Source organism: Micromonospora sp. NPDC005254, from assembly GCF_042872525.1.
In the GTDB taxonomy this organism is placed as follows: domain Bacteria; phylum Actinomycetota; class Actinomycetes; order Mycobacteriales; family Micromonosporaceae; genus Micromonospora.
On record NZ_JBIAKM010000003.1, the window covers coordinates 143226 to 200896 of the forward strand.

The following is a 57671-nucleotide window of genomic DNA, read 5'->3' on the forward strand; positions in this document are numbered from 1 at the left end:
CCCGCCCCCCCCGCCCCGGGGGGGCCCCCCCCCCGGCGCGGCCGCCCCCCCCCCCCCGCGCCCCCCCCCCCCGGCCGGTGGTGCGGGGACTGCTCAGCAGTCGTAGGCAGTTCAGCAGTCGTAGTACATGGCGAACTAACCGCGCTTGGCGGCTGACCTGGGGGAGTGGTCTCGATCAAGCCGCTGAGCAGGTCGTACGTCGTATATCAACTTCCATCGTTATCCAGTGTTTCCGGGCGGCATCTGTACCCCTCGTGTACCTAACGATCTTGGGGTGGTGGTGTGTGCGAGTGGTTCCGAGGGGGATCGGTGCGGCATCCCGTCGCGCAGGCTCCGCCCTGCCGGGCCGCGCCGACCTGGTCCAGGTGGAGCGCCCCACCGGACGAACGACCTGGACCAGGTCGGCGCGGTCTGGTGGCCTCCGGTGTGCGACGGGTACCCGGTCGCGGCCGGGGCATCCCAGAGTCGCCGAGGGTCCGGGGCGAGTAGCCCCGGCCGCCGGAGGCCATCCCCGGGTCGTAGGGCCGGAGGCCCTGCCCGCCGGAGGCAGGTTCCCGAGGCGGGTTGCTTGGCGGCAACGCGGAAGAGCCGGAAGTCCGCCAGCGTGCGTCACGGCCTGGCTTGCGGCCTATCGGTGCTGGTGACGCTGGGCGCTCCACTGGCTCAGAAGGTGGGCAAAGAACAGGACAAAGAAGGCCAGCATCAGCACACCAAGGAGGTTGTGGGCCGATTCCTGCCAGCTTCGGGGCATCAACGCCTGCGCCTCGAAGAGGAGTCCGGCAAGACCGCAGCAGACGGCAGCCGACGCCCAGAGCCGAGGACGATGCACCACCCGACCGAATAACCTGGCAGTCTCGGCGCGTCGGCTGCGCACTAGAACAACACCGGCGAGCACGACCACAGCGACACTGCCGCCAACGACCAGCGCAATCATTACTGCCTGAGCCACATCCATGGTCGTCACGGCGCCAGGGTAGCCGTAGCACGCGATGCCCCAGGGTATGGGTGTCCCCGTCGTGGATCGTTGGTTCCGCGTTCAGCCCCGGTCACCTCCAATGAGGATGGCCGGGGCCTCGGCGTGTCCACTGGTCTCGCGGTGGCCACCGCCGGGCCGCGCCGGGAGCGAAGCGGCGAGGCGCGGACGGCCGGCGAAGGTGGCGGGCGAGCGGCCCGCAGGGCCGCCTTGAAGACGTATGGAAAGTTCTCACGGGCAAGAATTCAGGCAGGTGTCCGGTCTCGGGACCTGCGTGACACATCGGTATCAGGACCTGGGTGACACTCCGCCGAGTGTTGGTGGAGATGAGCGTGATGGAACAGCGGTATCGAGCCGTCCAAGACGTGCTGGCCGGATCCACGGTCACGGACGTCGCAGAACGATTCGGGGTCTCCCGCCAAGCGGTGCATCGTTGGCTGGCCTGGTATCAGGACGAGGGCCTGGAAGGGCTTGCGGACCGGTCCAGCCGGCCACGTTCCTCGCCTGGCCAGACTGCTCCTGAGGTGGAGGCGCTCATCTGTGAGCTGCGCCGGAACCACCCGCGATGGGGTGCCCGTCGCCTGCTCTTTGAGCTTGGCCGTCGTGACTGCCCCGGGCCGATCCCTTCGCGGATCACCGTGCATCGGGTGCTGATCCGGCACGGCCTGGTCGATCCGACGCCTCGCCGGCGTCGGCGGGAGGACTAACGGCGATGGGAACGCGGCCGGCCGATGGAGCTCTGGCAAATGGACATCGTCGGCGGCATCCAGCTGGCCGACGGTGGTGAGGCGAAGGTCGTCACCGGCGTCGACGACCACTCCCGGTTCTGCGTCATCGCCGCCGTCGTCCGCCGGGCCACGGCCCCGCCGGACCACCACCGCAGCCCGCGTCCCAGCCGCTCCAGGTCGAACGCCGCGTCAGCTGCCGAGGATCCCTGGTCATCGCCGGCCAACGCATCCACGTCGGCATCACCCACGCCGGCCGCACCCTCACCGTCGAAGCCGCCGACACCACCTTCCGCGTCCACGACGGCGACCAGCTCGTCACCGAGGTCGCCCGCACCACCGTCAAACCGGTCGCCCGGTTCAAGGTCCGCAAACCCGAACCTCCGCGACCGACGGCTCCAGCCACGAAGCCACAACCTACCGTCGTCTGACACGCTGAAAGGATGCGCACCCTGGGGTCGTCTGCTGAGTTCCGCGAACAGCCATGGCCCACGATCGCGGCACGCCTACACGGCGTCCTCAACGACAGTGCCACCTACGAACCAGTGCTGGACATCGTCGACAGCGTCATCGCGTTCGAAGCCGAAGCCCTGCTGGCCGGCACGACCTCAATGTTCGACCTCATCGTCACGCCGAAACCCGTCACACCACCACCCGTCGACGTCGTCAGGGTCCGCTCGACCAACGGCTGGATCACCATCGAGCACATCACTCACACCGGCCGAAACGACCGGATCCAAAGACCAGCGCAGGAGGGAGTCGCCCTGTTCTGGCGGTTCATGATCGAAAAGTTCGGCATCCACCCCACGCCGACCGGCGCACCACCTGACCAAGCGGCTCCATAACAGTAGGAATCTAGCCCCTCCCAAGGCATTCGCCAGGACTTGTAGCCTGAGCCGTAAGAGATCGTCTAGCCGGACGTGTCACCCACGTCCCGAGACTGGTCTGTCACGCACGTCCTGAGACCCGACAAAGAATCCAGGCAGGACCACGCGGTCGGGACGGGGGGATCGACAGCGAGGCGAGGGGCACGCGGTGCTGAACCGCGCTCTTCGAGATCAAGGCGGTCCGCAAGCGGGCCGCGCCGGCCGGCGACGCTTCAGGATTGCCAGAGCCTTGAAGACCTCGGGGCTCCGCCCCGAACCCCGGCCCTCCTCAGAGATGCCGCCACGCGGATCACCTCGACGGTCACCACAAGGGCTACCAGCATCCCCGGACGGGGCCAAGGTCGTTCGTCCGGTAGGGCGCTCCACCTTGTCCCCGTCCGGGGATGCTGGACGGTCTACGACTGCCCGACGAGGAGGTCCGCTCCACCTGGCCTGGCGCAGGTCGGTCCACTCCACCGCGTGTGGTCGGCGGCGGGCGGGATGGCCGCAGGCTCGGCACACATATGATGACGACGCCATCCCGTGACCAGCCGATCGGAAGCACGGCCAAATGACAGGTTTACCCGCTGCCGCACTGGTGTCGATCCTCGTTCTGCTCGCAGTGCTGGCCATCGACGTATGGGTTTACGCGGACGCCAAGGAGCGACTGAGGCGCGGGAACCCGGTCGCTGTCTCGCTTGGGTCTTTCCGACTGGAGACCCCGGAGGCGTGGTTCCTGGGCTGTCTGATCCTGTGGGTTGTGTTCTTCCCGCTCTACCTGACAGCCACGGGGCGGAACCCCTTCGCTCACAGCAAGGCCTGACAACAACAGGGTGCAGTCGTGCTGTGGGCCATCCATGGGCCAGCAACGGTGCTGAGCCCGGTCGCGGCCGGGGACTAGGGGTCATTGCGGCGCCACCTACGACCACGCCTGCCGCACATCCCCCCGCTACGGAGCGCTACTTTCTCGCGGCCGGTTGCGGACTGCGCCTGGGTGAAATCCTCGGCTTGGAGGTGGACGACATCGACTTCGACGAGCGGGAGGTGCACGTCCGACGCCAGCTCAAGGTACTCAAGGGCCGTCAGCCGTTCCTCGGACCGGTCAAGACCAGCACCAGCGCCCGCACGGTCGAGCTGCCCGACGTCGTGGCGGTGGCGCTGCGTCAGCACCTGGCCGACGGGTGCGACGCGGTCGAGGTCGACGACGACACGGACCGTCGCCGGCCGGTCCGCCGGGCCGCACACCTGCTGTTCAAGGGTGTCGGCGGCGAGCCCGTCAACGCGGCGACCTTCTCGCGGACCTGGGCCACCGCACGGGGAGCGGTCGGCCTGCCGGCGCGGTGGGGGATTCACGGACTACGGCACTACTACGCAACGGTCCTGATCCACGCGGGCGCATCGGTGAAGACGGTGCAGCTTGCGTTGGGCCACAGCACACCGACCATCACGCTCAACACCTACGTCCACGAGTGGCCGGACGTGCTCGACCGGACGCGGCTGCTCATCGACGGTGCGCTCAGCCAACACGAAACGGCGGCCACGCCGGCTGTGAGCCGGGCATGACCGCCGTCCGTGAGGTTGTACCCAACCTGTACCCAAGATCAGTAGTGATCCTGTTGGTGCAGGTCAGAGCCTTGATCAGGCTCAGCAGTCGTAGTACATGGCGAATTCGTGCGGGGTCGGGCGCAGACGCACCGGGTCGACCTCGTTGGCGCGCTTCCAGTCGACCCAGGTGGAGATCAGGTCGGGGGTGAAGACACCGCCGTCGAGCAGGTAGTCGTGGTCGGCCTCCAGCGAGTCGAGCACGGCCGGCAGCGAGCCCGGGACCTGCTTGACGTCGCCCCACTCCTCCGGCGGGAGGTCGTAGAGGTCCTTGTCGATCGGCGTCGGCGGCTCGATCTTGCTCTTGATGCCGTCCAGGCCGGCCATCATCATGGCCGAGAAGGCCAGGTAGACGTTGGCCGACGGGTCCGGAACGCGGAACTCGACGCGCTTGGCCTTCGCGTTGCTGCCGGTCACCGGGATGCGGGTGCAGGCGGAGCGGTTGCGCTGCGAGTAGACCAGGTTGACCGGAGCCTCGTAGCCGGGCACCAGGCGACGGTACGAGTTGACCGTCGGGTTGGTGAAGGCCAGCAGCGATGGCGCGTGGTGCAGCAGGCCGCCGATGTACCAGCGGGCGGTGTCGGACAGGCCGGCGTAGCCGGTCTCGTCGTAGAACAGCGGCTCACCGTTGAGCCAGAGGCTCTGGTGGGTGTGCATGCCGGAGCCGTTGTCGCCGAACAGCGGCTTGGGCATGAAGGTCGCGGTCTTGCCGTTGGCCCAGGCCTCGTTCTTCACGATGTACTTGAAGAGCTGGAGCTGGTCGGCGGCGTGCAGCAGGGTGGAGAACCGGTAGTTGATCTCGGACTGACCGGCGGTGCCCACCTCGTGGTGCGAGCGCTCCACGGTGAAGCCGGTGTCGACGAGCCGACGCACGATCGAGTCGCGCAGGTCGGCGTAGTGGTCGACCGGGGGCACCGGGAAGTAGCCGCCCTTGTACGCGGTCTTGTAACCGCGGTTGCCGCCCTCCTCCTCGCGGCCGGTGTTCCACGCGCCCTCGACCGAGTCGATGTAGTAGAACGACTGGTGCGCCGAGGTCTCGTGGCGGATCGAGTCGAAGATGTAGAACTCCGCCTCGGCGCCGAAGTAGGCGGTGTCGGCGATGCCGCTCGCGGCGAGGTACGCCTCGGCCTTCTTCGCGACGTTGCGCGGGTCGCGGGTGTAGGCCTCGCGGGTGAACGGGTCGTGGATGAAGAAGTTGAGCGCGAGGGTCTTCTGCGCCCGGAACGGGTCGATGAACGCGGTGGCGACGTCCGGGAGCAGGAGCATGTCCGACTCGTGGATCGCCTGGAAACCGCGGATCGACGAACCGTCGAACGCGAGGCCGTCGGTGAAGAGGTCGTCGTTGACGGACTCGACCGGCAGGTTGAAGTGCTGCATCACGCCGGGCAGGTCACAGAAACGAACGTCGACGAACTTCACGTCCTCGTTCTTGAGGTATCGCAGCAGTTCCTCGGGATTGGCGAACACACATCCTCCTGGCACGTCCACGGGGTGGCTAGGCTCCTGGCGACGCTATGGCCGGGGGGTTGCCCGGCCATGTCTTGAGTGTTTCTGCCGTGTTACGTCCCTCGCGGAGCGTCAGCGACGCTCCTGTCCACGCACTCAGCCTGCGCGAACGCCGTACCGGCTGTGCCAGTGTAATGACACTTGATGCCATTGGCCCGAATCGGCACGCAGTGGTGACGGCGATCCGAGGCCCCGATTCGGACGCGGATACCCTTGATCGCTGTGACCAATCCGCACGTCCCGGCAGCGCCGGCCACCGATCCCACCTTCACCCCGCCGAGCCTGGGTCGACGCTTCGGAGCGTTGATCATCGACTGGGTGCTCTGCCTGCTGGTGGCCAACATCTTCGCCGATCCGGTACGCGACGGCTGGGCTCCGGTGCTGGTGCTGATCCTGGAGTACGGCATCTTCCTCGGCCTCTTCGCCCAGACGCCGGGCATGTACATCACCAAGGTCCGCTGCGTGAACTGGCACGACGGAGGCCGGATCGGCGTGCTCCGCGCGCTGGCCCGGGGCGTGCTGCTGGCGCTCGTCGTCCCCGCGCTGATCATGGACCAGCACCGTCGGGGCGTGCACGACCGCCTCGTCGACTCGGTCATCGTCGACGCCCCGCGCGGCTGAGCCGACCCCCGCAGGGCCGGTCCGCCCTCGCACGACCCGCAAGATCGCACTCGATCCTGGATGCAGTGGCATCCGCCGCGCACGAGGCCACTACAGCCAGGATCGAGCACGATCATGGCCGGGAGCCGGGAGCCGGGAGCCGGGAGCCGGGAGCCGGGAGCCGGGTCATGAGGGGGTACGCGAAGGAGCCGGACCCGTGCGGGTCCGGCTCCTTCGCGTACACCTGGGGTCAGCGACCCCGCGACTGGCGGGAGGCGCCTGGCGGCCGCATGTTCTTCGGGATCGCGCCCTTGGGCATCTGCGGACGGGCGGTGAGCGCCTTGAGTCGCTTGTCCAGCGCGTTGACGTCCTTGCCGCTGAGCGCGCGGGGCAGCCGCAGCAGCGTCGTGCGCAGCTTGCGGATCGGCAGCTCGCCCTCCTGCTGACCGATCACGTAGTCGTGCAGCGGGGCGGAGCCGATGACCTTCGCCAGCCGTCGCTTCTCCTGCCCGAGCAGGCCGCGCACCCGTTGCGGGTTGCCCTCGGCCAGCAGGATCACGCCCGGCCGGCCGATCACCAGGTGGACCATGTCCATCTGGGTGGTCGAGCTGACGGCAGGGGTGACCCGCCAGTCGCCGCGCATGTTGTCCATGATCTGCGCCGCCGCGCCGGGCTGCCCCTCGGCGGCGTTCATCATCGCCTTGTTGGACCGCAGGTTCAGCACGATCAGCACCGCGAGCAGGGCGAACAGGATGCCCAGCGGCAGCCAGATCCAGCTCCAGAGGATCACCGCGACCACGGTGAGCGCGAGCGGGATGAGCACCGCTGCGGCGACCAGCGGCGCGAACCACCGGTCCTGCTTGGCGGTGAACTGGAACACCATCCCGATCTGCTTCAGCCGCTGGCCGAACGAGACCTTCTCCTGGGGCTTTGCCATGCTGCAGAGTCTAGTGGTCCCCGCCGGCCGCGTTGATCCGCGTCCGGGTGCCGGCCGGCTGAGTACCTTACGTCGCCTCAGGCGCTGCGACCGGGCGGGTAAGGAGGGTACGGCCGGGCAAGATGAGGCGGTGTGCCCATGCCGGGCCGGGGCCTTCGCGCGAAGAGTCGTCAGCAGAGGACGACGACGCGACGAAGGAGCCCGACATGTTCGGCAACGACGTAGATTTCCTGCTCTCCATGCACCGTACCCACGCCGCTGAGCTGCGGGCCGAGGCTGCGGCGGAGCGACTGGCGCGGTCGGTGCCGCGCCGCTCGGGTCGTACCTGGCTGGGCCGCCGCCAGCCGGCCCGCCGCACGGGTGACGACCGCCGGTGACCACGACCGCCGTACCCACCGCGCCCAGCGGAACCGGGCCCGTCCCATCGGCCGGCCGGCACGACGGACCGGCGCCCGGGTCCGGGCCGTCGGCCGGCGGGCCCGGGTCCGGGGCAGCCGCCCTGTCGCCGCGGCGCCGGCCGATCGGCGGGGCCGGTGTTCCATCCGGTCATGGCATGCTCGGTCCCGTGACCGTACGTGCCGCCAGTTCCGTCCTCGTCGGCCGCCAGCGTGAGATCGCGACGCTGCGGGACGCGCTGGGCCGGGCCGGGAAGGGCGATCCGGCCACCGTGCTGGTCGGTGGCGAGGCGGGCGTGGGCAAGACCCGGCTGCTGGAGGAGTTCGCGGCCGGAGCCACCGCCGCGGGCGCCCGGGTGCTGGTCGGCCAGTGCCTGGAGCTGGGTGAGGCGGGTCTGCCGTTCGCGCCGTTCGCCGCGGCTCTGCGCGCGGTGTTGCGCGCCGACGGCGCGGAGGTCTTCGCCGGCTACGAGGCGGAGTTCGCCCGCCTGCTGCCGGAGCTGGGCCGGGTGCCGGCGGGGTTGACCGCGCCGAGCGTGCGACCACTGACCGACGCCCCGCGTGGATACCTGTTCGACCTGGTCGCCGAACTGTTCCAGCGGCTCGCCGACGCCCGGCCACTGCTGCTGATCATCGAGGACCTGCACTGGGCGGACCGTTCCACCCGGGATCTGATCGGCTTCCTGGTCCGGGCCGCGCGGCCGGGCCGGCTGCTGCTGGTCTGCACCTACCGCACGGACGAGTTGCAGCGTGGCCATCCGCTGCGCCCGTTCCTCGCCGAGCTGGACCGGGCACGGGGTGTCGAGCGGGTCGAGCTGGGTCGGCTGGACCGCGACGGCACCGGCGCGATCCTCGCCGACCTGCTCGGCGGCGAGCCGTCGCCCCGTGCCGTCGACGACATCCACGACCGTACGCAGGGCAACCCCTTCTTCATCGAGGAGCTGGCCGTCGCCGGCTCCCCGCTCGGCTGCGCGGCGCTGCCCGAGACGCTGCGCGACCTGCTGCTGGCCCGGGTGGACCGGTTGCCCGAGCCGGCTCAGCGGGTGCTGCGGATCGCCGCTGCCGGCGGCACCCGCTTCGCCCACGGTCTGCTCGCCGAGGTCGCCGGCCTGCCCGAGGCCGAGCTGGAGGACGCGTTGCGCGCCGCCGTCGCGGCCCAACTGGTGGTGGCCGACCCGGACGGCGACTACGAGTTCCGGCACGCCCTGGTGCGTGAGGCTGTGCACGACGAGTTGCTGCCCGGTGAGCACGCCCGGCTGCACGCGCGGTTCGCCGCCGCGATCGAGGCCCAGCCGCACCTGGTCGTCGCCGGCCGCGCTCCGGCCGAGATCGCCCACCACTGGTACGCGGCGCACGACCATCCCCGTGCCCTGGTCGCCGCGCGGGTCGCGGCCTGCGCCGCCGCCGACCGGTACGCCTACGCCGAGCAGCGTCGACTGTTGGAGCGGGCGTTGGAGCTGTGGGAGCTGGTGCCCGACGCGGCCGACCTGCTCGGCATGGACCACCTGGCGTTGCTGGAGCAGACCCTGGACGCCGCGGTCACGGCCGGCGACTTCAGTAGGGCCATCACGTTGACCCGCGCCGGCCTGGCCGAGGTGGACGCCGACGCCGCACCGCTGCGCGCCGCCCGCCTGCTGGACCAGCGGGGCCGGCTGATGGCCCTGCTCGGCAAGAGCGACGGCAGGCGGGAGTTGGATGAGGCGTACCGCCTGGCGGCCAGCGGGCCCTTCGGGGTGGAGCGCGTCCGGCTGCTCGCCGACGTCGCCGCCCACCTGGTCAAGATCGATCCTGAGCAGGCGGCCCGGGTCGCCGCCGAGGCGAGCACGGACGCCGAGGCGCTCGGCGAGGAGCTGGCCCTGCTGCCGACCCGGATCGCCCTGCTCTGCCACCAGCAGCTGGACAACCGGTTGGCCGAGCTGGGCAGCGCCGAGGCCGTGGCCCAGGCGGCCGGGGACACGGCGGCTCTCGTGCTGGTCAAGGTGTTCCAGTCGGACGTGCTCTGCGAGCTGGGCCGCTACGCCGAGTCCGCGCAGGCGGCCGAGGCCGGCCTGGCCGAGGCGCGGCGGGTGGGGATCAGCCGCTCGACCGGGGCGTACCTGCTGTCCAACCGGGCCGAGGCGCTCATCGCGCTGGGTCGGTGGGACGAGGCCGAGACGGTCTGCGCGGAGGCCGCCCGGATCGACCTGTCCGGCGTCACCGGGCTGCACTGGTTGCAGTTGGGGGCCGGTCTGCGGCTGGCGCGGGCGCACCCGGGGGCCGACGAGATGGTCGACCGGGCGTTGGCCTTCCTCGGCCGCCCCTACCTGTGGCCGAACCACCGACTGCCCCTGCACGAGCTGGGCATCGAGGCGGCGCTGGCCGCCGACGACAAGGTCGAGGCGGTCCGCGCGGCCCGGGTCGCGGTGGCCGACGACAGCCTGCCGCAGCTGCCCCGCGAGGGTTGGCCGGTGCTGAGCGCCGCCGCGCGTACCGCCGCCCGGGTGGGTGACGGGGAGCTGGCCGCCGCCGTCGGCGCGCTCGCGGCCGACCTGCCGGCGCGACACCCGGCCGCGCGGGCGCACGCTGCCCAGGTCAGCGCCCTGCTGGCGGCCGACGACGAGGCGTTGCCGGCGTGGCGGGCGGCGGTGCAGGCGTGGCGCACCGACGGGCAGCCGTACCCGCTCGGCCGGGCGTTGCTGGCGCTGGCCGAGGCCGCCGCCGCCGCGGGCGAGCGCGACGAGGTGTCGGCGGCGGTCACCGAGGCGGCCCAGATCGCCCGGCGGCTGGGCGCGACGCCGCTGGCCGAGACGGCCGCCACCCTGGCGCGGCGGGTCGGCCTGCGGGGGACGGGCAACGGCGGGGCCGGGGCCGATCTGCTGACGTCCCGGGAACGGGAGGTGCTGCGGCTGGTCGCCGAGGGGCACAGCAACAGCCGGATCGCCGAGCGGTTGTTCATCTCCCCGAAGACGGCAAGCGTGCACGTCTCCCGGATCATCGCCAAGCTCGACGTGACCAACCGCGGGGAGGCCGCCGCGCTGGCCCGCCGTCTCGGCCTGCTCGCCGAGCCCCGCTGAGGGCGCCGCGGTCTCCTCAGCCGCGCGGCAGGTAGATCCGCCAGCCGTCGAGGGTGACCAGGTCGAGGTCGCCCGGGTCGGTGCCGAGCCGCTCGTCGAGCCGGGCCGCCAGCGGCGAGCCGGTCGGCGCGACCCAGGCCGGCGCCGCCGCGCGCTCCACCTCCCGGCGGTACGCGGGGTAGCGGTCGAAGCCGGGGCGCAGGGTGTCGTCGACGACCGCGCAGACGACGTCCTCGGCGCTCGCGAAGGTGAGGCGGTTGCAGGTCCAGTAGCCGGCGCGGACGTGTCGTACGCCAAGGTGGCGCAGCGTGGCCACCAGCTCGGCGTGCCGGGCCTCGGCGGCCCGGGTCGCCGGGGCCGTCAGCGCCGCCTGACCGGTGGCGTAGGCGGCGGTGAGCAGCGTGGCAACGAGGACGACCAGCGCCGCCGGCCGGGCCGCCGTCCACCCGGGGCCAGGCCGGGCCAGCGTCCAGACCGGCCAGAGCAGCGCCGGCACGGAGATGAGCAGGGTGGACAGGTAGCGCGCACTCTCCGCCGGGGTGAGGCCGGAGGAACTGCTCAGGGTGTACGCGCCGAGGGTGGCCACCGCGGCCAGCACGAGAGCCAGCCGCATGGCCGCCGCGACCCGGGGCGCCGAACCGTCCGCACCGCGTGAGCCGTCCGTACCAGGTGAGCCGTCCCCACCGCCCGAGCCGGGTGGGCGGTGCAGCGTCCGCCAGGCCGTGCCGGCGGCGACGACCAGCAGCACCGGCAGCGCGTACGCCCACCACAGTTGCCAGGTGGCGCAGGATCCGGGGCCGCAGAACCCCATGCCGAGCGGCGGCCCGAGCAGCAGCCCGCCGTGCAGCCGGTCCGCCCAGCTCGCGGTGGCGTCCGCCCCGCCGGCGGCGAGCACCGCGTGCAGCGGGTTGCGGCCGGTCAGCAGGCTGTGCCCCAGCAGCGGGGCAGCCCCCAGCACGGCCGCCGCCCCGAGCAGCGCTCCGGCCCGCCCGCGCAGCTCCCGGTGGCGGAACCCGACCAGAACCGCCCCGGTCGCCACGACGTACGGCAGCACCAGCGGGTCGACCCAGAGCATCAGCCCGGCCAGGAACCCCCAGACCGCCCAGCGGACGAGTCGCCACCCCGGCCGGCCGGCGGCCAGGTCGACGGCGAGCAGGGCGAGCGCCACCCCGGCCGCGTTCATCTCGGGGTAGCCGCCGCCGGCGATCAACTGGTTCTTGACCACCCGGTCGGCGCCGAGCGCCAGCAGCGCCACCGCCAGCAGGGCGAACCAGCGGTCCCCGGTCAGCCGCAGCGTCAGCCGCCAGGTCAGCAGCAGGAACAGCGCGTACAGCAGCAGGGTGGGCAGCCGCAGGCCGAACAGGGACGGGCCGGCCAGGGCGAAAACCGGCGCGGCCAGGTACGCCTCCAGCGTGCCCATGTACTGCTGACCGTAGAACCAGACCGGGAAACCCTCGCCCCGGGCGATGTGCAGCGCGGCCAGCCCCATGGTGGCCTCGTCGCTGTTCGTCGGGGGAGTGGCGTGGCCCAGCAACCAGAGCCGGTAGCCGACCCCGGCGAGCACTGTCAGGGCGGTGAGCCAGCCGACCAGGCCGAGGCGCGAACCGGGCCGCGGACGCGGTCGACCCGCGCCGCGCGGCTGTTCGCGTACCCCGGCGGTCATCGCACGATCATGACACCCGGACGCCGCACGGCCCGTGCGGCGCTGTCGGCGGGTCAGCCGGCGGTGGCGACCGGGGTGGCAGCGCGGGCGTCGAGCGCCTGCTTGTAGAGCCGGCCGGCCCGGTACGACGAGCGCACCAGCGGCCCGCTCATCACCCCGGCGAAGCCGATCTCCTCGGCCTCCTCGCGCAGCTCCACGAACTCCTCCGGCTTGACCCAGCGGGTCACCGGGTGGTGCCGGGGGGAGGGGCGCAGGTACTGCGTGATGGTGATCAGCTCGCAGCCCGCCTCGTGCAGGTCGCGCAGCGCCTGGGAGATCTCGGCCCGCTCCTCGCCCATGCCCAGGATGAGGTTGCTCTTGGTGACCAGGCCGTCGGCGCGGGCCTGCCGGATCACGTCCAGCGAGCGGTCGTAGCGGAACGCCGGCCGGATGCGCTTGAAGATGCGCGGCACGGTCTCCACGTTGTGGGCCAGCACCTCGGGCCGGGAGCCGAAGACCTCGGCCAGCTGCTCGGGCACGGCGTTGAAGTCGGGGATGAGCAGCTCGACGCCGCAGCCGGGCTGCAGGGCGTGGATCTGCCGGACGGTCTCGGCGTACAGCCAGGCGCCGCCGTCGGGCAGGTCGTCGCGGGCGACGCCGGTGATGGTGGCGTACCGCAGGCCCATCGAGACGACCGACTCGGCGACCCGGCGCGGCTCGTCGGCGTCGAACTCGGCCGGCTTGCCGGTGTCGATCTGGCAGAAGTCGCAGCGCCGCGTGCACTGGTCGCCGCCGATGAGGAAGGTGGCCTCCCGGTCTTCCCAACACTCGTAGATGTTGGGGCAGCCGGCCTCCTGGCAGACGGTGTGCAGCCCCTCGCGCGAGACGAGCCCGCGCAGCTGGGTGTACTCCGGCCCCATCTTGGCCTTGACCTTGATCCATGGCGGTTTGCGCTCGATCGGCGTCTCGGCGTTGCGCGCCTCGATCCGCAGCAGGCGACGCCCCTCGGGGGCGGCCGTTGCGGTACGCGCTGCCTGGCCGGTCGTCGGCGCGGAGTGCTCGATCGTCACGAAAACGAGCCTACGCCGGATGGCGGGCGTCTATGTGCGTCAGGCGACCGGCGTCACGCCCCGAACGTTGTGACGCCTGACACCGGCAAGCCGAAAATTGGCGTCACACGCGCGGGGCCGGGGTGCTGCGATCAGTGTCGGCGGCGACCGCCAGTACCGTCGCTCGACGCGGAGTGGGGCTTCGTCGCCGACCAGCGGGACATCATGCGCGTGCCGCGCGACACTGCTCGCCCCGAGTAGACATACGGGCTGGCGTCAGGTCGCGCTGGCCCGTGCGCCACGGATCTGTCAACACTCGGCGAGTCGGTCGCGTAGCCGGGCCGACTGCGGGCCGTTGAGGTCCAGTGCGAGCGCCGCCCGGTACGCCGTGGCGGCCTCGTCGGCCCGGCCGAGGCGGTGCAGCAACTCGCCGCGGGTGGCGTGGAACCACGGGTAGCCGTCCAGCCCGACGATCGCTTCCACCAGAGCCAGCCCGGCGTCGGGGCCGTCCCGCTCGCCGACGGCGGCCGCCCGGTTCAGCCGCACCACAGGTGTGTCGTGCACGGTGAGCAGCACGTCGTACCAGGAGATCACCGCGTCCCAGGGCGTCTGGTCGTAGGACGGGGCGAGGGCGTGGCAGGCGGCGATGGCGGCCTGGACGACGTACCGGTCGGGATTGTCCGGGGTGCGGCGCAGCGCCTGACCGACCAGCGCGACGCCGGTGGTGATCGCCGCCCGGTCCCAGTGCGAGCGGTCCTGCTCGGCCAGCAGCAGCGGCCGGCCGCCGTCGTCGACCCGGGCCAGCCGCCGGGAGTCCTGTAACAGGAGCAGGGCCAGCAGGCCGAGCACGGTCGGCTCGTCCGGCATCAGCTCGACCAGCAGCCGCGCCAACCGGAGACCCTCGTCCGCCAGCCCGACCCGGATCAGGTCGTCGCCGGCACCGGCCGTGTAACCCTCGTTGAAGATCAGGTAGACGGTGGCGGCGACGCCGGCAAGCCGGCCCGGCAGTTCCTCGGCCGTCGGGACACGGTAGGGGATGCCCGCCCGGCTGATCTTCTGTTTTGCCCGGGTGAGCCGCTTGGCCATGGTTGCCTCGGGCACCACCAGGGCGCGGGCCACCTCGGCGGTGGCCAGCCCGCCGAGGGTGCGCAGCGCCAGGGCCACCTGCGCGTCCAGGGACAGCGCCGGATGGCAGCAGGTGAAGATCAGCCGGAGCAGGTCGTCCCGGACGGCCTCGGGCGAGTCCGGTGCGGGATCGAGCAGCGCCACGGCCTCGGCCTCCTTCCCGGCGCGGCGGGCCTCCCGGCGAATCACGTCGACCGCCCGCCGCCGTGCCACGACCAACAGCCAGCCGCGTGGGTTGTCCGGCACGCCGTCCCGCGTCCACACCCGCAGGGCGCGGACGATCGCGTCCTGCGTGGCGTCCTCGGCGAGGTCGACGCTGCCGGTGACGCGGATCAGCGTGGCGAGGATCCGGGAACGCTCGGCCCGGATCACTCGCGCGGCCGCGTCGCCGGCTGTCGCCGCGTCGCCGGTCAGGGTCACAGCGGGATGACGGGGCGTACCTCGACCGCGCCGTTCCAGGCCGCGGGCATCTTCGCGACCGTCGCCACGGCCTCGTCCAGGTCCGCGCATTCGAGCAGGTAGAAGCCGGTCAGGGCTTCCTTGGTCTCGGCGTACGGGCCATCGGTGGTGAGCACGTCGCCGCCCTTGCCGCCGGGGACCCGTACGGTGGTCGCGGTGGCCGTCGGGTAGAGCGCGCTGCCGCCGCGGATCACCGCGCGTGCGGCCTCGCCGAACTCCCGGTACTCGGCCATCTCGGCGGCCTGCTCGGGGCTGCTCCAGTCGACGTCCGCGGTGTAGGTCAGCGCGATGTAGGTGGGCATGTCCGCTCCTCGCGTCCGGGCCGGGCGGTGGACGCCGGCCTCAGGTGTCGAGTCGGCGCTGGTCGCCGACTCCACCATAGGGACGATCGGTCGGACCCTCCACGGGACACCCGGTGCGGAATTTCTGGTCGACGGTCGGCCCGCCGGCCGGAAGTTCAGACCTCGACGAGGGTGGCGAGTCGGCGCTCGACCACCGGGAGCACGTCGGCGACGCTGATCGGGCGGCCCAGTTCGGCGGTGAGCGAGGTGACGCCGGCGTCGCGGATGCCGCACGGGACGATCCGGTCGAAGTACGTCAGGTCGCAGTCGCAGTTGATCGAGAAGCCGTGCAGGGTGACGCCCCGGGCCACCCGGATGCCGATGGCGGCCACCTTGCGGGCCGGCCCCCGGTCGTCCTCGGGCACCCAGACTCCGCTGCGCCCCTCGACCCGGCCGGCGGCCAGGCCGAACTCGGCGCACACGTCGATGAGCAGCTCCTCGGTGCGGCGGACGTAGGCGACCACGTCCACCGGGTCGGGCAGCCGCAGGATCGGGTAACCGACGAGCTGCCCCGGGCCGTGCCAGGTGATCTTGCCGCCCCGGTCCACGTCGACGACCGGGGTGCCGTCCATGGGGCGGTCCCAGGGCTCGGTGCGCTTGCCCGCGGTGTAGACGCTCGGGTGCTCCAGCAGCAGCACGGTGTCGCCGCGCTCCCCAGCCACCACCGACTCGTGCAGGCGCCGCTGCTCGTCCCAGGCGGCCTGGTAGTCGAGCAGGCCGGCGCGGACGGCCGTCAGGCCGGAGGTCGTCGTCGTCACAGCGTCCAGCCTAGTCCCGCCGCGGGCCGAGATCCGTCGTGAGCCGCCTCACCGGCCGTCCAGCGGTGCCTACGGCTCAGGTGCTCGGCACGGGGTCGGCCGGGCGTCCACGGCGCAGGCGGCGGACGAGGAGGGCGATGGCGGCCAGCGTCGGCACGGCCAGCGCGAGGTAGAGCCAGAGCGGGGCGGCGAACGGCGACGGCCGGGGCTCCGGGCCGCCGAACGCGGCCCGAGCCAGCAGTTCGCCCGGCACCGCCAGATCGGTCGACCCCGGCGGTGCGGTGACCAGCACGTCCCGGCCGCCGCCGGGCGACACCGCGGCGAGAACGGCCCGCCGGTCGTCGCCGTCCGCCACGACTGACTGCTTCACCACCGGGTCGACCCCGCGCCAGCCGACGATCTCCGTGGTCGACGCGGCGACCGGCAGCGGTTGGCCGACGGCGTGGCCGGTGGCGGCGTCCAGGAACTCGATCCGCCAGGTACGTGCCGCCACCTGTTCGGAGGTGCAGCGGAGGCCGGCGCAGCCGTCGAAGGCGAGCAGCGCGATCCGCCGGCCGTCCGGGTGCCAGGCGGCCGGACCGGCCAGCATCCGCCGATCGCCCAGCTCGACCTGCCAGCGAACGCTGCCGTTGGTCGGGTCGACGACCACCAGCCGTTGTCGTTCGGCGATCGACGCGGGCACGTCGGCCGGGCCGGCCACCGCCACCAGATCGCCGCCCGGTGACCAGGCCGCCGCGGTGTGCGCGGCGAAGGTGCCGGCCGCGACCACCCGCTCGGTGCCGCGGTATGGGTCGAGGACGAGTAGGTCGTCGGGCTTCTCCGGGTCGTTGAGCTGCTGGTTGTCCGGCCCGTAGCTGATCACCGCGTCGTCGTTGCTGCGGGTGCTCAGGACCCGATGCCCGTCCGGCGACCAGGCCAGCGGTTGCATCCCGGTGTGGATCGGGCGGTGCTGCTGCCCAGTGGTGAGGTCCAACAACTCGCCGGACGGCCGCAGGTAGTGCCGCCCGTCCGGGGAGAGCAGCCCGTGGTCCTCGCCGACGTGCAGGGGGATCAGCCGGTAACCGCCGTCCCGGCCGACCAGCACGCCGGTCGACTCCAGGAATCGGGTGCGGCTGGTGAAGAAGACCAACGCGGCCGGCCCGGCCGGGCGCTGCTCGACGGTGGCCTGCCACAGCCACGGCTGGTGCACCTTCGACGGCACCGTGCTGCCGGTGGCCGTGCTGCCGGTGGCCGTGCTGCCGGTGGCCGTGGCTGCTGGCACGCTGAGCATCACCAGCGCGAGCGCGGCACCGACCGTGACCCCGCGCCGCAGTCGTCTGCCCGTCGTTCTCACGGCCCCATTAGAAGCCACGAAGACCGATGACGAAGCCCCGTCCGTCGTGCCGTTCCTATTGGTCAGCCGGTGGGATGCGCCAGAGCCACACGTCGTCGACCCGCTGCGGCTCGCCGAACAGGGCGGTGGCGGTACGCCGGACGGCCGCCTCGTCGACTTCGAACTTCGCGCCGTGCACCTCGTCGGCGAGGACCACCGTCTCGATCCGCCAGTGCCGCAGGTCGGAGCTGACCTCCCGTTTCGTGCCGTCGGTGATGATCGGCATTAGCCCGGTGCGACCAGCCTCGTCCATGAGCGCGCTCAGGGTGCGCGGCACCGGCCCGATCCGGCCCCGCCCGTCCGGGCCGCCGGGGCCGAGGAAGAAGCCACCGGGGATCGCGAACTCGCCCTGCCGGTGCGACAGCGCGTACGCCTGCCAGCGCTGCCCGTCCGGGTAGACGTCGACGGCCAGCGGCACCGGAGTCAACGTGTTGCCGTCGGAGACGTACTGCCGCCAGGCGCCGGACGTGATGAAGTGCGGGATGGGCTCCCGCTCCCGGGTCAACAGCGGGGTGGGCAGCAGCGGCAGCAGGGCCACCGCGAACCCCAGCGACCAGGCCAGCTCCGTCGAACGGTGCCGCAGCGGCGCGGCCCGCAGTTGATCGATGGTGTACGCCAGCAGAACCCCGATCACCGGTGCCACCACCAGGGCCAGCCGGGCGGGCAGCGCGGCATTCACCACCGGCAGCTGCCCGAGCACGTCGAACGGCATCGGCAGGTCGGTACGGCGTCCGTCGATCTTCGCCACCGGCCCGAAGGACAGCACCGTGAAGATCACCGCGACGACGCCCAGCGCCCAGAGGACGGCCCGACGGCCGGGGTCGGCGCGTCGCCAGAGCGCGACGAAGCAGACCACGGTGAGCACGAGCAGCGGGATCCCGAAGAACGAGTTCTCCTCGGTGGGGTTCGGGGCCAGCGAGGTGCCCAGCCCGACCTCCCCGGCCAGGGAGCGGCGCGGGAAGGCGGCGAAGGCGGCGATGTCCTCGGAGTGGATCACCGGGTCGAAGCCGGTGCCGTGGAACCGCTGCGGCCCGGCGAAGTGCAGCCACAGCGGGTACGACAGCAGCACCCCGGCGACCACCGCGGTCACGCCGAGCCCGCGGACGAAGGTGGGCAGGGCGGCTCGGGCCTCGGCGCGGTGGGCCGGGTGCAGCGCCCAGACGGCGACGAACACGCCGAGCGCGAGGGCGGCGAAGAACAGGCCCTCGGCGGCGATCGAGAAGGCCACCGCGACCACGACGCCGAGGATCACCCCGTCGCGCAGCCAGTGCCCGGGGCGGCGCAGCGCGAACAGCCGCCAGATCAGCAGCGGCACGAGCCAGCCGGCGGTCCAGTTCAGGTGGGCGTTGGCGTGCGAGACCATGCCGGGGGAGTAGGCGATGAACAGGCCGCCGACCCCGGCGGCGAGGCGGCTGCGCACCACGTGCCGGGAGAGCAGCCAGTACCAGGCCAGCGCGGTGGCGAGCAGGTTCAGCGTGAGGATCACCAGGAACGTCGCCGGTGGCCCGATGAGGTACGTGAGCGGGGCGAAGACCACCGCGTACACCGTGATCGAGGTGTTGACCGCGAGGTTCACGCCGTCCGGGACGTTGATCAGGTACGTGAAGAAGGGGTTCTCCCCGTGGGTGACCGCATGCCCGCCGAAGGCCAGCAGCCACTCGAACAGCGCCTGGTCGCTGGAGTTGACGGTGATCGCGCGCACGTTCGGGTCCCGCCACAGGCCGCTGGTCACCCAGACGGCGAGCGCGAGCGCCACCAGCACGACGATCAGGTCGGCCCGGCGGTCCCGGAGGGCGCGCGGCGGCGACGCGGGTGCGGGCCCGGTGGCCAGCGACGGGGAGGACGGCACGCAGCGGACGTTACCAACCGGACCTGGACGAGCCGGTCAGACCGCCGGTTGTTGTCGGCTCCGCTGCCCTCGCGGTGGCCATGGTTCGTCGTACACAACGGCTGCCGTGAATGTGTGAGTGTGCCCCATGTCATAGCTCCGACACATCGTCGTAACGTCTCGGCAACTCGACCGTGACCCAGTTCACAGTCTGCCCCTCTCAGGAGGCCGCCGTGCGCCGCTCCTCGTCCACCCTCAACCGGCTGCTCGGTGCGGTCGCCGGGCTCGTCCTCGCCGCCGCGGGCGCGATCACCCTCGCCACGCCCGCCCAGGCCGCCACCCTCACCCAGGTCACCGGCTTCGGCTCCAACCCGGGCAACCTCGCCATGTACGCCTACCGGCCGGACAACCTGCCGGCCAACTCCCCGGCTGTGGTGCTGCTGCACGGGTGCACCCAGAACGCCTCCGGCTACTTCGCCGGCTCGGGCTGGCAGAAGTACGCCGACCAGTGGAAGTTCACGCTGATCGTCGCCCAGCAGCCGTCGGGCAACAACGCCAACTCCTGCTTCAACTTCTTCGAGAGCGGCGACACGACCCGGGGTCAGGGCGAGGCGCTGTCGATCAAGCAGATGGTCGACCACGCCAAGGCGAACTTCGCGGTCGACGGTTCCCGCGTCTTCGTCAGCGGCCTCTCCGCGGGCGGGGCGATGAGCGCCGTCATGCTGGCGACCTACCCGGACGTCTTCGCCGCCGGATCGATCATCGCCGGCATCCCGTACCGCTGCGCCACGAGCATGGTCAACGCGTTCAGCTGCATGAACCCGGGCACGGACAAGACCCCGGCCGCCTGGGGCGACCTGGTCCGTGGCGCCTACTCCGGCTACACCGGCCCGCGCCCCCGGGTGGCCATCTGGCACGGCACGTCGGACACCACTGTCACCCCGCTCAACGGCACCGAGTCCCGCGACCAGTGGACCAACGTGCGGGGGATCTCGCAGACGCCGACCAGCACGTCGTCGCTGCCCGGCAACACCAGCCTGGAGGTGTACGGCAACGACGAGGTACGCCTCTACCGGGTCTCCGGCATGGGCCACGGCACCCCGGTCGACCCGGGCTCCGCCGCGGACCAGTGCGGCACCGCTGGCGCGTACTTCCTGGACACCATCTGCTCGACGTACCGCGACGCGCTCTTCTTCGGTCTGAACGGCGGCGGCAGCACCCCCACCCCGACCCCCACGGCCACCACCACGCCGACCCCCACGGCCAGCCCGACGCCGACGCCGACCCCAACCACGCCGGCGACCTGCGTGACCGCGAGCAACTACGCGCACGTCACGGCCGGCCGGGCCTACCAGTCCGGCGGCTACGCCTACGCGAACGGCTCCAACCAGCGCATGGGCCTCTACAACACCTTCTACACGAGCACCCTCAAGCAGACCGGTCCCAACTACTGGGTAATCGGCTGCTGACCCCACCCACCCCACCCCGGTGATCAAGAGGTTTGCGTCAGAATCCGGCCCCCGGATGACGCAAACCTCTTGATCAACTGGGAGTGGTCAGGCGGTGAGGGCCGCCTGGAGGGCTTGCGGGAGGGTGGGGTGGTGGTAGGGGTAGGCGGCCTTGGTCAGGACGGCGGGGTGGACTCTCGTGCTGGTCAGGGCCTCGTGGGCGAAGCCGCCGAGCGCCACCTTCAGGGCCAGGGCGGGGATCGGGATGATCGCCGGCCGGTGCAGCTGCCGGGCCAGCTCCCGGGTGAACTCGGCGTTGGTCACCGGATGCGGCCCCACCACGTTGACCGGGCCGGCGATCTCGTCGTGGGCCAGCAGGAAGACTGTCGCGTCCAACCAGTCGGCCATCGAGATCCACGGCAGCCACTGCCGGCCACTGCCCAGTCGCCCGGCGATGCCCAGCTTGAACGGCAGCAACTGCGGCTTGAGCAGCCCGCCGTCGCGGTGCAGGGGCAGGCCGGTGCGCAGTCGCACCACGCGTACGCCGGCGTCCTCGGCCGGACGGGTCGCGGCCTCCCACACCCGGCAGACGTCGGCCAGGAAACCCTCGCCGGCGGGCGCGTCCTCCTCGACGACCCGGTCGCCCGTGTTGCCGTACCAGCCGACGGCCGACGAGTTGAGCAGTGCTCGGGGACGGTCGGCGGCCGGCAGCCCGGCGATCGTCGTCGCGAGCGTGGTGCTGCTGTCCACCCGGCTGGTGCGGATGAGCCGCCGGTAGTCGTCGTTCCAGCGCTTGTCGCCGACGCCCGCGCCGGCCAGGTTGATGACGGCGTCGGCCCCGGCGACCGCTGCCGGGTCGAGATGGCCGGCCGCCGGGTCCCACTGCCGCTCCCGCGGGTCGCGCGCCGGTCGGCGCACCAGCCGGGTGACCTCGTGCCCGTCGGCGGCGAGCCGGTCGGCCAGCCGGGTGCCGAGAAAGCCGGACGCGCCGGCCAGAAGGATCCGCATGCCCTTATCTTCGTCGAAAACGCCACCCCCGGATGCGACCCGGCCCCACTCCTCGCCGATCTTGCACTTTGTGTCGTGGTTCTGCCCAGCTAGGTCGGTGCTGCCGGGACAGCACGTGCACGATCGGCGAGGCCGGGTGGAGGGTCAGACCCCCGCGACGGGGCGTAGGTCGGTGAGGAGGCGCTCCACCTCGGCGTACGCCTCCGGGGGGAGCGGGCCCAGGGTCAGGGTTGCCAGGTTTTCGTCGGCCTGGGCCACTGTGCGGAGGCCGGGGATCGGCACCGTGCGCGGGCTGCGGGCCAGCAGCCAGCCGAGCGCGCCCTGCGCGAGGGTCCGCCCGTCCGCGGTGAGCGCCGCGCGGACCTGCTCGACCCGTGCCGCCCACCGCGGCGTGGGCCGGCCGTCGGTGAACCACTGCAACCACTCGGGCGCGCGACCGCGCACGTCGTCCGCTCCGAGTGCGCGGGTCGACCCGGTGAGCAGGCCCATCGCCAGCGGCCCTCGGTTGAGGCTGGCCAGGTCGTGGCGGTCACAGACGGCGAGGACCGCCGCGTTGTCGCTCAGCACCGACTCGTCGTGCTGAATGGCGACGCAGCGCGCCCCGGCCGCCGCGAACGCCTCCGCCGAGGCCGGGTTGTCGGTGCTCCAGCCGTACGCCCGGATCTTGCCCTGGTCGACCAGGTCCTCCAGCGTGCCGACCAGGTCGAGCGCGGCGGGCACCGGCAGGTCGTTGATGTGCAGTTGGTAGAGGTCCACGTGGTCGGTGCCGAGCCGCCGCAGCGAGTCCTCCAGGCTGCGCACGGCGAACGCCGGGCTGGCGTCGGTGCCGAGCGCCCGCCGGGTGGCCTCGTCGCTGACGTTGCCGAACTTGGTGGCGATCACCGCCTCGGCCCGGCGACCCGCCAGGGCCCGACCGAGGACGCGCTCGCTGTGCCCGGCGCCGTAGTTGCTGGCCGTGTCGAACAGGGTCACCCCGAGATCGAGAGCCCGGTGGATCGTACGGATCGACTCGTCGTCGTCCACCTCTCCCCAACCGAACGGCTGGCCGTCGTCACCCCAGAGCGGGCCGCCGATCGCCCAGCACCCCATCCCGATCGCGCTCACCTCGATGCCGCTGCGTCCCAGCGTTCGTGTCGTCGTCATGCGGACCAGCCTCCAACCTGGAGTGCGCTCCAGGTCAAGGGGTGGCTACCATGCCGGGACATGACCGGTTACGCCCCCGCGGAGGCCGCCCGGCGCAGCGGCTTCAGCCTGGACACGCTGCGGTACTACGAGAAGATCGGCCTGCTGGCCGACGTGGGTCGCACGGCGGGCGGCCGGCGCGTCTTCACCGACGACGACCTGAGCTGGCTGGTGCTGTTCCGCTGCCTGCGCGACACCGGGATGCCGATAGCCCAGATGTGCCGGTACGCGGCCCTGGCCCGCGAGGGTGAGCACACCGTCGACGAGCGGCGCGAGCTGCTGCAACGACACGCGGCGCAGGTCGAGGAGCAGATGCGCCTGCTCCAGCGCCAGTACGACCACCTCCGGGAGAAGATCCGCTTCTACGAGCGCCTGCCCGGCCCGGGCACATCCGGCGAGGACCGGGCCGTCGCGCGGCCGGCAGGGGCAGGCGAGGACCGGGCCGTCACGCGGCCGGCGGGGTCAGGCCGAGGAGGTCCTCGGTCGTCCCGGGCCGGCCGGTGAGCGCGTTGAGCGCGGTGACGAGCCGTTTCTCCTCGTACCGGAAGTGCGACTCCAGCAGCGCGGCCAGCCCGTCCAGCTCGGCGCGTACCTGGGCGGTCGGCAGCGGCCGGTCGTCGCTGAGCACCTGCTCGATCCGCCCGAGGATCCCCGCCACCACCTCGTGGTCGGCGATCAGGTTGGCCAGGACCGGGCGCAGCTCGGGAACCTCGTCGGCCAGGACCCGGAACGCCCCGGCGTCCTCACCGGTGTGGTGGCGGCCGAGCGCGGCGCAGTAGGTCAGACAGTGGGCCCGCAGGTCCCGCGACGGGCGGGCGTCGCCGGTGGGGGAGTCGCCGAGCTCGGCCCGCAGGCGGGCCAGCTCCGCGCCGAGCCAGAGGTGGATCTCGATCATCTGATTGCCGACGGCGGCGAGCCGGCCGGCGGGTGAACTGGTCGGGTGCACGTTCGTCCCATGCTGTCCCCGCGCCTCCATGCCCACGGCGGCCTTCGTGCCGGGTGCACCGCGACGCTGGCCGCAGTCTAGCGTTCCGGTGTGCCCGGCTCGTCGGGCTCCGGGGGGTCGTGCCAGCGGGCCCGCCAGGCGGCCTCGTTGGCCTCGTGCGTCGTTCGTTCCTCGAACACGGCGGCCCGCAGCGCGTGCCGGGAGCCCGACATCACCAGCACCTCCACGGCCACCAGTCCGACGCAGATCGCGGTGGCGAGAGCGAGCGCGCCCAGGGCCGGCAGGTGCTGGCCGACCGGCAGGGCGACCGTCAGCACCACGATCACGCCGACGCGGGTCCACGTGGCGGTGTGCAGGGTGCGGAGCTGGAACAGCATGTTGACGGCGAAATAGAAGATCAACCCACCGAAGAGCATGGGTACGGCGGGTCCCTCGATCCGTTGGGCGGGCCCGCCGGCCGGGTCGGTGACCTGGTGCAGGATCTCCTCGCTGCCGATGGAGAAGAGGATCACGGCGGCGATCATCGGTAGGTACAGGTACGCGTACGCGTCGCGGGCCATCGCCACGCGCGGGCCGCCCTCCGCCGCGTGCAGGGCGATCCGGGCGGCCGGCCCGACGAAGTCGAAGTGCGCCCACCACAGCGCGGCGGTGAGCACGATGCCGAGCGCGGCGGCCGCCACCGCAGGCCAGGTGACCGGTTTGCCGAGCAGGTTGCCGCCCACGCCCACGGAGATCACCGACTCGCCCAGCGCGATGATCAGGATGAGGTCGTAGCGTTCGGTCCAGTGTTCGGCGCTGGTCACCCCCCAGCCCCAGGTGCCGACGATGAAGCCGGTGGCGAACTGGACCACCACCACGGTGATCCACAGGCCGTCGCGGACCAGCGCGGCCCGGCTGGGGTCGTCGATCAGGGGCGGGAGGAGCGCGGCGGCCAGCAGCAGGACGATGCTCGCCGCCAACTCCGGCGCGAACCGGCGAAGCTGCCGGCGCTCCTGCGGGGTGTCGCGCACCACGTGCTGATACAGGATCCAGTGGATGCCGCGGACCACGACGTAGCTGATGGCCACCAGCATCGGGCCGGCGGCGCCCGCCTTCGGGTCGCTGAACGCCTGCGGCAGCGCGAGCGCGAACGAGAACAGGGCCGCCATCGCGATGACCATCAGCACCGGGACGTAGCCCTCGCCGAGGCGGACGCGGGTGGCGACCAGGCTGTGCACCACCCAGCACCACCAGAGCACGGCGAGCACCAGGCTGGCGTGCAGCAGCTGCCGGCCGGAGACGTTCGCGGCGGTGGCCCGGGTGATGATGAAGAACGAGAAGACGAAGACCAGGTCGAAGAAGACCTCGAACTTGTCCACCCGGGCGCCGGGGGCGATCGGGACGGCTGGTCCCAGTTGTCCACCCCGCCGGTAGCCGCCCACGGTCCCACTCTGGCAGCGTCCGGCCTGCTCGGAGGACGGAACGGGTCAGCCGGCGTCGCGGGACCGCAGACCGTCCATCAGCAGGTCGAGCAGCCGGTTACCTCCGGTCCGGGACGGGAAGACGCCTGGACCGCGGCCTGAGGCAGCCGTTCGCGGTTGCGCAGCGCGTCCGCCCGCACCGGGCGGGGGCTGGTTACCGGCGGGCCGACCGGCCCGCCCCACCCGGGACAAGGATGGATCATGACGACGAGCAACCCGATCACCACTTCGTTCGCCCATGACTCCACGGCCATGGACGTGATCCGGGGCGTGGACCTCGTCGGCCGGCGGGCGGTCGTCACCGGCGGATCGTCCGGCATCGGCGTGGAGACCGCCCGTGCCCTGGCCAGCGCCGGCGCGGAGGTCACCCTGGCCGTCCGCAACCCCGACGCCGGCCAGAAGGCCGCCGACGACATCACCGGCGCCACCGGCAACGACCGCGTCCAGATCGCCCCGCTCGACCTCGCCGACCAGGATTCGATCGCCGACTTCGTGGCCAACTGGGACGGCCCGCTGCACATCCTGGTCAACAACGCCGGCATCATGGCCGCGCCCCTGAGCCGCACCCCGCAGGGCTGGGAGATGCAGTTCGCCACCAACCACCTCGGGCACTTCGCGCTCGCCACCGGGCTGCGCCCGGCGCTCGCCGCCGCCGACGGGGCCCGGATCGTCTCGGTCAGCTCCGCCGCCCACCTGCGCTCGCCGGTGGTCTTCGACGACATCCAGTACGACCGCCGCGAGTACGAGCCGTGGCAGGCGTACGGGCAGTCGAAGACGGCGAACGTGCTCTTCGCCGTGGAGGCGACCCGCCGCTGGGCCGACGACGGTATCTTCACCAACTCGCTGATGCCCGGCGCGATCCGCACCAACCTCCAGCGCTACGTCAGCGAGGAGGAGCTGAACCGGTTGCGCGCGGGCAACGCGGTGGCGTGGAAGACCGTCGAACAGGGTGCCGCCACGTCGGTGCTGGTGGCCGCGTCGCCACTGCTCGACGGCGTGGGTGGGCGCTACTTCGAGGACTGCCAGCAGGCAGCCCCCGCCCGGCCCGGCGGGCGCACGGGCGTCGCGGAGTACGCGCTGGACCCGGAGGCCGCCGAGCGGCTCTGGCAGGTCTCGACCGCGCTGCTCAAGAGTTGAGCGACGCGAACGAAAGGGCGCCCCGGTCGACGACCGGGGCGCCCTTTCGGCGTTGGCGTGGGATCAGGCCAGGCCCAGCTCCGACTCGAAGTTGCCGGCCTCCAGCCGCTCCTTGACCGCGGTCAGGAAGCGCGCCGCGTCGGCGCCGTCGATCAGCCGGTGGTCGTAGGACATGGCCAGGTAGACCATCGACCGGACCGCGACGACCTCGCCCAGCTCCGGGTCGTTGACCACGACCGGCCGCTTGACCACGGCACCCGTGCCGAGCATCGCCGACTGCGGCGACGGCACGATCGGGGTGTCGAAGAGCGCGCCCCGGCTGCCCGTGTTGGTCAGCGTGAAGGTCGCCCCGGCCAGCTCGTCCGGGCTGACCTTGTTGGTCCGGGTCCGCTCGGCCAGGTCCGCGACCCGCTTGGCGATGCCGCCCAGGTTGAGGTCGCCGGCGTTGTGGATGACCGGCGTCAGCAGGCCCCGCTCGGTGTCCACCGCGATGCCGAGGTGCTCCGCCTCCGGGTAGGTGATCGTGCCACCTTCAAGGTCCATCCGGGCGTTGACGATCGGGTACGTCTGGAGCGCCTCGACGGCGGCGAGGGCGAAGAACGGCAGGAAGGACAGCTTCACGCCGTGCCGCTGCACGAAGGAGTCCTTCGCCTGTGCCCGCAGCTTGGCGACCCGGGTGACGTCCACCTCGACCACCGTGGTGAGCTGCGCCATCTCGTGCAGCGACTCGTGCAACCGCTTGGCGATGGCCTTGCGGATCCGGGGGAGCTTCTCCGTGGTGCCCCGCTTACCGCTCGGCTGCGGCTTCGCGGCCGGCGCGGTGGCGGCCGGCGCGGTGGCGGCCGGCTGTGCCGCCGGAGCCGGCGCGGCCTTGGCGGCCTTCGCCTTCTCGGCCGCGTCGAGGACGTCCTGCTTGCGGATCCGGCCACCCACGCCGGTGCCGTTGAGCGAGCCCAGGTCGACGCCGTGCTCGCTGGCCAGCTTGCGGACCAGCGGGGTGACGTACCCGGCGGTCTCCTCGCCGCCACCCGGCGCCGGGGCGGACGGGCGCTGCGGCGCGGCGGTCGGCCCGGACGGCTGAGCCGCCTGCTCGGCCTGCGCTGGCTGCGCCGAGGTCTCCGCCTCGGCGGCCGGCTCGTTGTACGACATGCCCGGGGTGGGCTCCTCGACCTTCGGCTCCGGCTTCGGCTCGGCCTTCGGCGCCGGCGCGGCCTCCGCCTTCGGCTCGGGCTTCGGCTCGGGCTTGGTCTGAGCGGGGGCCCCACCGGCGACGCCGATGATCGCCAGGTCGGCGCCGACGTCGGCGGTCTCGTCCTCGGCGACCTTGATCTCCAGCACCGTGCCGGCGACCGGCGACGGGATCTCCGTGTCCACCTTGTCGGTGGAGACCTCCAGCAGCGGCTCGTCCACCTCGATGGTGTCGCCGACCTGCTTGAGCCAGCGGGTGACCGTACCCTCGGTGACGCTCTCACCCAGGGCCGGCATCTTCACCGCGGTGCCCTCGCCCGACGGCGCGGCGGCCGGAGCCGGCGTCTCGGCCGGGGTTTGGTCCTGCGTCACCTCGTCGGCGGTGCCCTCGGCGGCGGCCGTCGGCTCGGCGGCCGGCTCCGCCGACTCGGCCGGGGCCTGCTCCTGACCGGCGGCCTCGCCGCCACCGGTCGACTCGCCCTCACCGGCGATGACGGCCAGCTCGCTACCGACCTCGGCGGTCTCGTCCTCGCCGACCACGATCCGGCTCAGCACGCCCGCCGCGGGCGACGGGATCTCGGTGTCGACCTTGTCGGTCGAGACCTCGAGCAGGGGCTCGTCGACCTCGACCGTGTCGCCCTCCTGCTTGAGCCAGCGCGTGACGGTGCCCTCGGTGACGCTCTCGCCGAGCCGGGGCATGGTGACCGATACCGGCATGTTCTCCAGACTCCTTCATTCCCCTTGGGGGATCTTCGCCCGTCGCCGGACGCCGCGGTTTGGGTGATCAGGCGTGCGCGTGCAGCGGCTTGCCGGCGAGAGCCAGGTGCGCCTCGCCCAGGGCCTCGTTCTGGGTCGGGTGGGCGTGCACGAGCTGGGCGACCTCGGCCGGGTAGGCCTCCCAGTTGTAGATGAGCTGCGCCTCACCGATCAGCTCACCCACCCGCGCGCCGACCATGTGGACGCCGACGACCGGGCCGTCCTCGACCCGGACCAGCTTCACGAAGCCGGTGGTCTTGAGGATCTGGCTCTTGCCGTTGCCGCCGAGCGAGTAGTTGTACGCCTGGACCTTGTCGGCCCCGTACTGCTCCTTGGCCTTCGCCTCGGTCAGGCCCACCGACGCCAGCTCCGGGTCGCAGTAGGTGACCCGCGGGATGCCGACCTCGTCGATGACGGCCGGGGTCTGCCCGGCGATCTCCTCGGCGACGAAGATGCCCTGCTGGAAGCCCCGGTGCGCGAGCTGGAGGCCCGGCACGATGTCGCCGACGGCGTAGACGTTCGGCACGCTGGTGCGCAGCCGCTCGTCGGTCAGCACGTAGCCGCGGTCCATTGTGACGCCCTGCTCCTCGTACCCGAGGTTGGCGGTGTTCGGGCCGCGACCGACGGCGACCAGCAGCAGCTCCGCCTCGACGGTCTCGCCGCCGGAGATGGTCAGCTTGACGCCGTTCTCGGTCTTCTCGACCTTCTCGAACGGCTTGCCGACCTTGAAGTTGATCTTCCGCTTGCGGAACGCCCGCTCCAAAGCCTTGGACGACTCCTCGTCCTCGGCGGCCACCAGCCGAGGCAGCGCCTCGACGATCGTCACGTCCGCGCCGAAGGACTTCCACACACTGGCGAACTCGACGCCGATCACACCGCCGCCGAGGACGATCACCGACGAGGGGACCCGGTCCAGGGTCAGCGCGTGGTCGCTCGTGATGATCCGCTCGCCGTCGACCTCCAGGCCGGGCAGGCTCTTGGCGTACGAGCCGGAGGCCAGGACGATGTTGCGGCCGGTGTAGCGCTTGCCGTCCACCTCGACCACGTTCTTGCCGACCAGCTTTCCGGCGCCGGCCACGAAGGTGATGTTCTTCGAGCCGCCCACCAGGCCCTGCAGACCCTTGTACAGCCGGGAGATCACGCCGTCCTTGTACGAGTTGACGCCGGCCATGTCGACGCCGACCAGCTCGGCCTTCACACCGAACTGCTCCGACTCGCGGGTCTGGTCGGCGATCTCCGCCGCGTGCAGCAGCGCCTTGGTCGGGATGCAGCCGTTGTGCAGGCAGGTCCCGCCGAGCTTGCCCTTTTCGATCAGCGCGACGGACAGGTCCAGCTGGGCGGCGCGCAGCGCCGCCGCGTAGCCGCCGCTGCCACCTCCGAGGATGACGATGTCGAAGGTCGCTTCGTTCGGCTCGCTCACGTCCAACTCCCAGGTCGCGTCACTGCATCGGGGGTCACGGAGGGGTAACACGGACACACCCCACCTCGGTCATCTTGTCACCACCGGGCACAGGGTGCGTAGTGAGGTGCCCAACGACACGTCATCGACACGTACCCTTGGCACCGTTGTCGATGACATGACGTGGGGGAGCGGTTCGGTGGGGTTGTTCCGGCGCCGGAAGCAGGCGCGTGTGCTGAGCCACGACCGCGCGGCCGATCCCGGCGATCTGGACCATCTCGCGAACTTCATCCGCAGCCGGCGCGGCGTCGAGGCGTTCATCGAGCCCCGGACGACGGTCACCCAGACCACAGTCATCCTGATCGCCGACGACGGGGAGTGGACGCGCCGCCGCATCGACGGCCCGGACGGCGCGCGGCGCTTCGCGTACCGGATGGGCATCCCGGTGTACGACGTCCGGCTGATGGGCTACCCGCAGCGGATGCGCGACTTCAACGAGCGCCGCAAGCGCCGACCCGACCAGTACTGAAATGCCGAGGGGCCCCGCAAGGGGCCCCTCGGCATTACGTCCGTCAGCCGTTGGCGGCGACGTCCTCGACCAGCTGGACGAGCGTGCGGACCGGCACGCCGGTGCCGCCCTTGGTCCAGTAGCCGGTCGGCTCGCCCGAGTGGTAGCCCGGCCCGGCGATGTCGATGTGCGCCCACGCCACGTCGTCGGCCACGAACTCGCGCAGGAACACGCCGCCCTGCAGCATGTGCCCGGCCCGGTCCATCCCGGCGTTGACCTGCGAGATGTCCGCCACGTCGGAGTCCATGCCCTTGCGCACGTCGTCCGGCAGCGGCATCGGCCAGGCCGGCTCGCCGACCGCGTCGCCGACCGTCCGGACCCGCTCGCACAGCTCGGGGGTGCCCATCACGCCGGCCACCCGCTTGCCCAGCGCGATCACCTGACCGCCGGTCAGGGTGGAGGTCTCGAACAGGTAGTCGGTGCCGTCGGCGCACGCGCGGGCGATGGCGTCGGCCAGGACCATGCGGCCCTCGGCGTCGGTGTTGAGCACCTCCACCTTCTTGCCGCTGAACATGCTGATCACGTCGCCCGGCCGGTAGCTGGTGCCCGACGGCATGTTCTCGGCCATCGGCAGGTACGCGCTGACCGCCACCGCCGGCTTCAGCGCCGCGATCGCCAGCATGGCCGCGCCCACCGCGGCGGCGCCCGCCATGTCGGACTTCATCTCCCACATGCCCTGCGCCGGCTTGATCGAGATGCCACCGGTGTCGAAGGTGATGCCCTTGCCGACCAGCGCGACCCGCTTGCCGTTGCCGCCGTCCTGCGGCGTGTAGGTGAGCTTCACCAGTCGCGGCGGGGCCTCCGAGCCCTGCCCGACCGCGATGATGCCGCCGTACCCGCCCGCGGCCAGCGCCGCCTCGTCCAGCACCTCGACGCCGAGGCCCGCGTCGCGGGCGGCGGCGGCCACGGCGTCGGCGAACGACGGGGGCCGCAGCTCGTTCGGGGCGGTGTTCACCCAGTCCCGGCTGAGCCGGACCGCGCCGGCGACTGCCTGCGCCCGGGTGATCTCCGCCTGGGCGGCCGGCTCAGCGGCGTCCGGAACGGCGATCAGCACGTCGGCCACCGGCTCCCGCCGGGTCGGCTGCGGACGGGTCTTGTAGCCGGCGAACCGGTACCCGCCGAGCAGCGCGCCCTCGGCGACCGCGCGCAGCGCGGCCGGCGCGTCCGCGTCGTCGGGCAGCGGCATGCTCAGCGCCACCTTCGGCGCACCCGCCAGGGCCCGGACCGCCGCGCCGGCGCCGCGGCGCAGCGTCTCCGGTGCCGGGGCGGCGCCCGTCGGCTCCGGGCCGAGCCCGACCGCGACGACCAGCGGGGCGGTGACGGTGCCCAGCGTGGCCAGCTTGATGACCTCACCCGCCCCACCGGTCGCGCCGAGCAGCGCGAGGGTCTCGGTCAGCTTGCCGTCGAAGGCGACGGCGATGCTCTCCGCGCCGCTGGCGAGCAGCAGGTTGCCGGCGAGGCCGCTGGTGGCGCCCTGCTCTCCGGTCTGGCTGTGCACGCCGATCACGATCGCGTCGACGGCGAGCTCGGCCGGGTCGGTGTCGACCAGGCTCAGGTTGGTGGTGCGGGGTGATGTCACTGAAGCTACTCCGGGCGGGCCGGGCCGGTCGCGGCGTCGCGTACCAGCGGTGAAGGTCTCCGGCGGAACCTACCCGCCGGACGTCAGGGCTGTCCCGTCGATCACACCAACGGGGTCCCGCCGATGCTAACCAGCGGCGTTACCCCCGGTAAGTTGCCACCCATGACCGACGTGACCTCCGACGCCGCCGCGACCCGGCTGCGTCGTTCCCCGCTGCACGAGCGGCACACCGCCGCCGGCGCCAAGTTCGCCCCCTTCGGGGGCTGGGAGATGCCGCTGGAGTACGCCGGCGGCGGGGTGCTCAAGGAGCACGCCGCGGTGCGTACGGCGGTGGGGGTCTTCGACGTGTCGCACCTGGGCAAGGTTCGGGTGGCCGGCCCCGGCGCGGCCGACTTCGTCAACTCCTGCCTCAGCAACGACCTGCGCCGCATCGGGCCCGGCCGAGCGCAGTACACGCTGTGCTGCGACGACGCCACCGGCGGCGTGGTGGACGACATCATCGCCTACCTGTACGCCGAGGACCACGTCTTCCTCATCCCGAACGCCGCGAACACCGCCGAGGTGGTGCGCCGACTGCGCGCCGCCGCCCCGGAGCGGATCACCATCACCGACGAGCACGAGGCGTACGCGGTGCTGGCCGTGCAGGGCCCCCGCTCGGGCGAACTGCTCGCCGCTCTCGACCTGCCCACCGAGCACGGCTACATGAGCTTCGACGCCGCCAGCTTCACCGACAGCCTCGCCGAGGTGGAACTGACCGTCTGCCGTACCGGCTACACCGGCGAGCTGGGCTACGAGCTGGTCGTGCCGGCGGAGCACGCGGTGACCGTGTGGGACGCGCTGTTCGCCGCCGGCAAGGCGTTCGAGCTGCGCGCCTGCGGGCTGGCCGCCCGGGACACGCTGCGCACCGAGATGGGCTACCCGCTGCACGGGCAGGACCTCTCGCTGGACATCACCCCGGTGCAGGCCCGCTCGGGCTGGGCGGTCGGGTGGGACAAGCCGGCCTTCTGGGGTCGCGACGCGCTGCTCGCCGAGAAGGCCGCCGGCCCCCGACGTACGCTCCGCGGCCTGGTGGCCGTCGACCGCGCCATCCCGCGCCCCGGCATGACCCTGCACGTGGGCGACAAGCAGGTCGGCACGGTGACCAGCGGCACCTTCAGCCCGACCCGCAAGCAGGGCATCGCCCTGGCCCTGCTGGACACGGACGCCAACCTGGCCGACGGCGACGAGGTGCAGGTCGACATCCGAGGCCGCCAAGCCCCCCTGCGCCTCCAGAAACCCCCCTTCGTAACCCCCTCAACCCACTAACCCCAACCCACCCCCTCCCCACCCCGCCGCCCCGGGCCCCGACCTGGTTGATCATGAAGTTATTGCCACGACACGCCGATGCCGGTGGCAATAACTTCATGATCAACGCGGATGGGGTGGGGAGCCGGAGGGGGTGGGGGAGCCGGAGGGGGTGGGGTTAGGGGGTTGGGGTGGTGGGGGGTTCGCCGGAGTCCAGGACTGCCTGGGTCCAGCCGCCTTCGATGACTCCGGTCGCGTTCAGGACGGCCCAGTCGACGACGTCGGTCGCCTCCACCACCACGGGGGTGCCGATGCGCACGCTCTCGTCGGTGTTGGCGTCGCTGGCGCTGACGCCGACGATCCGCTCCGGGGTCTCCCACGAGGTGACGCCCGCCCAGACGTACTCCGGGCCGTCGTCGCCCGGCAGGCCGTACTTGACGACCAGCTGCGACTCGGCCGGTAACTGGCCGGCGACGAAGCGGGCCCGCGCGTCGCCCAGGGCGGCCCGGGCGGTGGCGACCGCGTGGCTCATCGCGTCACCGGAACGGGCGTAGCGTACGTCCGGCTGGATGCCGGAGAACAACGTCGCGCAGGCGGCTGCGTAGTAGCGCCCGTCCGGGCCGGGATGCCCGGCCGGCGGACGCAGGCTCAGGAACGAGTCGGCCTCCGGGTCGGTCGCCGGGTCCAGCTCCAGGCGCAGCAGCACCGGGGCCGTCGCGCCATGCTGCTCCGGGTTGCCGTACGCCACCGCGATGTCGTGCCCGGTCACCGTGGCCAGCACCGGCAGCTGCACGAACGCGGGCACCTCCTCGCCGGTGAGCCCGTCGGTCCAGTCCCGCAGCAGCCGCCGGGCCGCCCCGGTCATCACCGCGCCCCAGGCGCGGGTCAGATGGTCGGGCACCCCCTGGGTCTGCAACTCCAGCAGACCGAAGCGCCGCAGCCCCTTCGTGGTGAACCACAGCCCCTCGGTGTCCGAGGAGTACGGCACCAGCACCCAGTCGATCAGCCGGATCCGGCCCTGCTCGTCGGGGAGTGAGCGCAGCGCGGTCGCCGGGTCGAGGAACTGGAGGCCGAAGACGTCCACCACGTCGCCGTCGACGGACTCCGCCACCGCCGCCGCCACCGCCCGGGCCGCCCACTCGTGCGCGGGCGGCCAGCCCGGCCGGTACTCCGCCTGCACCACGACCAGGTGTGTCGCCGCGGCCAGCCGGGCCAGCTGCGCCTCGGTGGCGCCGAACGCGGTGAGCAGATCCGGCGGGAGCGCGGGGAACTCGGCGATCGGCCGGGTGTCCACGCTCATCAGCGGGCTGTCCAGCATCTGGCGGGCGAGCCCGTGCACCGGCTCGGCCAGTCGGCCGGTCAGCGCCGCCACCGCCGTCTTCGCGCTGACCTTCGGCAGCCCCGCCATCGGCACCAGGTAGGTCGCGCTGAGCGACTCCGGCACCGGTACGGGCAGGAAGTCGTCCGTGATGAGCATGTGGGTTCCCCCGGTGGCCGTGCCGGTGCTGTCGAGCCGAACGCTACCCGGCCGGCCGCGCCGGCTTCAGGCGGACAGCACCACACCGAGGTAGACCAGCGTGGTGACCACCTCGACGGTCGCGCCGAGCACGTCGCCGGTGATCCCGCCGAGCCGGCGTACCACGTGGGCCAGCAGCGCGACCGCGACGGCGAGCGCGGCGACGACGGCGAGCGGCCCCTGCCACGGGTGGCCCGGCACCGCGGGCACCGCCAGCAGCACGACGGCGACCGCGCCGACGGCCAGCGCCACCGGGCCGACGGTTCCCGCCACCAGGGCCCCCAGCCCGTCCGGCCGGGCCGCGGGCACGCCCCGTCGGCACGCCACCGTCACACCCAGCCGCCCGGCCGCGGTGGCCGCCACCACCGCCGCGACACACGCCGGCCAGGACCGGCCGGCCAGGTCGGCGAGCGCCGCGGCCTGCACCAGGAGTACGACCACCAGCGCGACCACACCGAACGGTCCGACGTCCGGCTTCTTCATGATCTCCAGGGCGGCAGTCCCCCGCCGGTACGACCCGAGCGCGTCCACGGTGTCGGCCAGCCCGTCCAGGTGCAGCCCTCGGGTGAGCAGGGCGGCGGCGCCCACCGTCACGCCGGCGGCCACCAGCGGGGGAGCGAGCAGGCCGGTCAGCAGCAGGACGCCGCCCAGCAGTACGCCGAGCAGCGCGCCGACGGCCGGGGCGAGCGCCATCGCGGTACCCGCCACCGGGCGGTCGATCCGGCCGGCGCGTACCGGCAACGTGCTGAAGGTGGTGACCGCCAGCCGGGCTCCCGCGACGAGCCGCGACTCAGCCGGCACGCCAGCCCGACGCCGGCTGCTCGTCCGCCCCCGTGCGGGTGGGCCCCGGCCCGGCCGGCTCCGGCTCGGCGAACTCCGGGTCGGTGTAGTCGGGCCCGGTGTACGCCGGCTCGGCGTCGTCGGGCTCGGCGTCGTCGGGCTCCGGGTCGGCCTGCGGCTCGTCGGCCCGGTCCGCGTCGGCGTCGCCCGCCAGCGACGGGTGCACCGGCAGCGCGGCGGCCAGTGCCAGCACCGAGCGCAGCAGCGGCAGCGCGACCAGGGCGTTGGCGCCCTCGCCGAGGTCCAGCCGCAGGTCGAGCAGGGGCGTGAGGCCGAGCACGTCGGCGGCCAGCCGCACCGCGGGGTGCTGGCCGTGGTCGGCCAGCAGGCACCAGTGCCGCGCCTGCCCGGCCAGGTCACGGCTGACCATCCCGGCGGCCAGCCCGACCGGCCCGTCCAGCAGCACCGGCACCCGGCGGGCGGTGGCGCCCAGCAGCACGCCGGTGGCCACCGCCACATCGCCGCCACCCAGCTCGGACAGCACGTCCTTCGCGCCGCGCGGCGAGCGGCGGGTGCGGTGCAGCGCGTCGCGCACCGCCGCGCAGCGGACCATCCAGGCCGCGTCGTCGATCTCACCGGAATCGGTGATCACCCGGCCCAGCACCGCCGGTGGTTCCGCGCCGGCCGTGGCCGCCAGCACCGCCGCCGCGGCCGCCTCGGTGCCGGCGCCGCACGCCCCCAGGACCAGCAGTTGTACGCCCGCGTCGGCGGCCTGCTCGGCCAGCCGCCAGCCGTAGCGCAGTGCCGACTCGACCTGCTCGCCGGTGAGCGCCGGCTGGGTCTCCATCGGCGCGGAGGCGGGGGTGTCCACCACCTGCAGGCTCGCGCCGCTCTCGGCGGCCAGCCGGGCCAGCGCCCCCCGCCCGGCGCGGGCCTGTGCGGCCCGACGCGCCGACTCGCCCGCGACGGCGCCGGCCGACGCGCCACCGGCGTGGTCGCCGTTGAGCAGCAGCACCCGCACCGAACCCCAGGCGGCCGGCGTCGACGTGCCCTGGGTGGCGGCGGCGAAGCCGACCACCCGGTCCAGCACGCCCAGCCCGGCACCGGGTACGTCCAACGTGGCCAGCCGGTCCACCGCCTGCGGACCGGCGTAGTCGTCGGGCATCGGCAGCTCCATGCCCGGCTGGATGACCAGCCCGGTGGCCACCATCGGCAGCGCCATGGTCGGCGCGGCCCAGGGGTTGCCGGGCTCCTGGTTCGGGGCGACCGGCGGGGTGTGGGTCAGCACGTCGGGCAGCTGGACCTCGGGGGTGGGCTCGGCGTCGAGCAGGCTCGTGCCGGCCTGGAATGCGCCGGTCTGGCTCGCGGCCGGCGACACAGGGCTCGCCGACGCGCTCACGGTCGCGGCGGCGGCGGCAGCAGCAACGGCGGTGGTGGGTGCCGGCTTCAGCCAGGCCGGTTGGCCCGCGACCACCAGCACCACTGCGTCGCAGGCATCGGCGACCGCGCGGTTGGCCGCGCCGAGCGCGTCGGTGAACGCCCGGCCCAGCGGGGTGGTCGGCACCAGCGACAGCCCCACCTCGGGGCTCACCAGCACCACCCGCGCCGCGCAGGTGCGGATCGCCTCGGCCAGCTCGGCGATCGTCGCCACGTCGTCGGCGGGCTGGTACTCCGGGTCGAGCAGCACGGTCACCCAGCCGCCCAGGTCGTCCACGAGAAGCGTCTCGTTGGGCTCGGCGGATTCGAGCACGTCCGCCAGCCGACGCGGCTCTCCGGCGGTCTCCTCGGTGGTCCAGCTGCCCGGTCGGCGGGCGCGGTGCGTCGCCAGCCGGGTCGCCCACTCGGTGTCCTCCGGGTCGCCCTCCGGCGCGGTGGCGATGTAGCGAACCACCGGCGCGTCGGCGACCAGGGACTCGGCGAACTCGGACTTGCCGGACCGGATACCGCCGAGCACCAGGACCGTGTTCCACCCGTCAACGGACATGTCCGTACCTTAGTTCTCATGCCCCGGGTCTGGGCACGTCGCCCCAGCCCTGCCGACGATCGAAAGTCCGTTCCGCGTCCATTGCAGGCAAGCGTCCGCTTCCCTCCTGCGCCGTCCGCAGCGCCCCCGCGAGCGCCGGCAATCTTGGACAGTTTCCGTCAGCTCGGAACGGAAAGTGTCCAAGATCTAGCCCGCCCCGGTGTCCGGGGGCGAGGAGCGTGGCGCAGCGTTGTGGGTGGTCAGCCGCAGTGTTCGAACCCGCTGCCGTAGCTGACCCCGCCGGTGGCGCCGCCCCACTTCACGCACGCGCCAGCGGCGGAGGCCCGCACCGGGCCCGCGTAGTAGTCGAACGAGCCGCTGTCGGTGCTGCGGGCCCGTCCCTGCACCTCCAGATACGCCGACGCCGCCGTCCTGGCCCCGACCGCGGTGTCCTTGAGGGTGACCACGCAGTTGTTGCCGTTGCCCGAGTGGTAGAGCAGGTAGACGCGACCCTGACGACGGCCGCCACCGTCGGTCAGCGTCGCCGAGTCGATCACCTGATAGCCGCTGCCGCACGCCTGCGCCGCCGCGTACGGGTTGGGCCGGCCCGCCGGGCTGCCACTGGACGTCGGTCTGCCGCTGGCCGCCCCGGTCGGCGTGGTCCCCGGTGCCGCGCTGCGGGTGACCGGGCTGCCGCTGGCGGGCGTACCCGATCGGTCGCCGCCGGTCGGTGTGGCGGTCGCGGTCCGGTCGGCGCTCGGCGTGCCACTGGCCCGGGGTCCCGGGGTGGTGGTATCCGCGGTCGGCAGCGCGACGCCGGTGCCCGACGTCGACTCACCCGTCAGCGCCGCCGGACCGGTCGTCCTGCCCGGCCCGGCGTCCGGCCGCAGCGCCGCCACGGCACCGCCGACGAGCGCGATCAGAATGATCGCGCCCACCCCGACCAGCAGCGGCCCGCGTCGCCGGCTTGACGACGTCGGCAACGGATCCTCGCGGGTCGGCCCGGTCTCGGTTGGCCGGATCTGGACCATCCCGGCCCGGAAGGCCGGTGGCAGGGCCGGATCCGTGGTCGGGACCGGCGGCGTCGGCGCGCGGGTCGGCACGGGCGGCGTGGGACTCGAAACGGGCGGAACCGGCGGCGCGACGGGCGGCGGGGTGGTGGCGCCCACCACGGGCGGGGCGGGTGCGGCCACCGCCCACGGAGGGCGGGCGGAGGGCGGGATGCTGGCCAGGGTCGCGTCGCGGGCATCAGCGGCGGCAGCGGCCAGCTCAGCGGCGCTGGCGTACCGGTCCGCGGGCCGCTTGGCCATCGCCCGCGCGACCACCGCCGCCACCGCGGGCGGCGTGTCCGGCGGCAGCGGGGCCGGCTCGTCCTGGGCGTGCCGCAACGCCACCGCGAGCGGGTTGTCGCCTTCGAACGGTGGCTGCCCGGCCAGGCAGAAGTACGCCACCGCCCCGAGGGCGTAGATGTCCGTGGCGGCGGCGACCGGCTGGCCGGTGGCCTGCTCGGGAGACATGTACGCGGCGGTGCCGAGCACCATGTTCGCGGCGGTCAGCCCGGCCATGCTGCGGGACCGGGCGATGCCGAAGTCGACGAGCACCACCCGACCGTCCGCCTTGACCAGCAGGTTGCCGGGCTTCACGTCCCGGTGCACGATGCCGGCGAGATGGGCGGTGTGCAGGGCGTCGGCGGCCTGCGCCAGCACCGACATGGTGGTGGCCGCGTCCAGTCGACCCGCCGTGCGTACCCGGACCGACAACGGCTCGCCCTCGACGTACTCCATCACCAGGTAGTCGACCCGGCTGCCGTCGGCGAGCGCGGCCTGCCCGACGTCGTGCACCGCGACCACGCCGGGGTGCCGCAACGCCGCGAGCATCCGCGCCTCGGCGCGGAAGCGGGCGGTGAACTCCGGATCGGCGACCAGCGACGGCAGCAGTACCTTCACCGCCACCTCGCGCTCCAACAGCACGTCGGTGCCCCGCCAGACCGCGCCCATCCCGCCCGTCGCCACCCGCTCGCCCAGCCGGTACCGGTCGCCGAGCAGCACTCCCCGTGTCAGCACCGAGCCACCGTACCGGCCCGCACCGACGGGGGTTGATCAACCCGTGGGTTGCCGCGGGGGGCGAGCGAGCGGCCGTTGCGCGCCGGGCCGACTACGCTGGCGGGGGTTCGTCCCACGGGGACTTCAGCGGCGAGGGGAGACGCGGCATGGCGTGGAGCTGGCGGTACGAGGGCACGGACGGTCAGACGGTGGAGGGCCCGGCGGAGTCGTTCGGCAGCCAGGCCGACGCCGAATCCTGGATCGGTCAGACCTGGCGTGAGCTCGCGGCGTCCGGCGTCACCTCGGTCGCGCTCGTCGAGGACGACCGGGTGGAGTACCGGATGAGCCTGCTGCCCACGGCCGAGTGATGGCCTACGACCGGCCGGGCGCCGACGGGCTGGTGCTCGGCGTGCCCAAGGCGGCGTTCCGGCCCAGCCCGGTCTTCCTCGGCCTGGTCGCGCTCTTCGCGGTCAGCGGGGTGCTGGCCTGGAACGGCTACGGCAGCGTCCGCTTCGACGTTTTCGTGTTCGTGGTGTCCGGCTGGCTGGTGTCGCTCTGCCTGCACGAGTACGCCCACGCCGTGGTGGCCTACCGCGCGGGCGACCGGGACATCGCCCACCGCGGTTACCTGACGCTCAACCCGTTCAAGTACACCCACCCCCTGCTGTCGATCGTGCTGCCGGTGGTGGTGGTGCTGCTCGGCGGCATCGGCCTGCCCGGCGGCGCGGTGTGGGTGGACCGGCACGCCATCGGGGGGCGACTGCGGCACACCCTGGTCAGCCTCGCCGGCCCGGCGACCAACGTGCTGTTCACGTTGCTGCTCGTGCTGGCGGTGCGACTCGGCACGTCCTCGGGTGGCCCGGTGGAGTTCTGGGCCGGGGTGGCGCTGCTGGCGTTCCTCCAGCTCACCGCGAGCGTGCTCAACCTGCTGCCGGTGCCCGGCCTGGACGGCGGCAACATGATCCAGCCGTGGCTCAATCCGCAGTGGCGCAGGATGTACGACCTGTTCGCCCCGTACGGCTTTCTTCTGCTCTTCGCGCTGCTGTGGAACCCGCGAATCGGCGGCTGGTTCTTCGACGCGGTCTTCGCCGTGGGTGACCTGCTCGGCCTGCCGTCGTGGCTGTACGCCGCCGGCCTGGACCTGATCCGGTTCTGGCGGAGCTGAGTCGAGCTGAGTTGTCCGGTCCGGCCGGCGCGGGTGCGCCGACCGGACCGGACCCGCGTCAGGGCCGCTCGGCGGGAGACTCGGTCTTGGCCGGGTCCCGCTCGGTGACCGGCTCGACGATCTCGTCGATGGCCTTGAGCAGCTCGGCGTCGAGCTTCACCCCGGCCGCCTTCACGTTGTCGTGCACCTGCTCGGGGCGGGACGCGCCGATGATCGCCGACGAGACGTTCGGGTTCTGCAGGACCCACGCCACGGCCAGCTGGGCCATGCTCAGCCCGGCCTGCTCGGCGAGCGGCTTGAGCTGCTGCACCCGGGTCAGGACGTCGTCGTTCATGAACCGGGAGATGAAGTTCGCGCCCGACTTCTCGTCGGTGGCACGGGAACCGGCCGGCGGCGGCTGCCCCGGCAGGTACTTGCCGGAGAGCACGCCCTGGGCCATCGGCGACCAGACGATCTGGCCGATGCCCAGCTCCTCGCTGGCCGGCACGACCTCGGTCTCGATGACCCGCCACAGCATCGAGTACTGGGGTTGGTTGGAGACCAGCGGGACGTGCAGCTCCCGGGCGAGCGGGTGGGCGGCCCGCAGCTGCTCGGCGGTCCACTCGGAGACGCCGATGTAGTGCGCCTTGCCGGAGTGCACGACGTCGGCGAACGCCTCCATCGTCTCCTCCAGCGGCGTGCTGTGGTCGTACCGGTGGGCCTGGTAGAGGTCCACGTAGTCGGTGCGCAGCCGGCGCAGGGAGCCGTTGATCGACTCCATGATGTGCTTGCGGGACAGGCCGCGGTCGTTGCGACCCGGCCCGGTCGGCCAGTAGACCTTGGTGAAGATCTCCAGGCCCTCGCGACGCTCGTTCTGCAGCGCCCGGCCGAGCACGTCCTCGGCCCGGGTGCCGGCGTACACGTCGGCGGTGTCGAAGGTGGTGATCCCCGCGTCGAGGGCGGCCCGGACGCAGGCGTTCGCCGCGTCCTCCTCGACCTGTGAACCGTGGGTGATCCAGTTGCCGTACGAGATCTCGCTGACCATCAGGCCAGAACGGCCCAGGTGTCGGAATTCCATGCCCCGACCATAACTCCGGTGGATCACGATCGCCGAGCGACGACTCAGAGCACCGGGTTCGCGTCGGTCAACAGCCGGTCGATCTCCTCCAGCACCGCCGCGCGATCGGGGTGCACCAGGTCGATCAGCGGCCCACCCCGCCGGTCCAGCGCGCCCCACCGACCGCTGCCGCTGACCACCAGGAACGCCACCGGGTGGATGACCACCATCGGGTACGACGGCTGCACCAGCACCGCACCGGTCCGGTCCACCACACCGCGCCGACCGGCCACGTCGACGACCACGAGACCCTCGTCGGTGAAGCCGTCGACCGGACCCGCGTCGGTCAGCTCGGTGACGAAGCCGTGGTATCGGGTCGGCACCACGATCCGGCCGGTCCGGTCGACCGCACCCCACCCCTCGCGCTTCACCGCGGCCAGCCCTCGGCGGAACGGCCGTACGTCGGCGAAGTTGGGCGGAACCTGCACCGCGCCGGTCGGGTCGATCGCCGTCCACCCGCCGTCGGTGAACACCCAGGCCAGGCCGTCGCTGAACGGGCGCACCGCCCGGTACGAGGGCGGGATCACCGTCGTACCCAGCAGGTTGATCAGGGACCACCGGTCGGTGTCCGGCCGCCGGACCCAGGCCAGCCCGTCGTGGAAGGGCTGCGCCTCGGCGTACCGGGCGGGAATGACAACGTCGCCGGCGTGGTCGGTGTAGCCCCACAGCGGTCCGTCCCGGTCCGGCTGCGGGGGCCGGTCACGGTCGAGCACCTCTTCCCGACTCCGGGGGTACGGCCCGAAGCCGTCGGCCGAAGCCCGCGCGGTGACCGCGTCGAGGGCCACCCGGATCCGGTCCAGCAGCTCGGCGTCGCCGGCCCCGCGCAGGTCGAGCGCCCGCTCGAAGTGGTGGCAGGCCTCCATCAGCCGGCCCTGGTCATAGCAGCACCGCCCGGCGTGCTCGTGCAGGGCGGCGCGCAGCCGGTCGGGCAGTTCGATCGAGTTGGCCTCGGCGAAGAGCTGGTCGGCCTCGGCGTAGTCGCCCCGCCAGCGCAGCACGTGGGCCAGCCGGGCCTGGGCCAGCGCGGTCCGGCGCAGCTCGCCGGTGGCTTCGGCGTAGGTGAGGGCGAGCCGGCCGTCGGCCAACGCGTCGTCGAGGTCGCCGAGGATCCGCGAGGCGACCGCGCGCAGACTCAGCAGCCGCGCACGGGCCTTGTTGTCGACGGCCGAGCCCAGCTTCTCGGTCAACCGCCGCCGGATGGCCCGCATGGCGTCCGGCTCCGTCAGCTCCTCGCGCAGGGTCACCGGGTCCAGCCGCCAGCGGTACGCGGCCAGGACCTGCTCCGGGTCGCCCTGATCGGCAAGCGAACGACGGGGCGGCTCCGGCGCCGTGGCGGGCGGCGCCGACACCGGCGCGTCCTGGTCGGACGACCCGCTGCGCGGCCCGGGAATGCCAGCGAGCGGTACGGCGGAGACGGGCGCGGCGGGTGGCGCGGACACGGGCGCCTGCGCGGCCGGCGGTGCGGAGACGGGTGCTTGCGCGGCCGGCGGTGCGGAGACGGGCGGTGCGGAGACGGGCGGTGCGGAGACGGGTGCCTGCGCGGCCGGCGGTGCGGAGACCGGCGGTGCGAGTGCCGCCGGGGGTACGGGCTCCGGTGCGGGCGGTGCGGACACGGGCGCCATCGCGGTGGGCCGTTCCGCTGCCGGCTCGGGCGGCGGCGTGCGCGTCGCCTCGGTCGCCGGACCGGACCCGGCCGGGTCGGCATTCGGGTCCGGGCTGGCGGTCGATGGGTACGCGTTGCTCGACGCGGGCGGCGCCGATGCCGGCCGGTCCCACGGTCCGGCGTCGGCGAGGCGGTCCCGCGACGCGTCGGTGGATGCGTCGGCGGTCGGCGCGCTCGTCGCACCAGTGACCTGGCGGATGTCGTCGGGGGCGAGGTCGCTGTGGTGCCCCGACGCCTCTGTGTACGGCTCACCGCCGAGCGGACGGTGGATGTCGCCCGACACCGGCTCGGCGGCCGCCGCTGCGTCGTCGGCATCGTCGACCAGGTCGTCCGACCAGGCGCGTGGAGCACCGGAGACCGGGTGTGCCGGCGGTCCGGAGATCGGCTCCCGTCCGTCGGTCGGGGTCGGTTCGGTGGACGGCTCCACGTGGGTGGCGAGGTCGTCGACCCGAGGGCGACGCTCAGCGTCGGCCACCTCCATCGGGGTGGCCGAGGCCGGCGGTGCCGAGACGGGCCAGGCCGAGTCCGGCGGTGTGGTGCCCGGCGGTGCCGAGACGGGCCGTGTCGTGTCCGGCGGCGCGAGGGCTGGCGGGGCCGAGACGGGCCAGGCCGAGTCCGGCGGCGCGGAGACAGGCGGTGCCGAGACAGGCTGCGCCGAGGCGGGTGGGGCGGGGCGTACGGCGATCGGATCGGCTGGTGGTGCGGACACCGGCCGGCTCGGTGGTGGGGAGACCGGGTCGGCGAGCGGTCCGGAGATCGGTGTCGCAGCGGTCTCGACGGCCGAGTCGGGCCGCCGGTCGGCTGGGGGGTCGCTGACCAGCGGTTGGGCGGACGCCGCCGACGGGACGTGCGCGTCCTCGGCGTGTGGCGAGCCGGCCGACCCGTCGCCGGGCTTCCAGTCCTCGGTCGTCTCGGCGACGGTGGTGGTCTCGGGTTCCTCGGTCGGCCGCTGGTCCGCTGGTGTCTCGTCCTGGTCGGGCACGACCGGCTGGGCGCCCGGGCTGAACCAGGCTGCCGGCCCCCGGGCCGACGCCTCCGCTGGCTCCGCAGCGGTCGGCACTGGCGCTTCCGAGGGCGCCGGGGGCACGTAGCGACGCGGTACGCCCGGGGCGATCGGAAGCGCCGGCTCGGCATCCGGCGCGGGCGCCGAGGACGTCGGCGTCACGGGGGTGGGGGGCTGCTCCGGCCGCTGCCAGGACGGTGGGGGAGCGACCGGCGGGCGGTCATCCGCAGGCGGCGAGGGCCGCTGCCCAGGTGTGGGTTGTGGGGGCTGGTCCTGCGGGGCGGGACGGGCGGGCGGCGCCGGGTGCGAGCGGTTGTCCGGGCCGGGATAGCGCGGTGGCGCGGTGGCGCGAGGGTCGGCAGTCGAAGCCGGTTCGGTGGGTGTGCGGTGCTCGGGCCGCTGCGGCGACTCCGGCCGCTCGTCCGAGGACGGAGGATCCACCGGGGCGGGCAGGAACTCCAGCCGCAGCCGGGCGGCCGGTGGACCGGAGACGGGGACGTCCGCCGGGGAGACCGGTGCGGCGGACACCGGCCGGTCGCGCTCCGGACGACCGGACGACGTGGATGGTTGCCACGCGTGGTCCGCCGAGGCGGGGGAGACGGGTGCCGCGGACACCGGCCGGTCCGGTCCGGGCGCGGCGGGCGAGACGGGTGCCGGCGACACCGGTCGCTCCGGCGAGGCCGGACGAACCGGGGTTGCCCGGCCGGTGCCTGGCGCGGCCGGGGAGACGGGTGTGGGCGGGACCGGGGTGGCCCGGCCGGAGGTGGGCGGCGCCGTCGCGGCGGAACGCGCGGGCCGTTCGTCGTGCCGGGGCGGCTCCGCCGGTGGCCGTGCGGGTCGCGTCGCCGGCCGCGGCGGGACCTCCGGCTCAGCGCCGCGGTGCGGCTCGGGCCGGTAGCCCGGCTCCCGTCTGCGGTCCGGGTGCACCGGACCGGGCGGCGGCCAGGGCAGGCCGCCACCCGACCGGGGGCCGGGCTGCGACCGCGGCTCCTCGCGGTAGGTCTCCTCGCGGTACGGCTCCTCGCCGTACCGCTCCGGCCGGGCGTTCTCGCGCGCGCGACGGTCCGGGTACGCCTCGGTGCGGGCTGCCGCCTCGCGGGGTTGCTGCCGGTGCGGCTCGACATCGGGACGGCGGCGCTCGTCGTCGCGGCGGGGCTGTTCCGGTGCCTCCGGTTCGGGGCGGCGCCGCCGTCCGCCCTCGGACGTCTGTGGCGTCCCGAATGCCTCGTCCGGCCGGCGCTGCCGGTCGGTGGGCGCACCGGGGCCAGCGTCCACGCGGGGCCGGCCGTCGGCAACGCCCCGCTCCGGGCGGCGGGCGTCGTCGGGTAGGCGGTCGGGGTGGCCGTCGGCCCGGTAGCGGGAGCGGCTGTCCACGGGTGCCCACTGGCCGGCCCCCTCGGCGGCCCAGCCGTCGGTCGGGCGGCCGTCGTGGCCCCTGGCCGGTCGGGTGCCGTACCCGTCGCCGGGGTGCCGGTCGTGACTCGCGGCCGGCCGCTCCGACGTGCCGCGCCGGCGCGGCGCCTCGTCCGGCTCGGGCACCCAGCCGGAGTCACTGCGCGGTGCGGGGGAGTAGGGCCCGGGGGAGACGGGTGGCGCGGTCGGGTACGCCCGGTCCCGGTCGGCCGGCTCGTGTCGGGGCGGGCGGCCGTCGTACCGCTCGGAAGTGGGCTGCTCGCGGTGCCAGGCGGCCTCCCGAGCCGGTCCCCGGTCGTCGTTGGGTCGCCGGTCGGACCAGGCGGTCCGCCGGTCCGACTCGGGGGAGCGGCGCTCCTCCCGTCGGGGCGGCTCGGGGAGCGGCCGGCGGTACGGCTCATGGTCGTACTGCGGGGTCTCGGGTCGTCCGTGGTGCGTCGTGTCGACCGGGCGCTCGTCGCTGCGTGACCAGCCGTAGGAGGGTGTCCCGCCCGGCTCGTCGTCCGCCCCCCACCGGCCGTTGGGGGCAGACTCGCCCGGAGGCTCGTCGGCCCAGGAGCGGCCGAGGTAGGTGCCGTCCGGTCGGGTGGGCGCGAGCGGCGGCACCTCGGTACGACCGACAACTGTCGCCCGTCCGCGCGGCGGTGCCGGCTGGTGGGTGACGCCGATGTCGCCGGGGTAGCGCTGGCCGGGGAACTGGGGGTGCCACTCGGTGGTCGGCTCGACCACCCAGGACGGTTCGTTCGGGTCCCGCCACCGGTCGGTGTAGCGGCCGTTCATCCGTTGAGCCCGTCGCCACACCCGGCCGCGTGGCCGCTCCCCGTCGACGGTGAGGTGGCCGCGGTGGTGCCCCGCTGGCCCATGGGCGTCCGGTCGCCGCCTGCCACGCCCCGGTGGCCGGCTCGCGTCCGCTCGCTCACGGCGTTGTCACCTCGTTGCACATTGTCGCGCTGGGGCCTCGCGTGCCGGTCGGGTCGCCCATTCCGGCAGGGCGTGGCTGCGGATGGAGGGTAACGGCGTGGGCTCGTTCACCGCCACTGTGGCACCGCCCACGAGCGCAAACGTTATCCGATGGTTCCGGACATTTGGGTCGATAACCCAATCTGACCTTTGACGATACCCCACCCGCCGGCCGGGTGGACCGGAGCATCGGGTCAGGGATGCTCCATGACGAGGACGGCGAAGGTGCCGGGGACCAGCGCCTCGTACCGGTGCGGTGTGTCGCCGGGGAACGTCGCGTAGTCACCCGGACCGAGGTCCACGGTGCCCGCCTCGGGGCCGACGCGCAGCCGTCCGGCGGCCACCACCACGTGCTCGACGCTGCGGGGGGTGTGCCCGTCCGCCTCCCGGACCGCGCCCGGCTCCAACTCGATCAGGTAGACGTCCCGGCGCAGGTGCGCCGTGCCGGCGCTGAGCAGCGTCCCGGCGAAGTCGGCCTGTTCGGAACGGACCCGGGGCCCCTCCCCGGCGCGGATCACCCGGATGTCGACGTCCGCCGGCTCCACGAGCCGGCTGAACGGTACGCCCAGCGCCACGCCGAGCGCCCAGAGCGTCTCGACGCTCGGGTTGCCGGTCCCCGACTCCAGGTGGGAGAGCGTCGACTCGGTCACCCCCGCCCGATGGGCCAGCTCGGCCGGCGAGATCCCGAGGCGCTCCCGTTCGCGGCGCAGGGCGGCAGCGATGGTGGCCAACGGGGCAGCCGGTTCTCCAGGCATGCGTGTTCGCTCCATTGGATCAACGTGCGAGGTGACGAACAACTGGCGACCTGTTCACCGTGATGAACTACGCGCACGCTACAACGAACGGCCGCTGCCCGGATGCTTCCCGCTGCGCTTTGCCCCCAACGCGGCCGGAGCCGCCACTGGGGCGACGCGGGCTCGGGAAGCCGGGATCAGACCTTGTCGCCGAGCTTGACCTGAGGAGCCGGAGCGCGCATCCGCCGGAAGGTGATCGACCGCATCACGGCGTAGAGGTAGAGCGAGCCCATCCGCTGGTCGGTCTTCGGGAAGCGCTCCCGGACCAGCTTGCCGATCTTGCGGCAGATCAGCAGCGAGTCGACGACCACACCCAGGGCCAGTGCGCCCCAGAGCACGTTGGAGATCAACCGCACCGGCGCCGGCATCGCCGCGTTCGAGCCGATCAGCACGATCAACGCGCCGCCGAAGAACCAGGTGCCGACGGTACGCCGGGAGTCGACCACGTTGCGTGCCAGCAGCCGCTCCGGGCCCCGGTCGCGGGGGCCACCCTCGCGGCGGAACTCGGCCGCGGCCTCGGTACGCAGCTGGCGGCGCCGCTCCCGCTCCTCCTCCTTGGTGAGGGGGCGGGTGGGGCCGGCCGGGCGACGGCCGACGGTCGGCCGCTTCGGCGTCTCCCGACCCTTGGCCGGGGTGTAACCCCGGGGACGGTCGGCGGTCTCCTCGGGGGTCACCGAGGTGACGGCCTCGTCGACGAGGTCGGTGGACTTGCGGCGAAAGAGCGACGGCACGCGGCAAGGGTAGCCAACGGTTCGCGCCCGGTGCACATCGCGGTGCACCGGGCGCGGAAGGTCTGACGAGGTTACGGGCGCTCGGCGTGCGCGCCGAGGTCGGCGAGCTTCGCCTCGAAGTCCTCGTAGCCTCGGTTGATCAGGTCGACGCCGTACACCCGGGAGGTGCCCTCGGCCGCGAGCGCCGCGATCAGGTGGCTGAAACCGGCCCGCAGGTCGGGGATGACCAGGTCGGCGGCGTGCAGCTTGCTCGGCCCGGCGATCACCGCCGAGTGCTTGAAGTTGCGCCGGCCGAAGCGGCACGGGGTGCCGCCGAGGCAGTCCCGGTAGACCTGGATGTTGGCGCCCATCGAGTTCAGCGCCTCGGTGTAGCCCAGCCGCTGCTCGTAGACCGTCTCGTGCACGATCGACAGGCCGCGGGCCTGGGTCAGCGCCACGACCAGCGGCTGCTGCCAGTCGGTCATGAAGCCGGGGTGGACGTCGGTCTCCAGCGCCACCGCGTTCAGCTCGCCGCCGGGGTGCCAGAAGCGGATGCCGCCCTCCTGGCCCGGGTCGCCCAGCTTCGGCGGCCGGGTGTCGGTGACCTCGTACTCGCCGCCGACGGACCGGAAGATGTTCAGGAAGGTCATCATGTCGGCCTGCTGCGCGCCGAGCACCTCGACGTGGCCACGGGTGGCCAGCGCGGCCGCGGCCCAGCTGGCGGCCTCGATCCGGTCGGGGATCGGCCGGTGGGTGTACCCGTGCAGCTTCGGCACGCCCTGGATCTCGATCACCCGGTCGGTGTGGACCTTGATGATCGCGCCCATCTTCTGCAGGATGCAGATCAGGTCGATGATCTCCGGCTCCACCGCGGCGTTGCGCAGCTCGGTGACGCCCTCGGCCATAACCGCGGTCAGCAGCACCTGCTCGGTGGCGCCGACGCTCGGGTACGGCAGGGCGAACTTGGTGCCGTGCAGGCCGTTCGGCGCGGAGAGGTGCAGCCCCTCGGGCCGCTTGTCGACAGTCGCGCCGAACTCCCGCAGCGCCTGCAGGTGGAAGTCGATCGGGCGCGGGCCGATGTGGCAGCCGCCCAGATCCGGGATGAACGCGTGCCCGAGCCGGTGCAGCAGCGGCCCGCAGAACAGGATCGGGATCCGGCTCGAACCGGCGTGCACGTTGATCTGGTCGGTGCTGGCGCTCTCCACGTTCGCCGGGTCGAAGACGAGCTCGCCGTCCTCGGCGCCGTCGGTCACCTTGACGCCGTGCAGACCGAGTAGACCCCGGACCACCTCGACGTCGCGGATCTTCGGCACGTCGAACAGCCGGCTCGGGCTGTCGCCCAGCAGTGCGGCGACCATCGCCTTCGAAACCAGGTTCTTCGCGCCGCGCACGCGGATCCGCCCTTCGAGCGGAGTGCCTCCATGCACGATCAGGACGTCGTCGGTCAACGCAACCTCCAGCGCTTCGGTGCTGCTGTGTTGATGGTGGGGAGCCTGAACTCTGTCGCTACCCCGGATGCGGCCATATCGAAACGGCCCGCTTGCGTCCTCGCCCCGGCAGCATAGCCCTCGGTGACGAAAAAGGACTCGGTCACACCAGCGTGTGTGGCATTAATCGGTGATCCGGCACTTTTGCGTACCAAGGGCGTCACGGATCGTGATCACGCACCCGGCAGCGCGAGCATCTGGTCCAGCGCCACCCGGGCGTGGTGCGCGGTGTCGGCGTCGACAGTGATCTGGTTGACGACCCGGCCCGCGACCAGCTCCTCCAGGGCCCAGACCAGGTGCGGCAGATCGATCCGGTTCATGGTCGAGCAGTAGCAGACCGCCTTGTCCAGGAACATGATCTGCTTGTCCGGGTGGGCCAGCGCCAACCGGCGGACCAGGTTCAGCTCGGTGCCCAGCGCCCACGCCGAGCCGGCCGGCGCCGCCTCGATGGTCTTGATGATGTACTCGGTCGAACCGACGTGGTCGGCGGCCGTGACCACCTCGTGCCGGCACTCCGGGTGGACCAGCACGTTGACCCCGGGAACCCGCGCCCGCACGTCGTCGACGCTCTCCAGGGTGAACCGGCCGTGCACCGAGCAGTGCCCTCGCCACAGGATCATCTTGGCGTCCCGCAGCTGCTCCGGCGTGAGCCCGCCACCGGGCTTGTGCGGGTCGTAGAGCACGCAGTCGTCCAGCGACAGGCCCATCTCCAGCACCGCCGTGTTGCGGCCCAGGTGCTGGTCCGGCAGGAAGAGCACCTTCGAGCCCTGCTCGAACGCCCAGTCCAGGGCGCGCTTGGCGTTGGACGAGGTGCAGACCACGCCGCCGTTGCGGCCGACGAAACCCTTGATGTCGGCCGAGGAGTTCATGTACGTCACCGGCACGGTCTCGCCGGCGATGCCCAGCTCGGCGAGCGTGTCCCAGGCGGCCTCGACCTGACCCAGCACGGCCATGTCCGCCATCGAACAGCCGGCCGCCAGGTCGGGCAGGATCACCCGCTGGGCGTCCGTGGTGAGGATGTCGGCGCTCTCGGCCATGAAGTGCACGCCGCAGAAGACGATGTACTCGGCGTCCGGCCGGGCGGCGGCCTCCCGGGCCAGCTTGAACGAGTCGCCGGTCACGTCCGCGAACTGGATCACCTCGTCGCGCTGGTAGTGGTGCCCCAGCACGAAGACCTTGCTGCCCAGCTTCGCCTTCGCCGCCGTGGCACGGGCCACCAGATCCGGGTCGCTGGGCGCCGGCAGGTCGCCCGGACACTCGACGCCGCGCTCGGTGTCGGGGTCGCTGCCCCGGCCGAGCAGCAGCAGAGCCGTCGCCGTGTTGGAGGGTTCCACCCAGGTCGAAGTCACGTAGCCCATGGTCCCACAGCGCGAGCGCGCCGCAGCTCCGCTCGGTGTGGGCTGCCACACTGCTCGACATGCGCGTGCTGCTCTGCCCGGACAAGTTCGCCGGCACCCTGCCCGCGCCGGAGGTCGCCGCCGCGGTGGCGGACGGCTGGCGCAGCGTTGCCGACGGCGACGACCTGCTGATCCGGCCGCTCGCCGACGGCGGGCCGGGCTTCGTGGAGGTGCTCGCCGAGGCGCTCGGCGGCCGGCGGGTGACGGTGTCGACAGTCGACCCGCTGGGCCGGCCGACGGCCGGTGAGATCCTGCTCACCGCCGACGGCACGACGGCCTACCTGGAGAGCGCGCAGGCGTGCGGCCTGCACCTGCTCTCCGCAGCCGAGCGCGACCCGAAGACCACCACGTCGTACGGGCTGGGTCTGCTGGTGACCGCCGCCGTGGAGAGCGGGGCCCGGACGGTGGTGATCGGGCTGGGCGGCTCCGCCACCAACGACGCCGGCGCCGGCATGCTCACCGCGCTGGGCGCGACCCCGCTCGACGCCACGGGTGCGGCGCTGCCGTACGGCGGGGCGGCGTTGGCCCTGGTCGACGCCCTCGACGGCGCTCCCCGGCTGCGCGGCGCCCGGCTCGTCGCCGCCACCGACGTGGACAACCCGCTGCTCGGCCTGCACGGCGCGAGCAACGTGTTCGGCCCGCAGAAGGGCGCCGACCGCGCCGACGTCCTGCTGCTCGACGCGGCCCTGGAGCGTTTCGCTGCGGTGCTGGAGCGGGACCTTCCCGGCTGCCCGCCGGGGCTCGGCGCGCTGCCCGGCGGTGGGGCCGCCGGCGGCCTCGGCGCGGCCATCCTCGCGCTCGGCGGCGCCTGCGAGTCGGGCATCGGCCTGGTCACCCGGGCCACCCGGCTGGACGCCGCGCTCGACACCGCCGACCTGGTGATCACCGGGGAGGGGTCCTTCGACCACCAGTCGTTGCGCGGCAAGGTCGTCGCCGGGGTGGCCGGGGCCGCCCGGGACCGTGGGGTGCCCTGCGTGGTGGTGGCCGGCCAGGTCAGCACCGGCCGGCGGGAGGCCGCCTCGGCGGGGGTGACCGACGCGTACAGCCTGGTCGAGCACTTCGGTGGGGAGCAGGCCGGCGGGCTCGACGCCGCGCTGAGCCGTCCCGCCGACGGGCTGCGCGAGCTGGGCGCCCGACTGGCCCGGCAGTGGAGCCGCTGAGCGCTCGGCCCACCCGGTCCAGGCCGTCTCGTCCGGGCCGACCTGGGGCGCTGGTCCCGCCACGCGGGTACGTCCGGCCGGGGCGGCGTACGATCGGAACTGGACCACAACCGGGAATCACTGGACGGCGCGCGGCGTTGGCCAGTGCGTCCGGACCCAAAACCGCGCAGGGAGACTTCCACGTGACCACGCCAGCGCAGACCGAGTCGACCGAGGCCCAGGCCCCTACTTCCGTCGTCCTCACCGACGTCGCGGCGCAGAAGGTCAAGGCCCTGATCGAGCAGGAGGGCCGCGACGACCTGCGGCTCCGCGTCGCGGTGCAGCCGGGTGGCTGCTCCGGCCTGCGGTACCAGCTCTTCTTCGACGAGCGTTCGCTCGACGGTGACGTCGTCAGCGACTTCGGTGGCGTCGAGGTCGTCGTCGACCGGATGAGCGCCCCCTACCTGTCCGGCGCGACGATCGACTTCGCCGACCGGATCGACGCCCAGGGCTTCACCATCGACAACCCCAACGCGGGCAACTCCTGCGCCTGCGGCGACTCGTTCAACTAAGTCGCGCACCACGCACCACCGACGACGGGGCCGTCCTGCGGGACGGCCCCGTCGTCGTGTCGGGGTGACGGTGGGAGCGGTCCCGGGTGACCCCCGGCGGACGGGTGGACGGGCGGTTGCCGTTGCCCGACCGACCGGACACGTCCGGGTTGCCGGGCCGGTAGGCTGACCGCGCCCTGCTCCCGACCCTGAGGGTTGACATGAAGATCGCCGTGACCGGCTCGATCGCCACCGATCACCTGATGAGCTTCCCGGGTCGCTTCGCCGACCAGCTCATCGCCGATCAGCTGCACAAGATTTCCCTCTCCTTCCTGGTGGACGACCTGGTTCTCCGCCGTGGCGGGGTCGCGGCGAACATCTCCTTCGGCATGGGGCAGCTCGGGATGCGCCCGGTGCTGCTCGGGGCGGTGGGCGCGGACTTCGCCGACTACCGCTCCTGGCTGGAGCGGCACGGCGTGGACTGTGACTCCGTGCACATCAGTGAGGTGGCGCACACGGCGCGGTTCGTCTGCACCACCGACACCGACATGTGCCAGATCGCGTCGTTCTACGCGGGTGCGATGAGCGAGGCGCGCAACATCGAACTGGCCCCCGTCGCCGACCGGCTCGGCGGGCTGGACCTGGTGCTGGTCAGCGCGAACGACCCGGAGGCGATGCTGCGGCACTCGGCCGAGTGCCGCAGCCGTGGGTACGCCTTCGCCGCCGACCCCTCGCAGCAGCTCGCCCGGATGCCCGGCGAGGACGTGGTGGCGCTGATCGAGGGCGCCGAGTTCCTGATGACCAACGACTACGAGAAGTCGCTGCTGCAGAGCAAGGCTCAGCTGACCGACGACCAACTGCTGGACCTGGTCAAGGTGCGGGTCACCACGCTGGGCAAGGACGGCGTGGAGATCGCCGGCCGCGGCATCGACCCGATCCACGTGCCCATCGCCCGGGAGATCCGGGCGGTCGACCCGACCGGGGTGGGCGACGGCTTCCGGGCCGGCTTCTTCACCGCGCTCTCCTGGGGCCTCGGCCTTGAGCGGGCCGCCCAGGTCGGCTCGCTGCTGGCCACGCTGGTCCTGGAGACGGTGGGCACCCAGGAGTACGACGTCCGCCGCGACCTGTTCGTCAAGCGCCTCGCCGAGTCCTATGGCGACACCGCCGCCGACGAGATCCGCCCCCACCTCCTCCCGTAACCCGACCCACCCCGCCTCACCCCCGGCGATCTTGCACTTTCTGTCGCTGTTTCGCGGCTTCTGCGCGGTCTTGTCCGCGCAGAAACTGCAAGATCGCGGGGGTGAGGGATGGGTCAGTGGGTGCGGCGGATGTCGTAGGCGGGGCCGTCCGCGCCGGTCACCGCGCCGAGGAACTCCTGGCCGCGCATCCGACACCAGGCGGGGATGTCCACCGCCGCGGCCGGGTCGTCGGCGAGCACCCGGACCACCGTGCCGACCGGCACCTGCGGCATCCGGCGGGCCGCCGCGATCACCGGCAGCGGGCAGCGTTGACCCCGGCAGTCGATCACCTCGTCCGGCATCGTCACAGTCCTACCACCCCGGCGTCGGCGCGCAGCCCGGCGACGATCCCGGGCAGCTCGGCGAGGAACCGCTCGACGTCGGACTCGGTCGTGTCCCGGTGCAGGCTGACCCGGACGTTGCCGTGCGAGAGCACCCCCATCGCCTCCAACACGTGCGACGGCCGCAGCGTGGACGACGTGCAGGACGAGCCGGACGACACCGCGAACCCCCGCCGGTCCAGCGCGTGCAGCAGCGTCTCGCCGTCGACGTACAGGCAGGAGAAGGTCACCAGGTGGGGCAGGCGCAGCACCGGGTCGCCGACCACCTCGACGTCGGGCACCTCCGCCGACACCCGCGCCCGGATCCGGTCCACCAGCGGCGCCAGCCGGGCCCGCTCGGCCGCGGCGTCGGCCGCCGCCGCGCGCAGGCTCGCCGCCGCCGCCACCACCGCGGGCAGGTTCACCGACCCGGGGGTACGCCCACCCTCCCGCTCGTCGGCCGGCCAGGGCGACTCCCAGCGGGTGCCCTTGCGGACCGCCAGCAGCCCCACCCCGGGCGGCCCGCCCCACTTGTGGGCGCTGGCGCTGAGCATCGACCAGCCGGCCGGCAGGGGCACCCGCCCGACCGACTGCGCCGCGTCGACGTAGAGCGGCACCCCGACGTCGGCGCAGACGGCCGCCGCCTCGGCGACCGGCTGCACGGTGCCCACCTCGTGACTCGCGGTGATCAGCGCGGCCAGCGCGACCCCGGGCGCCTGGACGGCCGTCGACCAGGCGGCCAGATCCAGCCGGCCCACCCGGTCGACCGGCACCGAGTGGGCGACGCCGCCGGCCGCGACGTGCCGCTCGGCGGCGTGCAGGACGGCGGAATGCTCGATCGCGGAGTGCACAAGCGCCGCCCCGGCCCGGTGCCGTCCCGCCAGGCCGCCGAGCACCGCGCCGTGGGCTGCCGTCGTACCGCTGCTGGTGAAGGACAGCTCGTCGGCGCGGACGCCGAGCGTCTGCGCGGACGCCTCGCGGGCGGCGTCGAGCAGTTGCCGTGCGCGGCGTGCCTGGCTGTAGAGCTTTCCCGGGTCGGCCCAGCCGTCTTCCAGAGCGGCCAGCAGCGCCTGCCGGGCGACCGGATGCAGCGGCGCGGCGGTCGCCGCGTCCAGGTAGACCGAGGAGGCGCTCACGGATCAGTACGCTATCGCGACGGTATGCCCAGGATCCCCCCGATGGGGGCGGACAGTGACCCCACCACGGCCGAGTCCGTCATGGTCGAGTAATCTGCGACCGTCGGTGACGCCTTTGCCGCCGGTGCTGAGGAAAGACGCACCGCGGCGCGCTAGGGAGGCAGGACCAGGTGGTCGCAAGGAGTTCGGAGGTACGGCCGTCGGCCGTACGGCACGGTGCTGCCCCAGGGGTCGGTGGACGCCGGGGACGCGGTGCTGGTCGGCTGGCCGGGCTCGGTCTCGGGGGCGTGGCTCTGCTGGTTCTGCTCACGGGCTGTGACGTGGGTCAGACGTTCGGCGGCTTCGGTTGGCCGCAGGGCGGCATCTCGGCCGAGTCGCACCGGATGTACGACCTGTGGATCGCCTCCTGCGTCGCCGCGCTCGCGGTCGGCGTCTTCGTGTGGGGCCTGATCTTCTGGTGTGTCGTGCGCTACCGCAAGCGCGGCAACGCGCTGCCGGTGCAGACCCGTTACAACCTGCCGATGGAGTTCCTCTACACCATCGCGCCGATCCTGATCGTCTCCGTGCTCTTCTACTACACGGCGATCGTGCAGACCGACGTCGACAAGCTGTCGAAGAACCCGGACGTCACGGTCGAGGTCGTCGCCTTCAAGTGGAACTGGCAGTTCAACTACCGCGACGGTCAGGGCACGGAGGCCCGCACCACCGCGTCGACGCTCGGCACCAGTGAGGTCATCCCGGTGCTCGTGCTGCCGACCAACCGGTCCATCCGGTTCGAGGAGACCAGCCGCGACGTCATCCACTCCTTCTGGGTGCCGGAGCTGCTGTTCAAGCGGGACGTCATGCCGGGCAAGATCCGCAACGTCTTCGAGGTCTCCAGCCTGGATGCCGAGGGCGCGTACGTCGGCCGCTGCGCCGAGCTGTGCGGCAGCTACCACGCGTTCATGAACTTCGAGCTGCGGGTGGTCTCGCCGGAGAAGTACGACCAGTTCCTCGCGGCCAAGCAGAGTGGCAAGTCGACTCAGGACGCGCTGGCCGCGATCGGCGAGCAGCCGTACGCGGAGACCACGCAGCCGTTCGACACCCGACGGACGCAGAGCAACTTCAACCCGGACGACGCTCCGGCCGGCACGGGAAGCTGAGGCAGCCGCATGAAGACCGAGTGGCGTATCTTCCTGATCATCGCCCTGTTCCTCTTCGGCGCAACCGTCCTCTACGGCGCCTGGACGCACGGTGAGTCCGGCAACATCGAGTGGGTGGGCACCGTCGCCCTGCTGCTGTCGTTCCTGCTCTGCTCGATGTGCGGCGGCTTCTTCTGGTTCGTCTCCCGCCGTATCGATCTGCGCCCGGAGGACCGGCCGGACGCTGAGATCTCCGACGGCGCCGGCGAGGTCGGCTTCTTCAGCCCGGGCAGCTACTGGCCGTTCGGTCTGGCGCTGGCCGCCGCGACCGCCGCGCTGGGCATGGTGTTCTGGCAGTTCTGGCTGATCGGCGCCGGCCTGTTGGCGGTCATCTTCGCCGCCTGCGGCCTGCTGTTCGAGTACTACACCGGCACCCGGCGCACCGCCGAGCACTGATCCACCCGGTCGCCGCGGCGCGACCGACCCCGTACCACCGCGAAGGCCCGCACCCCGTCGGGGGAGCGGGCCTTCGTCGTGGCGCACCGGGGTGCCGCCACGTCGGCGTTGTGGGGCCGATCGGGGCGGTGCGGGTCAGGCGGCGTGGCGGCGGGTGGGCTGGCGACGTCGGCGATCGGCCAGCCGGGTGACGGGGGCGGCGAATGTGGCGATCACCACGGCCGCGCCGCAACCGGTGCAGATCAGCTCGGGACAGTCGCTGCCGTGGCCGTCGACGCAGGGCGGCGCCCCGAACGGTGCCACGCCCTCGCAGACATCGCAGTAGAGATCGCGGTGCGACACGGGCGTCTCCTCTCACTCCAGGCGAACCGCCCCCGAAATGCGACAGCGACGCACAACGGAAGCGGAGAACTACTCGCCTGTAGTTTCCCACGCGGGTCCGACAAATCCCCGCGCCCGCCGGTCGGGCGCCGTTCCGCAGGCCCCGACGCCACCGGACGTGATCCACCCGACAGCAGTGAAGTCGGGGTATCCG

46 protein-coding genes and 3 pseudogenes are annotated in these 57671 nt (G+C 73.0%); 19 read left to right on the forward strand and 30 right to left on the reverse strand.

The window, feature by feature from the left end; all coding sequences use genetic code 11:
* Window positions 1–628: 628 nt before the first annotated feature.
* Window positions 629–964, reverse strand: coding sequence for a hypothetical protein (locus ACFYPR_RS10370; protein ID WP_387259518.1), 336 nt, complete (start codon window positions 962–964; stop codon window positions 629–631).
* Between the two features lie 335 nt (window positions 965–1299).
* On the opposite strand from ACFYPR_RS10370, the pseudogene ACFYPR_RS10375 reads away from it, so the two are divergent.
* The 4 genes and pseudogenes from ACFYPR_RS10375 to ACFYPR_RS10390 form a co-directional block, all read left to right on the forward strand.
* Window positions 1300–1836, forward strand: a pseudogene (locus ACFYPR_RS10375) (helix-turn-helix domain-containing protein); the annotation flags it as partial.
* 305 nt (window positions 1837–2141) lie between these two features.
* Entirely contained in the window at window positions 2142–2543 is a 402-nt protein-coding gene (locus ACFYPR_RS10380; protein WP_355069037.1) for a hypothetical protein, read from the forward strand.
* 619 nt (window positions 2544–3162) lie between these two features.
* Window positions 3163–3387: a hypothetical protein gene (locus tag ACFYPR_RS10385; protein WP_354861376.1), complete on the forward strand. Its 225-nt coding sequence runs from the start codon at window positions 3163–3165 to the stop codon at window positions 3385–3387.
* A gap of 23 nt (window positions 3388–3410) precedes the next feature.
* Window positions 3411–4127 (forward strand): site-specific integrase, encoded by a 717-nt coding sequence (locus ACFYPR_RS10390; RefSeq protein WP_387259520.1) that lies wholly within the window; start codon window positions 3411–3413, stop codon window positions 4125–4127.
* 81 nt (window positions 4128–4208) lie between these two features.
* Here ACFYPR_RS10390 and glnA read toward each other — a convergent pair whose 3' ends face one another.
* The gene (glnA, locus tag ACFYPR_RS10395) at window positions 4209–5633 is read right to left on the reverse strand and encodes a type I glutamate--ammonia ligase (RefSeq protein WP_354861378.1); all 1425 of its coding nucleotides are present in this window, start codon (window positions 5631–5633) and stop codon (window positions 4209–4211) included.
* 261 nt (window positions 5634–5894) lie between these two features.
* Between glnA and ACFYPR_RS10400 the strand changes: the two genes are divergently transcribed.
* The gene (locus tag ACFYPR_RS10400) at window positions 5895–6293 is read left to right on the forward strand and encodes an RDD family protein (protein ID WP_387259522.1); all 399 of its coding nucleotides are present in this window, start codon (window positions 5895–5897) and stop codon (window positions 6291–6293) included.
* A 229-nt stretch (window positions 6294–6522) separates the two neighbouring features.
* Here ACFYPR_RS10400 and ACFYPR_RS10405 read toward each other — a convergent pair whose 3' ends face one another.
* Window positions 6523–7209, reverse strand: a complete 687-nt coding sequence (locus ACFYPR_RS10405; RefSeq protein ID WP_354861380.1) for a DUF4191 domain-containing protein — start codon at window positions 7207–7209, stop codon at window positions 6523–6525.
* Window positions 7210–7415: 206 nt separating this feature from the next.
* Between ACFYPR_RS10405 and ACFYPR_RS10410 the strand changes: the two genes are divergently transcribed.
* Complete coding sequence (locus ACFYPR_RS10410; RefSeq protein ID WP_387259524.1) at window positions 7416–7586, forward strand: hypothetical protein; 171 nt, start codon at window positions 7416–7418, stop codon at window positions 7584–7586.
* Between the two features lie 188 nt (window positions 7587–7774).
* Entirely contained in the window at window positions 7775–10657 is a 2883-nt protein-coding gene (locus tag ACFYPR_RS10415) for an AAA family ATPase (RefSeq protein ID WP_387259527.1), read from the forward strand.
* Window positions 10658–10673: 16 nt separating this feature from the next.
* Here ACFYPR_RS10415 and ACFYPR_RS10420 read toward each other — a convergent pair whose 3' ends face one another.
* The 7 genes from ACFYPR_RS10420 to ACFYPR_RS10450 all read right to left on the reverse strand — a co-directional run bounded on the left by ACFYPR_RS10420 (window position 10674) and on the right by ACFYPR_RS10450 (window position 19252).
* Window positions 10674–12320, reverse strand: a complete 1647-nt coding sequence (locus tag ACFYPR_RS10420) for a hypothetical protein (protein ID WP_387259530.1) — start codon at window positions 12318–12320, stop codon at window positions 10674–10676.
* A gap of 53 nt (window positions 12321–12373) precedes the next feature.
* Entirely contained in the window at window positions 12374–13369 is a 996-nt protein-coding gene (gene lipA / locus ACFYPR_RS10425) for a lipoyl synthase (protein WP_354861387.1), read from the reverse strand.
* Window positions 13370–13657: 288 nt separating this feature from the next.
* Window positions 13658–14887 carry an RNA polymerase sigma factor gene (locus tag ACFYPR_RS10430; protein WP_387259988.1) on the reverse strand — a complete coding sequence of 410 codons (1230 nt, stop codon included), beginning with the start codon at window positions 14885–14887 and terminating at the stop codon, window positions 13658–13660.
* 2 nt (window positions 14888–14889) lie between these two features.
* Window positions 14890–15234 carry a YciI family protein gene (locus tag ACFYPR_RS10435; protein WP_355069027.1) on the reverse strand — a complete coding sequence of 115 codons (345 nt, stop codon included), beginning with the start codon at window positions 15232–15234 and terminating at the stop codon, window positions 14890–14892.
* Window positions 15235–15389: 155 nt separating this feature from the next.
* A complete protein-coding gene (gene lipB, locus ACFYPR_RS10440; protein WP_363940594.1) occupies window positions 15390–16031 on the reverse strand; it encodes a lipoyl(octanoyl) transferase LipB in 642 nt (213 codons plus the stop codon).
* A 76-nt stretch (window positions 16032–16107) separates the two neighbouring features.
* Window positions 16108–17364: a hypothetical protein gene (locus ACFYPR_RS10445; protein ID WP_387259532.1), complete on the reverse strand. Its 1257-nt coding sequence runs from the start codon at window positions 17362–17364 to the stop codon at window positions 16108–16110.
* Window positions 17365–17419: 55 nt separating this feature from the next.
* Window positions 17420–19252, reverse strand: a complete 1833-nt coding sequence (locus tag ACFYPR_RS10450; protein WP_387259534.1) for a DUF2079 domain-containing protein — start codon at window positions 19250–19252, stop codon at window positions 17420–17422.
* A 212-nt stretch (window positions 19253–19464) separates the two neighbouring features.
* Between ACFYPR_RS10450 and ACFYPR_RS10455 the strand changes: the two genes are divergently transcribed.
* Window positions 19465–20700 carry a PHB depolymerase family esterase gene (locus ACFYPR_RS10455; protein WP_387259537.1) on the forward strand — a complete coding sequence of 412 codons (1236 nt, stop codon included), beginning with the start codon at window positions 19465–19467 and terminating at the stop codon, window positions 20698–20700.
* An 87-nt stretch (window positions 20701–20787) separates the two neighbouring features.
* On the opposite strand, the gene ACFYPR_RS10460 is transcribed toward ACFYPR_RS10455, so the two are convergent.
* Window positions 20788–21687, reverse strand: a complete 900-nt coding sequence (locus ACFYPR_RS10460) for a TIGR01777 family oxidoreductase (protein WP_387259539.1) — start codon at window positions 21685–21687, stop codon at window positions 20788–20790.
* Window positions 21688–21831: 144 nt separating this feature from the next.
* Window positions 21832–22830: an aldo/keto reductase gene (locus ACFYPR_RS10465; RefSeq protein ID WP_387259540.1), complete on the reverse strand. Its 999-nt coding sequence runs from the start codon at window positions 22828–22830 to the stop codon at window positions 21832–21834.
* A 60-nt stretch (window positions 22831–22890) separates the two neighbouring features.
* Here ACFYPR_RS10465 and ACFYPR_RS10470 point away from each other — a divergent pair.
* A pseudogene (locus ACFYPR_RS10470) lies at window positions 22891–23253 on the forward strand (MerR family transcriptional regulator); the annotation flags it as partial.
* A gap of 61 nt (window positions 23254–23314) precedes the next feature.
* Here the strand turns inward: ACFYPR_RS10470 and ACFYPR_RS10475 are convergent.
* Both ACFYPR_RS10475 and ACFYPR_RS10480 read right to left on the reverse strand, forming a co-directional pair.
* Window positions 23315–23815 carry a hemerythrin domain-containing protein gene (locus ACFYPR_RS10475; RefSeq protein ID WP_387259541.1) on the reverse strand — a complete coding sequence of 167 codons (501 nt, stop codon included), beginning with the start codon at window positions 23813–23815 and terminating at the stop codon, window positions 23315–23317.
* Window positions 23816–23892: 77 nt separating this feature from the next.
* Complete coding sequence (locus ACFYPR_RS10480; RefSeq protein ID WP_387259544.1) at window positions 23893–25236, reverse strand: low temperature requirement protein A; 1344 nt, start codon at window positions 25234–25236, stop codon at window positions 23893–23895.
* 240 nt (window positions 25237–25476) lie between these two features.
* Between ACFYPR_RS10480 and ACFYPR_RS10485 the strand changes: the two genes are divergently transcribed.
* The gene (locus tag ACFYPR_RS10485; RefSeq protein WP_387259547.1) at window positions 25477–26412 is read left to right on the forward strand and encodes an SDR family NAD(P)-dependent oxidoreductase; all 936 of its coding nucleotides are present in this window, start codon (window positions 25477–25479) and stop codon (window positions 26410–26412) included.
* A gap of 63 nt (window positions 26413–26475) precedes the next feature.
* On the opposite strand, the gene sucB is transcribed toward ACFYPR_RS10485, so the two are convergent.
* Together sucB and lpdA are read right to left on the reverse strand one after the other, a co-directional pair.
* Window positions 26476–28317: a 2-oxoglutarate dehydrogenase, E2 component, dihydrolipoamide succinyltransferase gene (sucB, locus tag ACFYPR_RS10490; protein WP_387259550.1), complete on the reverse strand. Its 1842-nt coding sequence runs from the start codon at window positions 28315–28317 to the stop codon at window positions 26476–26478.
* A 67-nt stretch (window positions 28318–28384) separates the two neighbouring features.
* Window positions 28385–29776: a dihydrolipoyl dehydrogenase gene (gene lpdA / locus ACFYPR_RS10495; protein WP_355134977.1), complete on the reverse strand. Its 1392-nt coding sequence runs from the start codon at window positions 29774–29776 to the stop codon at window positions 28385–28387.
* Window positions 29777–29954: 178 nt separating this feature from the next.
* Between lpdA and ACFYPR_RS10500 the strand changes: the two genes are divergently transcribed.
* The gene (locus ACFYPR_RS10500; RefSeq protein WP_354859740.1) at window positions 29955–30284 is read left to right on the forward strand and encodes a hypothetical protein; all 330 of its coding nucleotides are present in this window, start codon (window positions 29955–29957) and stop codon (window positions 30282–30284) included.
* 43 nt (window positions 30285–30327) lie between these two features.
* Here the strand turns inward: ACFYPR_RS10500 and ACFYPR_RS10505 are convergent, their stop codons facing one another.
* Window positions 30328–31902 carry a leucyl aminopeptidase gene (locus ACFYPR_RS10505; protein WP_387259553.1) on the reverse strand — a complete coding sequence of 525 codons (1575 nt, stop codon included), beginning with the start codon at window positions 31900–31902 and terminating at the stop codon, window positions 30328–30330.
* Between the two features lie 162 nt (window positions 31903–32064).
* Between ACFYPR_RS10505 and gcvT the strand changes: the two genes are divergently transcribed.
* Window positions 32065–33207, forward strand: a complete 1143-nt coding sequence (gene gcvT, locus ACFYPR_RS10510; protein ID WP_354859746.1) for a glycine cleavage system aminomethyltransferase GcvT — start codon at window positions 32065–32067, stop codon at window positions 33205–33207.
* Window positions 33208–33364: 157 nt separating this feature from the next.
* Here the strand turns inward: gcvT and ACFYPR_RS10515 are convergent, their stop codons facing one another.
* The 4 genes and pseudogenes from ACFYPR_RS10515 to ACFYPR_RS10530 form a co-directional block, all read right to left on the reverse strand.
* Window positions 33365–34663 (reverse strand): DUF2314 domain-containing protein, encoded by a 1299-nt coding sequence (locus tag ACFYPR_RS10515; protein WP_387180128.1) that lies wholly within the window; start codon window positions 34661–34663, stop codon window positions 33365–33367.
* Between the two features lie 66 nt (window positions 34664–34729).
* Window positions 34730–35503 (reverse strand): adenosylcobinamide-GDP ribazoletransferase, encoded by a 774-nt coding sequence (locus ACFYPR_RS10520; protein WP_363938906.1) that lies wholly within the window; start codon window positions 35501–35503, stop codon window positions 34730–34732.
* On the reverse strand, window positions 35493–37466 hold the full coding sequence (locus ACFYPR_RS10525; protein WP_387259555.1) for a bifunctional adenosylcobinamide kinase/adenosylcobinamide-phosphate guanylyltransferase: 1974 nt from the start codon (window positions 37464–37466) through the stop codon (window positions 35493–35495). Before ACFYPR_RS10525 ends, ACFYPR_RS10520 begins: the two co-directional genes overlap by 11 nt.
* A gap of 578 nt (window positions 37467–38044) precedes the next feature.
* Window positions 38045–39508 (reverse strand): annotated as a pseudogene (locus tag ACFYPR_RS10530) (protein kinase); the annotation flags it as partial.
* 146 nt (window positions 39509–39654) lie between these two features.
* Between ACFYPR_RS10530 and ACFYPR_RS10535 the strand changes: the two are divergent.
* Together ACFYPR_RS10535 and ACFYPR_RS10540 are read left to right on the forward strand one after the other, a co-directional pair.
* A complete protein-coding gene (locus ACFYPR_RS10535) occupies window positions 39655–39855 on the forward strand; it encodes a hypothetical protein (RefSeq protein WP_030337978.1) in 201 nt (66 codons plus the stop codon).
* Window positions 39855–40652 (forward strand): site-2 protease family protein, encoded by a 798-nt coding sequence (locus ACFYPR_RS10540; protein WP_354859758.1) that lies wholly within the window; start codon window positions 39855–39857, stop codon window positions 40650–40652. Before ACFYPR_RS10535 ends, ACFYPR_RS10540 begins: the two co-directional genes overlap by 1 nt.
* Window positions 40653–40710: 58 nt before the next feature.
* On the opposite strand, the gene ACFYPR_RS10545 is transcribed toward ACFYPR_RS10540, so the two are convergent.
* From ACFYPR_RS10545 to nadA, 6 genes are all read right to left on the reverse strand, one after another.
* The gene (locus ACFYPR_RS10545) at window positions 40711–41709 is read right to left on the reverse strand and encodes an aldo/keto reductase family protein (protein WP_354859759.1); all 999 of its coding nucleotides are present in this window, start codon (window positions 41707–41709) and stop codon (window positions 40711–40713) included.
* Between the two features lie 44 nt (window positions 41710–41753).
* A complete protein-coding gene (locus tag ACFYPR_RS10550; protein WP_387259558.1) occupies window positions 41754–46607 on the reverse strand; it encodes a WG repeat-containing protein in 4854 nt (1617 codons plus the stop codon).
* A gap of 374 nt (window positions 46608–46981) precedes the next feature.
* Window positions 46982–47542: an XRE family transcriptional regulator gene (locus tag ACFYPR_RS10555; RefSeq protein WP_363942169.1), complete on the reverse strand. Its 561-nt coding sequence runs from the start codon at window positions 47540–47542 to the stop codon at window positions 46982–46984.
* A gap of 176 nt (window positions 47543–47718) precedes the next feature.
* Window positions 47719–48312, reverse strand: coding sequence for a DUF3043 domain-containing protein (locus ACFYPR_RS10560; RefSeq protein WP_354859767.1), 594 nt, complete (start codon window positions 48310–48312; stop codon window positions 47719–47721).
* A gap of 71 nt (window positions 48313–48383) precedes the next feature.
* Window positions 48384–49739 (reverse strand): UDP-N-acetylglucosamine 1-carboxyvinyltransferase, encoded by a 1356-nt coding sequence (gene murA / locus ACFYPR_RS10565; RefSeq protein ID WP_308195384.1) that lies wholly within the window; start codon window positions 49737–49739, stop codon window positions 48384–48386.
* 212 nt (window positions 49740–49951) lie between these two features.
* On the reverse strand, window positions 49952–51127 hold the full coding sequence (nadA, locus tag ACFYPR_RS10570) for a quinolinate synthase NadA (protein WP_363940486.1): 1176 nt from the start codon (window positions 51125–51127) through the stop codon (window positions 49952–49954).
* Window positions 51128–51195: 68 nt separating this feature from the next.
* Here nadA and ACFYPR_RS10575 point away from each other — a divergent pair, with 68 nt between their 5' ends.
* From ACFYPR_RS10575 to ACFYPR_RS10585, 3 genes are all read left to right on the forward strand, one after another.
* Window positions 51196–52335, forward strand: a complete 1140-nt coding sequence (locus ACFYPR_RS10575; RefSeq protein ID WP_355066912.1) for a glycerate kinase — start codon at window positions 51196–51198, stop codon at window positions 52333–52335.
* A 182-nt stretch (window positions 52336–52517) separates the two neighbouring features.
* Window positions 52518–52886, forward strand: a complete 369-nt coding sequence (gene erpA, locus ACFYPR_RS10580; protein WP_234587006.1) for an iron-sulfur cluster insertion protein ErpA — start codon at window positions 52518–52520, stop codon at window positions 52884–52886.
* A gap of 200 nt (window positions 52887–53086) precedes the next feature.
* Window positions 53087–54064: a carbohydrate kinase family protein gene (locus tag ACFYPR_RS10585; RefSeq protein ID WP_355066911.1), complete on the forward strand. Its 978-nt coding sequence runs from the start codon at window positions 53087–53089 to the stop codon at window positions 54062–54064.
* Window positions 54065–54177: 113 nt separating this feature from the next.
* Here ACFYPR_RS10585 and ACFYPR_RS10590 read toward each other — a convergent pair whose 3' ends face one another.
* The gene (locus ACFYPR_RS10590) at window positions 54178–54411 is read right to left on the reverse strand and encodes a sulfurtransferase TusA family protein (RefSeq protein ID WP_354861572.1); all 234 of its coding nucleotides are present in this window, start codon (window positions 54409–54411) and stop codon (window positions 54178–54180) included.
* Window positions 54408–55559 carry an aminotransferase class V-fold PLP-dependent enzyme gene (locus ACFYPR_RS10595; protein ID WP_355066910.1) on the reverse strand — a complete coding sequence of 384 codons (1152 nt, stop codon included), beginning with the start codon at window positions 55557–55559 and terminating at the stop codon, window positions 54408–54410. Before ACFYPR_RS10595 ends, ACFYPR_RS10590 begins: the two co-directional genes overlap by 4 nt.
* A gap of 170 nt (window positions 55560–55729) precedes the next feature.
* Here ACFYPR_RS10595 and coxB point away from each other — a divergent pair, with 170 nt between their 5' ends.
* Together coxB and ACFYPR_RS10605 are read left to right on the forward strand one after the other, a co-directional pair.
* On the forward strand, window positions 55730–56701 hold the full coding sequence (gene coxB, locus ACFYPR_RS10600; protein WP_354861569.1) for a cytochrome c oxidase subunit II: 972 nt from the start codon (window positions 55730–55732) through the stop codon (window positions 56699–56701).
* A gap of 9 nt (window positions 56702–56710) precedes the next feature.
* Complete coding sequence (locus ACFYPR_RS10605) at window positions 56711–57136, forward strand: cytochrome c oxidase subunit 4 (protein ID WP_354861567.1); 426 nt, start codon at window positions 56711–56713, stop codon at window positions 57134–57136.
* 135 nt (window positions 57137–57271) lie between these two features.
* On the opposite strand, the gene ACFYPR_RS10610 is transcribed toward ACFYPR_RS10605, so the two are convergent.
* Entirely contained in the window at window positions 57272–57478 is a 207-nt protein-coding gene (locus ACFYPR_RS10610; RefSeq protein ID WP_355066909.1) for a hypothetical protein, read from the reverse strand.
* Between the last annotated feature and the right edge of the window lie 193 nt (window positions 57479–57671).

What these genes read in the sequence shown, in the direction of transcription:
- ACFYPR_RS10380 (WP_355069037.1), top strand. Translation starts at nt 2,142, where the DNA reads ATGCGCACCCTGGGGTCGTCTGCTGAGTTCCGCGAACAGCCATGGCCC.
- ACFYPR_RS10465 (WP_387259540.1), bottom strand. Translation starts at nt 22,830, where the DNA reads ATGACGACGACACGAACGCTGGGACGCAGCGGCATCGAGGTGAGCGCG.
- ACFYPR_RS10545 (WP_354859759.1), bottom strand. Translation starts at nt 41,709, where the DNA reads ATGGAATTCCGACACCTGGGCCGTTCTGGCCTGATGGTCAGCGAGATC.
- ACFYPR_RS10460 (WP_387259539.1), bottom strand. Translation starts at nt 21,687, where the DNA reads ATGCGGATCCTTCTGGCCGGCGCGTCCGGCTTTCTCGGCACCCGGCTG.
- sucB (WP_387259550.1), bottom strand. Translation starts at nt 28,317, where the DNA reads ATGCCGGTATCGGTCACCATGCCCCGGCTCGGCGAGAGCGTCACCGAG.
- ACFYPR_RS10550 (WP_387259558.1), bottom strand. Translation starts at nt 46,607, where the DNA reads ATGAACGGCCGCTACACCGACCGGTGGCGGGACCCGAACGAACCGTCC.
- ACFYPR_RS10515 (WP_387180128.1), bottom strand. Translation starts at nt 34,663, where the DNA reads ATGCTCATCACGGACGACTTCCTGCCCGTACCGGTGCCGGAGTCGCTC.
- ACFYPR_RS10410 (WP_387259524.1), top strand. Translation starts at nt 7,416, where the DNA reads ATGTTCGGCAACGACGTAGATTTCCTGCTCTCCATGCACCGTACCCAC.
- ACFYPR_RS10525 (WP_387259555.1), bottom strand. Translation starts at nt 37,466, where the DNA reads ATGTCCGTTGACGGGTGGAACACGGTCCTGGTGCTCGGCGGTATCCGG.
- gcvT (WP_354859746.1), top strand. Translation starts at nt 32,065, where the DNA reads ATGACCGACGTGACCTCCGACGCCGCCGCGACCCGGCTGCGTCGTTCC.
- ACFYPR_RS10555 (WP_363942169.1), bottom strand. Translation starts at nt 47,542, where the DNA reads ATGCCTGGAGAACCGGCTGCCCCGTTGGCCACCATCGCTGCCGCCCTG.
- ACFYPR_RS10585 (WP_355066911.1), top strand. Translation starts at nt 53,087, where the DNA reads ATGAAGATCGCCGTGACCGGCTCGATCGCCACCGATCACCTGATGAGC.
- ACFYPR_RS10485 (WP_387259547.1), top strand. Translation starts at nt 25,477, where the DNA reads ATGACGACGAGCAACCCGATCACCACTTCGTTCGCCCATGACTCCACG.
- ACFYPR_RS10535 (WP_030337978.1), top strand. Translation starts at nt 39,655, where the DNA reads ATGGCGTGGAGCTGGCGGTACGAGGGCACGGACGGTCAGACGGTGGAG.
- ACFYPR_RS10420 (WP_387259530.1), bottom strand. Translation starts at nt 12,320, where the DNA reads ATGACCGCCGGGGTACGCGAACAGCCGCGCGGCGCGGGTCGACCGCGT.
- ACFYPR_RS10405 (WP_354861380.1), bottom strand. Translation starts at nt 7,209, where the DNA reads ATGGCAAAGCCCCAGGAGAAGGTCTCGTTCGGCCAGCGGCTGAAGCAG.
- ACFYPR_RS10575 (WP_355066912.1), top strand. Translation starts at nt 51,196, where the DNA reads ATGCGCGTGCTGCTCTGCCCGGACAAGTTCGCCGGCACCCTGCCCGCG.
- ACFYPR_RS10540 (WP_354859758.1), top strand. Translation starts at nt 39,855, where the DNA reads ATGGCCTACGACCGGCCGGGCGCCGACGGGCTGGTGCTCGGCGTGCCC.
- ACFYPR_RS10435 (WP_355069027.1), bottom strand. Translation starts at nt 15,234, where the DNA reads ATGCCCACCTACATCGCGCTGACCTACACCGCGGACGTCGACTGGAGC.
- ACFYPR_RS10605 (WP_354861567.1), top strand. Translation starts at nt 56,711, where the DNA reads ATGAAGACCGAGTGGCGTATCTTCCTGATCATCGCCCTGTTCCTCTTC.